Below are 57671 nucleotides of genomic sequence, written 5' to 3' on the forward strand. Positions count from 1 at the left end.
GCAACCAGTTGGTATCGCCAATCGTTTGACTAATGATGTGCGAAAACAGCGTGAAGCCGACCGACAACGTGAACGTGAACGGGCAATCCTAGAAGAACACCATGAACAATCAACGAAGAAAAAGGTGAAGGATCAGCAGGACGAGAAGGAACGCAATGATGACAAGCGGAAGAAAGTTTCTTCTTCCGGTGGGGTCATTATCCAAGGTGTCGACAACTTGCTTGTCCGACTGAGTCATTGTTGTTCACCGATTCCTGGTGATGAGATCGTTGGTTACATTACCAAGGGTCGGGGGGTCTCTGTACATCGAATCGACTGTCCCAACGTCAAGAGTGCTGAATCACAAGGTGAACGCTTGATTGAAGTTGAATGGGAAGATCCAGAAGGCGACCGCACGAATTATAATTCTGATCTTGAAATCCAGGGTTACAATCGGAATGGTATGTTGAACGATGTTTTGAAGGTGATCAATAACAACACGAAGTTCCTCACGAATGTGAACGGGAAAGTTGACCATAACAAGATGGTGATTATTAGCGTTTCGTTGGGGGTTCGTAATTTGGATCATCTTCAACGAATTATCGATAGTCTTAAAAATGTTCAAGATGTGTATGTCGTCGAACGGAAGATGTTTTAGGAGGTTAACGCGTGCGAGTTGTTTTACAGCGAGTTAAACAAGCCCAAGTAACGATCGATGATCAGTTGCATGGGGCAATTGACCAAGGCTTCGTGTTACTAGTGGGGTTTAAAGATGGCGATGGCCCAGATGAACTCACTTACTTGACTCACAAGATTTTGAATTTGCGGGTCTTTAGCGATGCGGCCGGTAAAATGAATCTGAACTTACAACAAGTTGGTGGGGCCATTTTATCGATTTCACAGTTTACGTTATATGCGGAGACCCGTCATGGCAATCGGCCGAGCTTTACGGCGGCTGGTGACCCACAACGGGCGGCGCAACTATATGACCAATTCAATCAACAGCTGGCGGCAACTGGGGTAACCGTCGCGACTGGTGAATTTGGCGCTGACATGCAAGTGGCCTTGGTCAATGATGGTCCCGTGACCATCTGTTATGATACTGATCAAAAATAGATTTGAGTTGAAGTGACACCAAACGGTCACTTCAACTTTTTGGCTAATACAACAATATAATTATGGGGGATATATTTGATGAAAGAATTTATTTGGGATTTTGATGGCACACTCATGGACACTTATCCAGCAATGGTCGCAGCCTTCCAACGGGCAACCCAAACGTTAGGTGGGACGATTGCTAAAAATGAGACTTATCAGCTGATGCGTCAAGAATCAGTTGGCTTTGCGGAACGCGTCGTAGCTGAACGTTATGGTTGGCAATGGCAAGATTTACGAGCTGGTTATCAGCGTTATGAACCAGCCTTGCAGGCACCGCAAGCATTTGCAGGTGCTGCGGAAGTGCTAGCCGCAATTAAAGCGGTTGGTGGGCACAACTACTTAATGACGCATCGTGATCGCCAAGCCTTGGATTATTTGGCTCAGGCAGATTTGAAACGTTATTTTGATGATGCTGTCACTGGTGAGCAGCCGTTTGCACGCAAGCCGGATCCAGCTGCTTTAGATTACTTATTAGACAAGCATGCCGTTGATCGATCTCAAGCCGTCATGGTTGGGGATCGAAATCTCGATATTGATGCTGGGCACAACGCCCATATTGCGGGGTACTTGTTTGATCCCGACAGCCTGATTAAGGTGACGAGTCACCCAGAAGTTCAAGTGGCCAGCTTGGCTGAGTTATTGCCATTGGTCAAATAGCTTTAAATTCAACTAAAAACCGTCGTCAACTGGTATGTTGGCGACGGCTTTAGTTTGGCGTTATTGACCGGCAAAGTAACTTGTTAAGCCCGCATAGACGGCATGTGCCACCTCATTGGGGTATTTTTGCGAACTGATGGTTTTAAAGTCCGCTTTATCATTAATATAACCGAGTTCCATCAGCACGGCCGGAACTTGATTGTCACGAATAACTAAGAAATCACCAAATGCGATCCCGCGGCTTTTAATTGGCAGTGATTGCACGTCACTGCTCAAGGCTTTGGCTAAGCCGAGTGACGTCGACTTGTGGTAATAGTAAGTCGTGATCCCAGAGCCTTGGTTCTTTTCTGGTGAACTGTCAAAATGGAAACTGATGAAAGCATCTGCATGCAGCTTGTTAGCGATGGCCGGGCGGGCACTTAGGCCGACATACTTGTCGGAGTCCCGAGTTAGGACGACGTGTGCACCGGCGGCTCGTAACCGCTTAGCGACGGCGTTAGCGACTCGCAAAGTATAGGTCTTTTCCATTTTACCTTTGCTAGAAAGCGCCCCAGAGTCAGAGCCACCGTGCCCAGGGTCGATGACGATCGTGGCTTCGGAGATTTTAGTCGTTTTAGTTAACTGTGTATTGTGTTCATTGACCAGCCAACTGGCGATCCAGCCAAATTTGTGGTCGGCATAACGAACGTAGAGCCAATTGCTTTTCCGACGCACGATATGAACCTTGGTGCCTTTGGTAGTCGCATCCGTGATGGCATAACTCATCCCAGGTCCTTCACGGATGTTGACATTTGCGATGTTGACCACTGCGGTATTATGCGTGGCTAAGACAAAAATGAACCCAGCGATGAGCCCAATGAAAATAAGTGAAATTGTTATTTGACGCCAAAAATGTTTGAGAACTTGCATGGGAGTCACCAACTAAGTTTAAATAAAATTTTCATACCCAAAATAGTATACCAAAAAAAAGCATGACCGACTGCTAATCAGATTAATTTTAAGTGGGACCGTTGACTTTTAGACCAAAATCGTGTAACTTTAACCATATATTAATAAATCGACCGCAGAGAAAGTATGAGCATTGTGCAACGCTTTAGCTAGAGACCGGTAGTGCTGAGAATTCCGGATTGCGAACAATGAGGAGACGCTTTTGAGGTGAACGTAAAAGTTCCGCCTGTTATTAGTACAGACGTTATCAGTTAGTGCTCGTAAAGGTGGTACCGCGCAAAAAAGCGCCCTTGGATAAACAAACAAGGGCGCTTTTTTTGTCGATTTTAATTGAAGGAGGAAATCAAATGAGATATCAACGGCCAAAAGGCACCGCAGATATTTTGCCAGGTGATAGTGAAAAGTGGCAATATGTTGAACAAACCGCTCGTGAACTTTTTAAGACTTATCAGTTTAAGGAAATTCGCACGCCAATTTTTGAAAATTTTGAAGTTTTCTCCCGTTCTGCTGGGGATACTTCTGATATCGTCACAAAAGAAATGTACGATTTCCATGATAAAGGTGATCGGCATGTGACCTTACGTCCTGAAGGGACCGCGGGGGTCGTCCGGGCGTTTGTTGAAAACAAGTTGTATGGCCCCCAAGTGCTCAAGCCGTATAAGGTTTATTACATGGGACCCATGTTCCGTTATGAACGACCACAATCTGGTCGGTTACGTGAATTCCATCAACTCGGTGTCGAAGCCTTCGGGAGTGAAAGCGCCGCATTGGATGTCGAAGTCATTGCAATGGGCTATAACTTATTGAAAAAGTTTGGCTTGAATGATTTGAAACTGGTTATTAATACTTTAGGGGATCAACAGACCCGTGATGACTATCGTCAAGCGTTGATCGACTACTTGGAACCACATTTCGAAGAATTGAGTGACGATTCCAAGGCTCGTTTACACAAGAATCCATTGCGTGTCTTAGACAGCAAGGCTGAACAAGATCAAAAATTTGTCGCGGATGCGCCATCGATTTTAGATTACTTGACGCCAGAAGCGAAAACGCATTTTGACCAAGCTAAAAAGTTCCTAGATGCTCTAGACATTCCTTATGAAATCGATGCGACGATGGTGCGTGGCTTGGATTATTATAATCACACGATTTTTGAAATCATGACGCATTCGAAGGCATTAGGTCGTGGCTATACGACAATCTGTGCCGGTGGCCGTTATAACGGGTTGGTTAAAGAACTCGGTGGTCCTGAAACTTCTGGGGTTGGTTTTGGTCTTGGTGTAGAACGGTTACTTGTTTTGATGGACGCTGAAGAAATTGACTTTCCGGTAGATGATCATTTAGACGTCTACGTGGTCGGAATTGGCGATGAAGCCAGTGCGACAACTTTGAAACTCGTTCAAGCGGTACGTGCCGCTGGCTTGACTGCTGAACGGGATTACTTAGATCGTAAACCGAAAGCCCAATTTAAGAGTGCTGATCGCTTGAACGCCCGTTACACGATGACGGTCGGTGAGAGCGAATTAGCCAATGGGATGGTCAACTTGAAGTCGATGGCAACTGGTGAAGAGACCCAAGTTGCGATGACAGCCGTCTTTGACGATGTTAAAAACCTTTTAGCTTAATCAATAAGGAGGAATTGAATTTATGAAACGAACCACTTATGCTGGCCTAGTTAACGAAGCTTATCTTGGCCAAGAAGTCATGTTACAAGGTTGGGTGCAAAAACGTCGTGACCTTGGTGGCTTGATTTTTATTGATCTACGCGACCGTGAAGGCATTCTACAATTGGTCTTCAGTCAAGAATTCTCAACGGATGCGCTGGCTGTTGCGGATCAATTACGGAATGAATACGTGATCGAGGTCCAAGGTAAAGTTGTTAACCGGGCTGAAAATGCGATTAATCCGAATATGAAGACAGGTAAAGTTGAAGTTGAAATTCACGATGTTAAAATCTTGAACAAGGCTAAAACCCCACCTTTCTATATTCAAGATGACATCAATGTTTCTGATGAATTACGGTTGAAGTATCGTTACTTAGACTTACGGCGGCCAGAAATGCAACGAGGCTTAAAGATTCGTAACGGCATCACCAAAGCGGTTCACAGCTACTTTGATGACAATGGCTTTTATGATATCGAAACGCCATTCTTGACTAAGTCAACGCCTGAAGGGGCCCGGGATTATTTGGTGCCTTCACGGGTTTATCAAGGCCATTTCTATGCGTTACCACAATCACCACAATTATTTAAGCAATTGTTGATGGGTGCCGGTTTTGACCGTTACTATCAAATTGCACGTTGTTTCCGGGATGAAGATCTCCGTGGTGACCGCCAACCAGAATTTACCCAGATCGATATGGAAACGTCATTCTTATCAGCTGAAGAAATCCAGTCTTATACTGAAGGCTTGATCCAAAAGGTCATGAAAGATGTTAAGGGAATTGATGTTCCGGCACCATTTAAGCGGATCACTTGGCATGATGCCATGAGTCGTTTTGGTTCTGACAAGCCTGACGTGCGTTTTGGGATGGAATTGAAAGATATGTCGGCTGTCATGGCTGATACTGATTTCAAGGTCTTCTCTGGCGCTATCAAGAATGGTGGCTTCGTCAAAGCCATCGCCGTTCCAGGTGGGGCTGACAAGTATTCACGTAAAGCTATTGATGCGTACGGTAGCTACGTTGAACGTTTTGGTGCTAAAGGGTTAGCTTGGATGAAAGTGACTGAGGATGGATTTAGCGGCCCAATTGCTAAGTTCTTCAAGGATGACTTTGACGCCATCACCAAAGCCGCAGATGCCAAACCAGGTGATTTACTCTTATTTGCCGCTGACAGTTTCAAAGTGGTTTCTGAAACGCTTGGTTACTTACGTAAAGCCATTGCCAAGGAACAAGGCATGATTGATGAAAATCAATACGCTTACCTTTGGGTCGTTGACTGGCCACTCTTCGAATACGATGAAGGAATCGAACGTTGGGTACCAGCACATCACCCATTCACGATGCCAAACGAAGAAGACGTTCATTACTTAAACGAGGGCGAAGATCCACATAAAGCGCATGCGCAATCTTATGATATCGTCTTAAACGGCTATGAATTGGGTGGCGGTTCGATCCGTATCCATACTCGTGAACTACAAGAAAAGATGTTCAAGGCGTTAGACTTCACTAAAGAACGTGCGCAAGAACAATTTGGCTTCTTACTAGATGCTTTAGACATGGGCTTTCCACCGCATGGCGGTTTAGCAATTGGTTTGGACCGTTTTGCCATGTTACTTTCTGGTAATGACAATATTCGTGAAGTCATCGCGTTCCCTAAGAACTCGAAGGCTTCTGAACCAATGACTAATGCACCAGCTGAAGTTTCAGAACGACAATTACAAGATTTAGCTTTGTTTGTGACGAAACCTAAGGACTAGGTTGATTAAAAGTCCGTCCAATCTTTCGACTGGACGGGCTTTTTGTTTCATGTTAGATTTAAATTAAAATTTAATTGGAGTGATTCTCATGAAGAGCGAAACAGCCATTTTTGCCGGCGGGTGTTTTTGGTGCATGGTCGCACCATTTGATCAGCAACCAGGGATTATCAGTGTCGTTTCAGGTTATACCGGTGGTCACACTGTTAAGCCAACTTACGAACAAGTTAAAGCGCACAAAACGGGCCATACGGAAGCGGTCAAAATCACCTTTGATCCGGAAAAAATTTCTTATCAGGACTTGGTTGAAATATACTGGCATCAAACAGATCCAACCGATGCCATGGGGCAATTTCAAGACCGTGGTGATAACTATCGGCCGGTGATCTTTGTGGCTGATGACACGCAGCGCGCGATTGCCACGGCTTCAAAAGCGGCGCTACAAGCTTCCGAGCGCTTTGAAAAGCCGATCGTAACGGCAATCGAATCCGTCCAACCGTTTTATCCAGCCGAAGCCGAACATCAACGTTTTTACAAAAACAACCCAGTTGTGTTTGCTGCCCAAGAAGCTGGTGGGCGTGCCGACTTTATTGCTAAAAATTGGGACAAGCTGCCGAAGGTCGACTGATTTGCATTGCAGTCTAGTGAGAAGCGTTAAACTTTCGAGTGAAATCGGGCAAAAGCTGTTTACCACAGTTTAGACATGTTAGAATAACGGAGACATCATATAAAGGAGCACACAACAATGACCGATTTTCAGCAGTTGACCCGTCGTCATCGTGATGTGACGAAAGCGTCAACGGCGTTTATCTATGCGATTTTAGTTTCCGTCGCCATGAACTTTTTTTGGACCCCGGGCCATATCTATTCATCAGGGATTACGGGGTTAGCCCAATTAATTAATAGTTTGATGGGCAAATTCTTAACCGTCCAGTTGTCGACGGCGTTATTGCTATTTTTATTGAATGTGCCAATGTTTATCATTGCTTGGCGCCAAATTGGGCATCGTTTCACCGTCTTTACCTTCTTAGCGGTCGCTTTATCCAGTATTATGATCAAGGTGGTTGCGCCAGAAGGGCTGACACATGATCCAATTATCTGTGCAATCTTTGGTGGTGCAGTCAACGGTTTTGGGACTGGGACGGCGCTGAAGAATGGGATCTCAACCGGTGGCTTAGATATTATTGGCATCGTGTTGCGGCGTAAAACAGGTCGTAGTATTGGGACCATCAATATGGCGTTCAATTCGATTATTGTCATCGCGGCGGGCTTTGTGTATGGCTGGCCGTATGCGTTTTACTCTGCCTTGGGATTACTAGTCAACGGTCGGGTGATCGATATGACTTATACCCGTCAGCAAAAAATGCAGGTCATGATTATTACGAGTCGGCCCAATACGGTCATTGATAGCGTTCAAAATCGTATTCGTCGCGGGGTAACGATCGTGCATAATGCCGAGGGTGCCTACAAACATGATGATAAAACGATTTTATTTACTGTAATTACGCGTTATGAAATGTCAGAATTAACCGCAGCGATGGCGGAGTCCGATCCGCATGCGTTTGTCAGCATTTCCGATACCGTCAAGATTCTCGGGCGCTTTTATGAGCCGGAGCCTTGACTCGGTCAAAATAAGACTGTTCCTCAGAAAAGGGTTTCAGAAATGACTTAAAATTTCTGAAACTTTTTTTGTCGTTGGACACTGGTCACAAGCCATTTGATAATCATTAAGCTTTTATAAATTTCAAAGGTTAATAATATAAATATGCTATAATACACTAGTTGTTTAGACGGATGAAAGGGTGGCTCGCTTGAAGAAAACCATTTACTTATGGCTTGTCAAACTCGTTTCGTGGTTGACACAGTTTAAACGGTCTCAAACCGTTGTTTATTTAATGAGTTTTGCCGATAATTTAGATTTCATTGAACAGTTACACCAGACGGTTGGTGATCGTTTAGTGGTCTATTATTACCCGGCAGCTCAAGTCGGTGCAGCTCAGTTATTACCAGCTGGGATCAAGATCCGGCCGTTTCATGATTCAATTCGTTTTGCCTTGACCGGGGTACCGGTACTGACTCAAGCAGCCGATATTTATTGTGATAATTACTTTGCTTTCACGGCGGGTTTAAAACGTCACCGGTCACAACGGGTCATTCAATTGTGGCATGCAAATGGGGCGGTTAAAGCGTTTGGTTGGGGTGACCCGCAGACTCGCCAGCGGTCACAAGCAGATCAGCATCGTTTTCAGCAGGTCTATGATCAACTGACGGATTATGTGGTTGGTTCGGCTAAGATGGGTCAGGTCTTTGCAGACAGCTATCACGTGCCCGCTTCACGGATGCACGTCTTGGGCTATCCACGTTCAGATCGTTATCGGCGTTCGACTTGGGTCACAACGACGCGGACCGCAATTTATCAACAACATCCCGAGTTACGGGATAAGGACGTGATCTTGTATGCCCCAACTTATCGTGCTGGGGTGACATTTAGCTTGCCACAAGACTTTGCGGACTTGCAACTGGGCCCAAATCAAGTCTTAGTTGTGAAATTGCATCCGCATTTGGCGGCACAAGCCCAGCAGCTTTATGAACGCTATCCGAACTTGATCACCTTAGTATCTGAATTCAGTACCGATGAGCTGTTAACGGTCACGTCGACGCTGATCAGTGACTATTCGTCCGTTATTTTTGACTATGCGCTCTTGCCAAATTGTCAAAAAATGGTATTCTATGTTTTTGACTGGCAAAACTTTCAACAGGCGGTCGGATTACAAGCTGATTTTAAGCAATGGGCACCGGGGCCGTTGGTCACTAATATCACCGAACTCAATCGGGTGTTAGCGGCGCCGGCAGAGCCACTCCAATTGACAAAATTCAATCAATTGTGGAATACTCGTAATGACGGTAACGCGACGAAGCGCACCTTAGCTTATTTTTATCAGCAATAAACCAATTTAGGAATAGATAGGGAGTGTCAGCGCCTTGAAAGAGGTAGTTTCGATTATTAAGGAACAATTCCAGAACTGGGGAATTATTTGGCGGATTTCCAATTATGAAGATCAAGCCAGTTATCAAAACCATTATCTGGGATTGGCATGGGAATATTTATACCCATTAATTCAGATTGCAATTTACTGGATCGTCTTTAGTGGCGGTTTCAAAAAAGGTAGCAATCTTAACGGCGTCTCATACTTGATGTGGATGGTCATTGGGATTACACCTTGGTTCTTCATGAATCGAGCCGTGTTGGATGGTTCCAAGAGTATCTATCAACGTGTCAACATGGTTTCTAAAATGAAGTTCCCAGTTTCGGTCTTACCATCGATTCGAATCGTGGGTAACTTGAATTCTTTCTGGACGATGTTAGTTTTCTCGATTGCTTTGGGCTTCTTTAATGGGATTTATCCATCATTGGCTTGGTTACAATGGATCTATTATTTCTTTGCAATGATGTGTTTGATGTTTGCCTTGAGTATTTTTAACTCGACCGTTTCGGTACTTGTCCGTGACTGGCAAATTTTGCTTCAATCGGTCATGCGGATGTTATTCTACTTGTCCGGCGTCCTCTTTAATTTCCAAACGACTGGTTTTCCAGCGCCGTTTGTGCGAATCTTAGAGTTGAATCCCTATTGGTACATTATTTCTGGCTTCCGGGAATCGATGTTCCAACAAAGCAGCTTATTTGATCGCCCAATTCTAACGTTGATTTTCTGGGGCATTGTCCTGTTCTTCTTGTTAGTGGGCTCACACTTACATTACAAATTCCGTTCACGTTTCGTGGATATGATTTAATAATAGTTGACTTGTCTGACGGACTGGTCAAAAATGAACTCATTGCGACTTGCGGTGAGTTCTTTTTTTAGAAAACGGAGGATAATTATGCTGAGAATTGGATCACATGTTTCGATGAAAGCCCCTGATATGTTGCTGGGTTCGGCCAATGAAGCGGTCAGTTATGGGGCAAATACGTTTATGGTTTATACGGGCGCGCCTCAGAACACCCGGCGCAAGCCAATCGATGAGTTGAATATTCCTGCTGGCCAACAAGTCATGGCTGAACATGATTTAAAGCAGATCGTGGTTCATGCGCCCTACATTGTGAACCTTGGTAATACCAAGAAGCCGGGATACTTTGATTTTGCGACCGACTTTTTAGCGCATGAAATTGAACGGGCTGAAGCGCTTGGTGCGACCCAACTGACGTTGCATCCTGGCGCACATGTGGGGGCAGGTGCCGACGCAGCCATTGCGCAAATTGTTAAAGGCCTCAACGTCGTGATTCGACCAGAACAAACGATTCAAATTGCACTAGAAACGATGGCAGGTAAAGGGACCGAAGTGGGTCGCAGTTTTGAAGAACTGGCGCAAATGATCGATGGCGTGACTTATAATGAAAAACTATCGGTTACTTTTGATACTTGTCATACGAGTGATGCTGGTTACAACATTAAGGATGATTTTGATGGTGTCTTGAATGAGTTTGATCATATTATTGGGGTGGATCGGTTAAAAGTGATTCATCTGAATGATTCTAAGAATCCGCAAGGCGCCCATAAAGACCGGCATACGAATATTGGGATGGGCACGATTGGGTTTGCCGCCTTGAATCAGGTCGCACATCATCCCCAACTGGATGGGATTAGTAAGATTCTTGAAACACCTTACGTTGGCGAAGATAAGAAACATCAGTTGCCACCGTATAAATATGAAATTGCAATGTTACGCGCAGGTCAGTTTAATCCTAATTTGATTGCTGATATTGAAAATCAAGCTTAAAGGACAAGTAGGTAACGTGGTTCTAAGAGCCGAAACTAAAAAAGATTGGCGACCAAAATTAGTCGTCAATCTTTTTTAGTTGCTATTGGTTGGCTTCGTTGTAACCGAGACTTTCAGTAATCAAAGTTGCGGTTTCTTCAATCGATTTGTTAGCCACGTTAATGACTAAACAACCGATCTTTTTAAAAATTTTATCGGCCGAAGCTAACTCTTCTTTGATTTTATCGGTGTTGGAATACACGGTATCCGGATTTAACCCGTATTGAACCATCCGTTGCCGCCGAATGTCGTTCAGCTTTTCGGGATCGTTCGTTAAACCGAAGATTTTCTTAGGATCAACTTGCCAAATTTCATCAGGGATTTGGGCTTTCGGAACTAGTGGCAAATTAGCGACTTTTAAGTTTCGGTTGGCCAAATATAGGGATAATGGTGTTTTGGACGTCCGCGAAACACCTAGTAACACAACGTCGGCTTCCAAAAAGCCGGTGGGGTTCTTGCCATCGTCATAAGTGACTGCAAATTCAATGGCATTGATACGGTCAAAGTAATTATTATTTAAAGCGTGGACGGTCCCTGGATGGTTTGCAGGCTGTGTATGAGTGATGCCAGAGAAAGTATCCAATGCAGGTGTCATGACATCATAGTAGGGTAACTCGTTGGCTTTACAAAATTCATTTGCCATTTGACTTAACTTGCGATCAACAAAGGTATAAAACACCCCGGCATTGTCTCGTTGGGCTTGGGCGAGGACCGTTTTTAAAAGTGAAGCGGTTCGGACAAACGGAAAACGCTGATAGTTAATTTCAAAATCGGAAAATTGCGCCGCGGCGGCTTGAGCCACTGAATGGGCCGTTTCGCCGATTGAATCTGATAAAATGAAGATCTTAATTTCTGGCATCATTTAAACCCCGTTTCATAGTTGAGAATGTCTCTAGTGTAGCATAGGCATGGGGTTATGAAAACGATTTACTGCCCGGAATAATCGTTTTAATTAAGATTATTTTTATTATTCTAAAAACTTTCATTGACGGGGTTTTATGATTTATGTATAATTTACTAGAACAGTTGTATTATGTAAGGTTACATAATTTGACGGTTACTTTTTAAGCTCGGAGGGAGGGAATTTATTATGGCAAAAACAGTCGTTCGTAAAAACGAATCTCTTGATGATGCTCTTCGTCGCTTTAAACGTACCGTTTCAAAAAGTGGTACTTTACAAGAATACCGCAAACGGGAATTTTACGAAAAACCAAGTGTGAAGAAGAAGTTAAAATCTGAAGCAGCGCGGAAGCGTAAGAATCGTCGTTTCAAGTAATTAGTATTTCGATACTAGCGCTTGAATTCGAGGAGGGTACCCAATGAGTTTAACAGAAACACTCAATGGTGATCTTAAAGCTGCGATGAAAGCACGTGATAAGCAAAGCCTCAGTGTTTTGCGGATGCTTAAGTCAGCATTAATGAATGAAAAGATTAATGCTGGGCATGATTTAACTGCCGATGAAGAAGTGAGCGTGATTTCACGTGAATTGAAACAACGGCGCGAATCATTAAGTGAATTCGAAAAGGCTGATCGTCAAGATTTAGTTGACGGCATCAAAGCTGAAATTGCGATTGTTGAAAAGTACATGCCTAAGCAATTGTCTGACGATGAAGTCAAACAAATTGTGGCTGACACGATCCAACAAGTCGGTGCAACCGGCAAAAGTGATTTTGGTAAAGTGATGGGTGCTGTTATGCCTAAGCTGAAAGGCCAAGCTGACGGTAAACTTATCAACCAAACAGTTAAATCATTATTGAATTAACGGTTAAGTCAAGGAAGTGATTCCTTGGCTTTTTTTGTGTCGTGATATTGTGACTGCCAAGGAAGGCGAAACTGGTAGGGCTGGGGCTTTTATGCTATGATTAATTAACAAAAGCACGCTAAAATTCCCTAGTGACGATGGGAACGTCGTGATGGTTCTGACCCTAGGTTGGGACATTAAATCTGTCGAAAAAAGGAGTCCATGTTTTTGACTGAAAACTCAAAATATGAACAAAAGTTTCTCATGACTGATCCTGGTCAATCAGTTGCGTTACTTGGACCGGAAGATCAGCATCTCGCTATGTTAGAAGATGGCCTACACGTCAACCTTCATGTTTTTGGTGATCAAATGACCATTAGTGGTGATGATGAAGAAGCTGTTCATAAAACTTATGCTGTTTTAGAAAATTTAACGAGTTTAATTAAGCAAGGTATTCAGATTGGCGCCCCAGATGTCATCAGTGCTATCAAAATGGGCAATCGTGGCACACTGGACTACTTTAAAGACCTGTATGCTGAAACGTTGATCAAGGATAACCGGGGGCGGCCAGTTCGTGTCAAAAACTTTGGTCAACGTCAATATGTGCAAGCGGTCGCTAAAAGCGATATTACGTTTGGCATTGGCCCAGCTGGGACTGGGAAGACGTATTTAGCCGTCGTCATGGCGGTTGCAGCACTCAAACGTGGCGATGTTGAAAAGATCATTCTCACGCGACCGGCTGTTGAAGCTGGCGAAAGTCTGGGCTTCTTGCCAGGGGATTTAAAGGAGAAAGTTGATCCCTATTTGCGCCCAATCTATGATGCGCTGTATGAAATTTATGGTGCCGAACATACGCAACGCTTGATGGATCGGGGCATTATTGAAATTGCACCGTTAGCGTATATGCGTGGTCGGACACTTGATCGGGCGTTTGTGATCTTAGATGAGGCTCAAAATACGACTAATGCGCAAATGAAGATGTTTTTAACGCGACTTGGTTTTGGCTCGAAAATGATCGTCAATGGCGATATTTCTCAGATTGACTTGCCACGTAATACGACGAGTGGGTTGATTCAGGCGGAACGGATTTTGACTGGCGTCAGTGATATTAATTTTGTGAAATTTACGGCTGATGACGTGGTTAGAAATCCAGTCGTGGCGAAGATCATCACAGCTTATGAAAAAGTAGAACAACGTTAAACGGAGGCACGCATGGATTTAGAATTGTATGATCAAACCGTGGCAGGCGCGCGAACCGAGGATTTGCAGTTGGTCCGTGAGTTAATTGCTTTGGCAGGTAAAACGTTAAAGCTCCGCGATGATACTGAAGTTTCAGTAACTTTAATGAATAATGATGCGATTCAAAAAATTAATGAGGAATACCGGGGGGTGGATCGCCCAACGGATGTCATTAGTTTTGCGATGCATGATGATGACGAAGATGACTTGATTGTGATGGATCCTGAGATGGCGGCGGAAATGCCACTGAATTTAGGCGATATTATGATTTCAGTCGATAAAGTCGACGAACAAGCGGCCTTTTTGAAGCATTCACGTGAACGTGAATTGGGTTACTTAGTCGTACACGGTTTCTTACATTTAAATGGCTATGACCATATGCAACCAGCAGATGAAACCGCAATGTTTGCACTACAACGAAAGATTCTGGATGCGTATGGCCTCAAAAAATAAACCAGATCAACCGCAAGTTGGGAAGAATCACTCATTTTGGCAGTCGTGGTTGCATGCCTGGACAGGGTTAAAAACGGTTGTTCGTGAAGAGCGCAATATGCAGACACACATGGTCTTGGGTGCGGTCGCGTTACTAGCGGGTTGGTTTTTCGGTTTAACGATCAATCAATGGTTATGGTTGTGTTTGGCAATTTTTCTCGTGATGTTGTGCGAGATCAATAACACGATTGCGGAGAATATTTGTGATTTGGTCACTGGACCACACTATCATCCGTTAGCCAAAAAAGTTAAAGATATTGCAGCTGGTGCGGTCGTGTTTGCGGCCGCGTTTGCGGTGCTAGTTGGGCTGATTCTATTTGTGCCTAAGCTTTGGCAAGTCGTTTCAACTTGGTGGTAAGAAAGGGAATAACATATATTATGGATAAACAAGATTTTCACTCTGGCTTCGTTGCCATTATTGGCCGGCCGAATGTTGGTAAGTCGACACTATTGAATCGAATCGTTGGCCAAAAAGTGGCTATTATGTCTGATAAGGCGCAAACGACTCGAAACCGGATTCAAGGAATTTATACGACTGATGACTCTCAGATGGTCTTCATTGACACCCCTGGGATTCACAAGCCACACAGTCGCCTTGGCGACTTTATGGTGAAGTCGGCGCTCTCAACATTAGGTGAAGTTGATGCGATCATTTTCATGATCAATGCCGACGAACGTCGCGGTGCTGGGGACAATTTCATCATTGATCGGCTAAAAGAAGTAAAAAAGCCGATTTACCTAGTTATTAATAAAATTGATCAAATCCATCCAGATCACCTATTGGAAATTATGGATCAGTATCAAGATGCTATTAAATGGGAAGATATTTATCCAATTTCAGCCTTAGAGGGGAACAACGTGCCGGAACTATTAGCCACGTTGCAAGCTAAGTTACCAGTTGGGCCACAATATTATCCTTCTGACCAAGTCACCGACCATCCTGAACGGTTCATTATTTCAGAATTGATTCGTGAAAAAGTCTTGGAATTAACACGCCAAGAAGTGCCGCATTCAACGGCCGTGGTCATTGAGTCGATCAAGCGTCAAGATGAAGAAAAGATTCATATCCAAGCGACGATCATTATCGAACGGTCCTCACAAAAAGGGATTATTATCGGTAAAGGTGGTAGCATGCTGAAGAAGATTGGTTCCTTAGCTCGTCGTGATATTGAACGGTTATTAGGGGACAAAGTTTATTTGGAATTATGGGTCAAAGTCCAAGAGAATTGGAAAGACCGCGAAAACTTGTTGGCCAGCTATGGCTACCGGCAAGATGATTATTAGAATCGTTAGGTGAGGACATGGCCCAACAGATGGTCGCTAATTTCAACGGGATCTTACTGTATCGGCGTGACTATCGTGAACGGGACATGCTGATCAAGTTTTTGACCGCTGAATATGGCAAAAAAATGTTTTTCATTCGCGGTGCCCGGCGGCGTGGCTTTAAAATGGCTGCGGAATTACTGCCGTTTACGATGGGTGAGTATGTTGGTGACTTAAAAGATCAGGGCTTGTCCTATATTAATAGTGTCAAGACCGTTCAATATTTTGAGCAGATCAGTCAAGACATTAGTTTGAACGCCTATGCCACTTATATCATGAATTTAATTGATGTGGCTTATCCAGATAATCAGCCGGTAGGTCGGTGGTACCAACAGATGACCAGTGCCTTGCAGTTGATTGATCAGAATATTGCGCCGGCAATTGTGGCGAATGTGGTCGAAGTGCAATTGTTAGGGGCTTTCGGGGTTGCGCCGGAGCTTAGATGGTGTACAGTCTGTGGTCGCCAAGATTTGCCGTTGGATTATTCAGAAAGTTATGGCGGACTTCTTTGTCAGCAACATTGGCATTTAGATCCCCATCGCTTGCATGCGAGTCCCGCCACGATCTTTTATCTCCGTCGTTTCTCGGTGCTGGATCTGTCAAAGGTTCATTCGATTAAGGTCAAACCAGCGACAGCAAAACAACTTCGACGGGTGCTGGATGAAATTTACGACAATTCAGTCGGAATACATCTAAAGTCCAAGCGGTTTATTGATCAAATGGGCAGTTGGTATCAACCACTCAAGCCGCGTTCAAACGATAATTGACAAACGTGAGTGAGTCGACTATGATGATGAAGAACTGAATAGTTAAGTGTTGATGAGAGAAAATTATCGGTTGCTTTTTTTAGTGAGACCACGCTGGTGGAAAGTGGTCAGAAGTTAGGATAATTGGCGCTTTCGGAGCTTAGATCAAATTAATCAAGCTGCTGAGGTTACTCAGAAGTAGGGTGGAACCGCGATTTAAATCGTCCCTATGTCGTTTTTAGTGAACGGCAGGGGACTTTTTTTGTGGAATTAAACTAGTCAGTCACAAATTTTGGGAGGAAGAACATGAGCAAAAAGTTATCAGTGCAAGAGATTATCTTAACCTTGCAAGAATTTTGGTCAGATCAAGGTTGCATGTTGATGCAGGCTTACGATACAGAAAAAGGGGCCGGGACGATGAGTCCATATACGTTCTTACGGGCAATCGGTCCAGAGCCTTGGAATGCCGCCTACGTTGAACCGTCACGGCGGCCAGCTGATGGTCGTTATGGGGAAAACCCTAACCGGCTATACCAACATCATCAGTTCCAGGTGGTCATGAAGCCTTCACCTGAAAACATTCAAGAACTTTATTTACAAAGCTTGCAAAAATTAGGCATCAACCCCTTAGAACATGATATTCGTTTCGTTGAAGATAACTGGGAAAACCCTTCAATGGGTTGTGCCGGTGTTGGTTGGGAAGTTTGGTTGGACGGGATGGAAATCAGTCAGTTTACTTACTTCCAACAAGTTGGTGGCCTAGAAGTTGATCCAGTTACTTCAGAAATCACCTATGGGCTCGAACGGTTGTCTTCTTATATCCAAGACGTTAATTCCGTCTTTGATTTGGAATGGGGCGACGGGGTCAAGTATGGTGATATCTTCTTGGAACCAGAATTCGAAAACTCAAAATATGCCTTTGAAGAAAGCAATGAATCGTTATTATTGATGTTGTTTGATGAATATGAAAAAGAAGCTAAAAAACAAATTAAGAATGGGTTAGTGCATCCCGCTTATGACTATTGTTTGAAGTGTAGCCATACCTTTAACTTGATGGATGCCCGTGGGATGGTCTCAGTAACGGAACGTGCTGGCTACTTGGATCGGATTCGGAACATGGCTAAATCGATTGCCAAAGAATTTGTGGCGCAACGTGAAAAACGCGGCTTCCCACTGTTAAAACATGCAAAGGAGGAAACGAAGTAATGGCTAAAACTTATTTATTAGAGATTGGTTTGGAAGAAATGCCCGCGCATGTCGTCACGCCAAGTGTTTTACAGTTGAAGGAACGTTTTGCAAAATTCTTGAAGGATGAACGATTGGCTTATGAGGACATCAAAACATTCTCAACGCCCCGTCGTTTAACGATTCAAATCGAGGGTTTAGCTGACAAACAAGCTGATGTCAAAAAAGAAGTCCGTGGGCCAGCTAAAAAGATTGCTCAAGATGCGGATGGTAACTGGACGAAAGCTGCGATTGGCTTTTCTAAGGGCCAAGGGGCGTCAACGGACGATATCGTCTTTAAAGAAATTAAAGGGACCCCATACGTCTTTGTTCAGACCTTTACGGCTGGCAAATCAGCGAAGGATGTTTTGGCTGGCGTCAAAGAAGTCATCACCAAGATGAACTTCCCGACGATGATGAAATGGTCAACCTTTAGCTTTAAGTATATTCGGCCCATTCGTTGGTTGGTTTCATTGTTAGACGATGAAATTGTGCCAATTGAGATTTTGGACGTTCAGGCTGGACGCACCAGCCGCGGTCACCGTTTCTTAGGCCATGACGTTGAAATCAAGACCGCAACGGACTATGAAGCTGATTTAGCCGACGTCTTCGTGATTGCTGATGCCGCTAAACGGAAAGCCAAGATTCGTGAACAAATTGCGGCCTTGGCGACTGCGCATAATTGGCAGATCAAGGTCAATGAGGATCTGTTGGAAGAAGTCAACAATTTAGTTGAATATCCAACGGCGTTCGCTGGTGATTTTGAAGCGAAATATTTACAAATTCCTGACGAAGTTTTGATTACGTCAATGCGGGATCATCAACGGTTCTTCTATGTCACGGATGCCGACGATAATTTATTACCACACTTCGTCTCAGTTCGTAACGGGAATGCTGAAAACTTGCAAAACGTGGTGTTAGGGAATCAAAAAGTCTTAACGGCGCGGTTGGAAGATGCGGCTTTCTTCTACCATGAAGATCAACAAAACTCAATCCAAGCCTATGTTGAACGGCTTAAAAAGGTTAGTTTCCATGATAAGATTGGGACTATGTATGAAAAAATGCAACGGGTCATGTATATCAGTGGCTTCTTAGCTAACCAGTTTGGACTGACTGAAGCTGAAAAGAATCAATTGCACCGAGCAGCTCAAATTTACAAGTTCGATTTGGTTACTGGGATGGTCGGCGAATTTCCTGAATTACAAGGTGTCATGGGTGACAAGTATGCTGTCTTGAAGGGTGAAGACCCAGCCGTTGGTCAAGCGATTCGGGAACATTATATGCCAGTCAGTGCCGATGGTGACTTACCAAAATCTAAAGTTGGCGCCGTGTTAGCGGTCGCTGATAAGATTGACTCCATCACCAGCTTCTTTGCAGTTGGTTTGGTACCAAGTGGGTCAAATGATCCATTTGCCTTGCGTCGTCAGGCCTTTGGGATTGTGCGGATCGTACGTGACCAAGGTTGGGACTTCCCAATTCGGAAGTTTGAAGCTGAAATTCAGCATGAATTACAGGCACATGATGCGACCTATGATTTAGACTTTGCTAAGCAAGATCAGCCAGTCGCTGACTTCTTGACTGACCGGGTCAAGCAATGGTTTGGTAATCAAAAGATTCGTTATGACATTGTGGATACGGTCGTGAAGGGCCAACGTCAGGATATTCGTGAAATGTTTAAAGCAGCGGATGTTTTGAATGCCCACCAAGATGATCCACAATTCAAGGATACGATCGAAGCCTTGACCCGTTTACTACGGATCACCGCGAAAGCCGATATCGATGTTAACGATTTGACCGTTGATCCCGCCTTGTTTGAAAATGACGCTGAACAACAGTTATACGATGCTGTCGAAGCGTTACAAAAGACGGTGACGCCAACAATGTCCATGGATGACCGTTTCAAAGCCTTGGCAAACTTACGGCCATTGATCGTCAATTACTTTGAAGCCACGATGGTGATGAGTAAAGACGACCAGATTCGTGACAACCATCTGAAGCAACTTTTGATTATTGCGAACATGGTTAATGTCATGGGTGACTTGAACCAATTAGTCGTTAAATAGCAATTATCAGTGTACAATAGAAGGAATCCACTGGGAACTAGGTTCGCCAGTCGGATTCCTTTTTGTCACCCAATGAATTGACACAGACTTGACAAATATGTCTAATAAGTAAGACTTATTATTGCATGGCTGTCAAACTTGTGGTACACTATATTTTGTAGAAATTCGCACATTAATAGTCGCATCTCGTTGTCGTGATGCGGCTTTTCAATGTTGTGGTTAATTTGGGACAATTGTCAGTCGTTATAGTGAGAAATGGGGTGGCGATGTGGCCAATTTAATTCCGGAAGAAAAGGTTGATCAAGTTCGTTCCGCAGTCAATATTGCGGACTTTGTTGGTCAGTACGTTCAATTGAAAAAAGCGGGTAAAAACCTCTTTGGCTTGTGTCCGTTTCATGAAGAACGCACACCGTCATTTTCGGTCAATGAACAAAAGCAAATTTTTCACTGTTTTAGTTGTGGCCGTGGGGGCAATGTTTTTTCGTTCATCATGGATTTAGAAAATTTGTCCTTCCCAGAGGCAGTGGTCAAGGTCGCTGACTTCGGACATATCGACCTGCCAGCGACTTACACGGCACAGAGTCAACCAGCGACCCCGAAAGATCAAGAACAGGCTGACTTGTTAACGTTATATGCTGACAGTACCAAGCTTTACCAACATGTCTTGTTAAATACGACGGCTGGTGAAGCCGCCTTGGACTATTTGCATCAACGTGGGTTGGATGATGAGACCATCAAGACGTTTGGCATCGGTTTTGCACCGCCCAAGCAGCTGTTGTTGGATTTTTTCAAAGAACATCAGATCGACTATCAGTTGTTACGGCAGTCTGGATTATTCATTGAAAATCAGGCTGGTGAATTGCGGGATCGGTTCGTTGATCGCGTCTTGTTTCCAATCAAGGATGCTAGTGGTCGGGTGATTGCTTTTTCTGGGCGTATTTTAAAGAAGTCACCGGATGAACCGAAGTATTTAAATAGTCCAGAAACGAAACTGTTCAATAAACGGTCGGTCCTGTTTAATTTTGATCTTGCACGGGGCGCGATTCGGCAACGTAAATCCGTCGTGCTATTTGAAGGGTTTATGGATGTCATTGCGGCTTATCGGGCCGGCATCCAAAATGGTGTCGCTTCAATGGGGACCAGTTTAACGAATGAGCAAATTTACATGTTGGAACGGGTGACTGATCAACTGTATATTTGTTATGATAGTGATATGCCGGGTCAAAAGGCGACTGATCGGGCGCTGAAATTATTGAGCGGCAATAGTCGCTTGAAATTAGGCGTTTTGCAGATGCCTGATGGGATGGATCCGGATGAGTATTTGCGTTCCGCGGGGGCTGAGAAGTTTGTCCAGGTATTTGAGGCGGGCAAGCAGACGCCAACCGCTTTTGAAATGCAATATTTGCGGCGTGATTTAAATTTGCAGAACACGCAAGATCAGTTGACTTATATTGGAGCTGTTTTGCAGCAATTGAGTGCTTTAAGCTCCAATGTTGAGCAAGATCTTTATTTGAACCAACTCGTTCAAGAATTCGGCCTCGATAAGGAAGACTTGCGCCAACAACTGCGGTCATTGGTCGGCCAGCAGACAGTGCATCGGCAACCGCATGGCGGTCCCCCAACGCCACCACCACCAGTTAACATGACGCCACCGCCGCCAACAATTACGGGGATGGCACCAGAAAATGGGCCAATCAGTCGGGTCGAACGCGCGGAACGGTTACTGCTGTTTCGGTTATTGCACGATCATGATGTGTGGTTGCGCGTGATGGCGATTGCGGGATTTCACTTTGTGCATGACCAGTATCAACAGATTCTGGTCTATGCCGAGGCCTATTTTAAAACGCATCAACAGTTTGAACTTGCAAACTTCACCGATTTTATGGGTGATCAAGGTTTACAACCAGTTGTGACGAGTTTGGAGTTCATGGATGTGGCGGGCGAGACTTCGAAAGAAGAAGTGGCTGATTTGGTCAATGTGATCATGAATCAGCAACCCGTCGCCGAAAAAATTAATGGTAAAAAAGCCGAATTAACGGCGGCAAAACAGTTGGGCAATCGTGATTTAGTCCAACAATTAACGTTAGAACTAATTGAGTTGTACCGCCAAGCACAACGGGTACAACAAGCTGACAACTTATAGGAGGCACCGATTTTATGGCAAAAGCAAAATCAACCAGCTCAACGACTGAATACAACAAGGCCGTCCGAGCATTAATCAAAGATTATAAAAAGACTGGTAGCATTAAATATGATGAATTATCAGATAAGCTGGCAGCACCGTATAAGTTAGATGCAAAAGGGATCGATAAGTTATTACAAAAAGTTGAAGATGCTGGGATCAGTGTCGTTGACGAAAAAGGTGATCCGGATGTTCGGGCCGTTAAGAGCGTTAAAAAGGTCACTAAAAAGGAATTAAGTACGGCGGGTTCATCGACTGGGATCAAGATTAATGATCCTGTGCGGATGTACTTGAAGGAAATTGGTCGTGTCGACTTGTTAACTGCTGACGAAGAAGTGGCGTTGGCGTTAAGAATCGAACAAGGCGACGAAAGTGCCAAGCAAGAATTAGCGGAAGCCAACTTACGGTTGGTCGTTTCCATTGCCAAGCGTTACGTGGGCCGTGGAATGCAATTCTTGGACTTGATTCAAGAAGGTAACATGGGCTTGATGAAGGCCGTTGAAAAATTTGATTATCGCAAAGGGTTCAAGTTTTCAACATACGCCACTTGGTGGATTCGTCAAGCGATTACGCGGGCAATTGCGGACCAGGCACGGACGATTCGGATTCCAGTTCACATGGTCGAAACAATCAACAAATTGATCCGGATTCAACGGCAATTGTTGCAAGACTTAGGCCGCGAACCTACCCCTGAAGAAATTGGGGCTGAAATGGATATGCCAACGGAAAAAGTTCGTGAGATCTTGAAGATCGCGCAAGAACCCGTTTCATTGGAAACCCCAATTGGTGAAGAGGACGACTCACATTTAGGTGACTTCATTGAAGATCAAGACGCAACTTCGCCAGCGGATGCTGCGGCCTATGAACTTTTGAAGGAACAATTGGAAGGCGTTTTGGACACCTTAACGGATCGAGAAGAAAATGTCTTACGGTTACGTTTCGGTCTCGATGATGGCCGGACTCGGACTTTGGAAGAAGTCGGGAAAGTCTTTGGTGTCACGCGTGAACGGATTCGTCAAATCGAAGCCAAGGCGTTGCGGAAGTTACGCCACCCATCACGTAGTAAACAATTAAAAGATTTCTTGGAATAAATTGGTTGATTAAAAGCAATCGTATCAGTCGCCCCAATCAGGGGATTGATACGATTGCTTTTTTTAGGCCCATAATTTTGCAAGAACCTATTTTCATGAAAAATGTTAGCCTTCTTAATTAGGCTAATAACCGGCGATTGGCGAGGTAAACGACAATTGTCAACGGTAATGTCAGTGCCATGACTGGATAAAGCCAGGCCCACGGTAAGAAGGCCGTGATGATTCCGGCTAACATGGGTCCGCCTGACATGCCTAGATCCACGCCAATGTAGAATGTACTATTCGCTAAGCCATGATCTGACGCCGGAACTAGTGTTAAAGCTTTAGCCTGGCAAATTGAAAACATCAAGCCATAGCCGGCAGCAAAGCCAAATGCGCCCAATAATAACATGAACCAATTGCTTAAATCAGTTAAGCCAACCAGTCCTAATAGGTTAAACCCTAATCCTAACCAGAAGAATTTTTTAAAAGGGACCTTATCGAATGCATCACGTAACACCAGCCGCATAATTAACAAAATAATGGCATAAGCTGGGAAAAAAGCACCGGCTGGCACAGCAAAGTGGCGATGTGCAATGTAACTCACAATATACGTTTCCGTGGCGAAATAGGGCAACGAGAATAACAGTAAGATTGCCGCCAGTGGGACGACTTTAGGTTGGATTAACTGGATCTTTTTCGCAGTTGTTTGAGGCGTGGGACTAGGAACGCCACGGTTGCCGACAAATTGAATCACGATCAACAGTAGAATGCTAAATGCTGACGCAACCCAAAAGACAGTTTGATAACTATAGTGTTGGTACAAATACACACTTATCGCTGGACCAACTGCCATTCCTAAAGCACTGGCTAGTCCGTAAATCCCCATGCCGGAACCAATCCGATCTGCTGGCAATAAAGCCGCCATCCAGGTCGCCATGCATACTGAACACAGCGTGTAGCCGAGCCCATTGATCACGCGAAATATCATGATTACTGCCACGTTAGTTGTCAACGTATAGCCTAAACTGGCGACTAAAATTAGCAGTCCACCAACTAGGGTTAACTTGTACTTCGAAACGCGATCGGTTAAATTACCAGCCAATGGCCGTAAGACGAGTGCGGTGAGGTTCATCGCCCCGGCAATTACACCCGCTAAAATACTGCTAGCACCAGCGCTAGTCGCAAAACCAGCAATAACTGGATTAATTAACATTGGACTCATCAAATAAAAGAAACTTGCAGCTAAAACTAATGTCACATCTTTGGTATATAAGCGTGTTTTCACGCAGGTCATTTCCTTTCCAAGTTAGCATTAGCGCGCCGCACTAACGCTAAAAATTGCCGTTGTTCTTCAGGGGTAAATCCAGCAAAGAGTTCTTCACTGGTTTGCCACCCGTGTCTGTCTAGCTGATCATATTTAGAAAATCCTAGTGGCGTCAACACCACTAGTTTTGACCGACCATCGTCAGGATTGGGCGCTAAGGTGACAATTCCTAAGTGCACCAAATGTTGGACGATTACCCGGGCGGTTTGATGGGTGATTCCTTGATAATCCTTAAACAGTGCAATTGTCTGATTAGGATGCTCAAAAAAGTACTTCAAGGCATCACCCTGGACCGTCGTTAAATTCAAATCCTTAATATGGAGATTCCGGCGTTGCTTGATTCTGCGGGCTAACTGTAACAGTTGTCGTGAAACCATTTCATCTTCATTCATCTAATCACCTCACAACAAAACTATACAGCATACTGTATAGTTTTGTAAGAGAAAATTTTATTGTCAAAAAAACGTTCTTGCCAACTGACAAGAACGCTTAACTGGGGAACGAACTTATGGGCAATTGTTAATAAAATTAAGAGGCCGAGAAGTAGCTGATCACGTCTAGGCTAGTATAGCTGACGGGAAAGGCTTGCTGTTGGCGTAGTTGTTCTTGGCGGCGGGTGATGCCGCTGTTCGCCAAGGATTCAGGGCTTTCGGCCAAGTTGAAGTTAAAGACGCGAAAGGTATCCGGAACGCCCCACGGCAGGGCAATCATTTGCGGATTGCCCAAAAATTTGGGAAATTCACTGTAAATTGCCGCTAAAAAGCCCATCGCTAATGGTTCGATTAAATGATGCAAGCGTTCATATTGCGTCCGGGCGACCAGGTTTCCAACTTGCAAATAACGTTCCAATTCAGCGTCAGTCGGCTCATTGCTGAGTTGCATGCCATCAGCTTCGAACCAGGCTTGCTGTTCGGGGTAGCGTTCCAAGAGGTCTAATAACGCTTTTTTGGCGGCCGACAATGATTCAACTGGCAATAATTGTTCTAGCCGTGTGGCGATGCCGTCGCCCTCTAATTGGTCGTCGAAGGCATCATTCAAAGTAAAGGTAAATAAAGTGCCATTTTGGCGGTAAATGCCAGTTAACGGTAGCTCATAACTGAGCTGTTGGTCGTGGTCGATGAAGCTAACGATACCAATAAATTGCTGCGTGTTTTCATTGATGCTTGTGAGAACGACCTCAAGATCCAAATCAGGGGTAATCATAAACAAGTCGTCGAGGGCGATATCGAGGACACGAATGATTTTATTGAGCTGACTAAAGGTGATACTTTTGGCCCGACCATCGATGATTTTGGTTAAGGTTTTCTGATTGATTCCGGTCATGGCGGCAAGTTCTTGATTACTGATCGTGCGTTCGAGCAGGATCGTTTTCAGCTGTGATTGAATCATGTTAACACTCCTCTTGGATTGGTTTAAATGGGTCGTTTGATTGAGATTTAAAACGTAGCGCTCATCGCTGTCCCCCTTTATACCTATCAGTTACGTAAACGACGAGCGGCATCATTTAAATTAAGGCTGATTAGTTGTGAGTGTGTGAGTCGTTGCCGATTCTTTTAAAAAATGATGGAATTTTGCGCGTTGCTTCAAAAAACGAGGGCAAACAATGTTAAAATAGTGCCAGGAAAGCGATTTAAATTATTTGTAAAAGGGGTTATGTCGGTGGATGCCAAACAGTTATCAGCACGATTAGCAACGGTGGGAGAATTTGTCCCTCAAAATGCGCGGGTGGCCGATATTGGGTCAGATCACGCGTACTTACCGGCTAACTTAGCATTAAATCACCGCATTAGTTATGGGGTCGCTGGTGAAGTGGTCAAAGGACCCTTTGAGAATGCGCAACACGAGATTCAAAAATTACAGTTAACAGCGATTTTAGTGGCGCGTTTAGCGGACGGCTTGGCTGCCATTCAACCAGCAGACCGGATCGATACGATTACGATTGCTGGGATGGGTGGCCCGTTGATTCGCCACATTTTAGCGCAAGGCAGCTCAGCACTGACCGGCGTGCAACGGTTAGTTTTACAACCAAACGTTGGTGAGGCGACGGTGCGTGAGTGGTTGGCTGCCAATCAGTTTCAGATTACGGCAGAACGGATCTTAGCTGAAGACGGGCACACTTATGAAGTGATCGTCGCGGATAAAACGACCGTGCCAGTGATCTATTCGGCAGCTGAACAACTATTTGGGCCATTTTTATTAGGTGAAAAATCACCAGTCTTCATTGCAAAATGGCAACGAGAATTGGCACGGGCACAAGCAGCCGTTGCTCAAATGCAACAAGCCAAAGTAGCACCGACTGAACATTTAGCGGCGGCTAATGCCAAAATTAAATTAATTGAGGGAGTCTTAGCGGATGTTGGCAAGTGAGCTAATTCAGCGTTTTGAACAATTTGCACCATTGAAATTAAAGTGGGACCGTGATCCTAGCGGGCTTCAAATTGGAGATCCTAATCAGGAGATCCATAAAGTTTTGGTGACCTTAGACGTGCGGCCTGAAGTGATTGATGAAGCCATTGAAACTGGCGCTGATATGATTTTCGCCCATCATCCAGTCATGTTTCGGCCAGCCAATAATTTAGATTATCAAGAGCCACAAAAAGCCATGTACGCGAAAATTGCGGCTCATCATATTTTAGTCTACGCCGCTCATACGAACCTAGATAGCGCGGACGGTGGCATGAACGACTGGCTAGCAACGGCATTGAAGTTGCAGCAAGTGACTGGGCTAGTCGCGGGTTATCATGCGGATGCGGTCAAAATGACGGTCATTGCGCCAACGAACTGTGTTGAAGCTGTTCAAGATTATTTGACGAAAACGGCCGGTGGTCACTTGGATCATTATGCCTTCAATTCGGGTGAGCAATTTACGGTTGACTTATTACAAGACTCAATTGCTGATGCGGTCGCCGGCGTTAACCAAATCGTGCCCGCAGCGCAATGGGATTATCAAGTCCAACCGTTATTGACTGGTGGTCATCAATATACGATGGGCCGTATTGGCAACTTGGCTCAACCGATGACAGTTCGTGCCTTTGCTGAACAGTGTAAGGCGACCTTTGATGTCAGTGGGTTACGACTGGTCAGCCAAAATCCGGATACGTTGATTCAACGCGTTGCGGTCTTAGGCGGCGACGGTGGTAAATTTTACCCAGAGGCGTTGAAGCAAGGTGCACAAGTGTATGTGACCGGTGATGTTTATTATCATACCGCGCACGATATGCTTGCAGCCGGGCTCTCAGTCGTTGATCCCGGTCATCACATCGAAAGTATTTGTCAACCATACTTGACCGCGCTCTTTAAGCAGTGGCAAGTTGAAAATAATTGGTCACTGGAAGTTGTGGCATCTACATTGAATACGGATCCATTTACGTTCATTTAAAATTTGAGGAGGAATCAACCATGGCAAACTATCCAAACTTAATTTCTGACTTTTTAACTTTTGTAAAGATCAATAGTCGTTCTGATGAAAATTCGACGACGGTGCCGTCATCACCACGTGAAACTGCCTTTTTAGCGCAATTGATGACTAAGCTCACTGATTTAGGCTTGAGTGATGTGCATCAAGACCCGCAGAGTGCGTATGTTTTCGCCACGTTACCGGCCAATACGGATGCGGACGTGAAAACGCTTGGCTTTATCTCACATATTGATACGGCGGATTTTAATGCGGAAAACGTCCAACCACAAATCGTTGAAAATTATGATGGTCAGTCCATTATCAAATTAGGGACGAGTGGTTATGAACTTGATCCGAAGGTCTTTCCACATCTCAAAAACTATGCGGGTCACACCTTGATTACGACCGATGGGAACACTTTGCTTGGTTCAGATGATAAGTCGGGGGTCGCAGAATTATTTAGCGTGGCTGAATATTTATTGGCCCATCCAGAAGTTAAACATGGGACGGTACGGTTCGGCTTTGGCCCAGACGAAGAAATCGGGACCGGTGCGGATCATTTTAATGTGGCGGACTTTAATGCCGACTTTGCTTACACCGTTGATGGTGGGCCGTTGGGCGAATTGGAATATGAAACGTTTAATGCGGCTCAGGCTGAAGTCACGATCAGTGGGGTCAACGTGCACCCAGGTGAAGCCTATGGTGTCATGGTCAATGCGTTGCAACTCGCCGTTGATTTTCAAAATGGCTTGCCTGCAGCTGAAGTCCCTGAAAAGACGAAGGATCGTGAAGGATTCTTCTTCTTGCTTGCTTTAGATGGGACGGTCGATAATGCCAAATTAACCTATATTATTCGTGATCATGACCGTAAAAACTTCGAAGCCCGTAAGCAACTGTTTAAAGCAGTGGCCGCTAAAATCAACGAGCGCTTAGGTGTTGAACATGTCAAAGTTGACATGAAAGATCAATACTACAATATGCGTGAAGTAATCGAAAAGGATATGACGGTCGTTGAATTAGCCAAACAAGCGATGCTCAAATTAGGAATCAAACCAATCATCGATCCGATTCGTGGTGGGACTGATGGGTCAAAGATTTCCTTTATGGGCTTACCAACGCCAAACTTGTTTGCCGGTGGTGAAAATATGCATGGCCGTTTCGAATACGTTTCGGAACAAGTGATGACGCAAGCCGTTGATGTCGTCTTACAAATTATTAAAGATAATGCCGTAGAAACTAAATAGTTGGCAAGGTTGGTCATTCGTTATATAATGCAATGGTCAATAAAGGTCAAACCTGAATTGGCAGCTGGCGAAGCTGCCTTTTTGCTAACCTAAATTTGAGGGGGTTATCGAATATGAATCCAGAACAATTAACCGAAAGTTTACAACAGGCTTTAGCGCAAGCCCAACAAATTGCGCAAACTCGACACCATCAAGAGATCGGTGTGCCACATTTGTTTAAGTTTTTAACGCAACCTGGCGAACTGGTACGCCAGATTTTTAGTGAGGCGGGTGCTGACTTAGACCAACTGCAAACGGAACTTGATCGCGAGTTAGATGAAATCAGCACGGTCAGTGGCGGTAATGTCCAATATGGTCAGAGTTTTAGCAGTAGTTTAGCCACGTTGATGCAAACCGCGGATGCGAAACGCAAGTCACTCGGTGATGATTTTCTAGCGACGGACACTGTTGTCTTAGCCTTGATGGACCAAACTGGTGATCAGCTTACTAAGTATTTAACACAGCAAGGGATCACAGCTGGTCAAATCAAGAATGCGGTCGAACGCATTCGTGGAGGTCAACGGGTAACATCTCGTAATCAAGAAGACCAGTACCAAGCCTTAGAGAAGTATGGTGTTGATTTGGTCAAGGCCGCCCGTCAAGGCAACCAAGATCCAGTCATTGGTCGTGACGAAGAAATCTTAGATGTGATTCGGATCTTATCGCGAAAAACGAAGAACAATCCGGTGCTGATTGGGGAACCAGGTGTTGGTAAAACGGCGATTGTTGAAGGCTTAGCCCAACGGATCGTCCGTGGTGATGTGCCAGAAAATCTGAAAAATAAAACCTTATTCTCGTTAGATATGGGGTCACTGATTGCCGGGGCCAAATACCGTGGTGAATTTGAAGAACGGCTCAAAGCAGTTTTGAAGGAAATCAAAAAGAGTGATGGTCAGATCATCATGTTCATTGACGAAATTCATAATATTGTTGGTGCTGGTAAGACTGAAGGGAGCATGGATGCGGGCAACTTGCTTAAACCCATGTTGGCTCGTGGCGAACTCCATTTGATTGGCGCAACGACTTTAGATGAGTATCGGCAATATTTGGAAAAGGACAAGGCTTTGGAACGTCGATTCCAGCGGGTCTTAGTGGCTGAACCGTCCGTCGAAGATACGATTAGTATTTTACGGGGATTAAAGGAACGGTTTGAAATTCATCACGGTGTACGCATTCATGACAATGCGTTAGTTGCGGCGGCCAAACTCTCGGATCGTTACATTACCGATCACTTTTTACCCGATAAAGCGTTGGATTTAATTGATGAAGCTTCCGCTGAGATTCGCGTTGAAATGAACTCAAATCCAACTGAGCTGGACCAAGTTAATCGCCAACTCATGCGCCTAGAAGTTGAGGAGGCCGCCTTAAAAAAAGAAACGGATGACGCTTCTGTCAAACGGTTAGCTGACATGCAACAAGAGCTAGCCAGCGCCAAAGAGAAACAACGGGCCTTAGCGGAACGTTGGGACGCTGAAAAGAAGAGCTTGAAGGCTTTGAGCGATAAGAAAGCCGCCCTTGATAAGGCCAAGCATGATTTGGAGACTGCAGAAAGTCAATATGACTTGGAAGTTGCCGCTAAGTTGCAACATGGTACGATTCCGAAGTTGGCCGAAGAACTGAAGCAAATGGAAGCCAATGATCACCATGACGACTGGCTCGTCGAAGAGTCCGTTACGGCTGACCAAGTAGCGAACGTTGTTTCACGGATGACTGGAATTCCGGTCAATAAATTGGTCGCGGGTGAACGCGAAAAGTTGTTACACCTTGCCGATAACTTGCACCAACGGGTCGTTGGTCAGGATGCCGCTGTCAACGCGGTTTCTGATGCCGTCTTACGGTCACGGGCGGGACTACAAGATCCGAACCGCCCACTCGGCTCATTCATGTTCCTTGGGCCAACTGGGGTCGGGAAAACAGAACTGGCGAAAGCTTTGGCGGAGAACTTATTTGACGCGGATGACCACATGGTACGGATCGATATGAGTGAGTATATGGAAAAGGAATCCGTTTCACGACTAGTCGGGGCCGCTCCAGGCTACGTTGGTTATGAGGAAGGCGGTCAGTTGACCGAAGCAGTTCGGCGCAATCCTTATTCCATCGTCTTATTTGATGAAATTGAAAAGGCTCATCCAGACGTCTTTAACATCTTATTGCAAGTGTTAGATGACGGTCGTTTAACGGATGGTCAAGGGCGGACGGTTGATTTCAAGAACACGATTTTGATCATGACGTCGAATTTGGGTTCAGAACAGTTGCTTGCCGGTGTCGACGAGCAAGGCCAGTTATCGCCTGAGACCCATCAACAGGTCATGCAATTGGTTCAGACGCGGTTTAAACCAGAATTCTTGAATCGGATTGACGATATTATCATGTTTACGCCGTTAACATTGTCAGCGATTGAACAAATCGTGGTCAAACTGATCGACCGATTGTCAGCACGGTTAAAGGATCGTGAAATCACGCTTGAAATTTCTGAACCAGCCAAGCAGTGGATTGCCAAGCAAGGCTATGAACCAGCCTATGGTGCGCGGCCACTACGGCGTTTTATCACGAATCATGTGGAAACGCCATTGGCGAAAGAAATCATTGCCGGGCGAGTGGCACCACAATCGACAGTGACCATCAACTTGTTGGATAACCAGTTAGTTTTCGAAAATGAGGCGGCTCCTGAACAAGCCGGTAAATAGACAAAAAAAGATCGCTGCAGGCTAAACTTGCAACGATCTTTTTCATTTAGTGACACTTATTTATTTTCTGAACCTTTAATGGGCAAAGAGTGATTAGTAATCAGTGAAATACCATTCACCACTACTAGGGCAAAGACTGCGGCAACGATGCCAATTTCACCTGGGTTATAGGTCATCGTTTCCAAGGCACTACCGATGTAACCAATGACTTCACCAAAAAGGACACTCCAGAAAATAACTACAAGTTGTTTCGTCATCTTCTAACACCTCCCAATGAAAGTAATTTTAGCACAACCAATCAAAAAAGCAATTGCCTTATCACTGCTTTATGGAACAAGGGTTTGGTATAATAGGATTAATGAAACTAAAGAAAGGAGTCGTTGATATGCAGGTTGTGCCATTACAAGTGATGAGTACCTTTAGTTTGTTGCAGAGTACGAGTACCATCACGGAATTGGTCCAGGCAGCCAAACAACAGGGCTACCCAGCTTTGGCGTTAACGGATGTGAATGTCATGTACGGGATCGTTGACTTCTATAACGCTTGTCGCCAAGCGGACATTACCCCAATCTTGGGCATTACTCTTGAACTTGCTGGCAGTCAGTTAGCTGAGCAAACGTTCGAGCTGGTGATTTTAGCCAAAGATTGGCAAGGTTATCAAAATTTGATGCAACTCTCCACCTTAAAACAGACCGCAACTGCCGAGCAGCCGCTAACTTTGACGAGTATTTTGCCACATCTGGGCCATCTAGTCGTCATGACACCCGCTAAAGATAGTGAATTAGTGGCGTTATTGATGCAGGATCAGCCCCAAGCGGCGACGGCTTGGTTACAACCACTGGTCACAGCTTGTGACGCCGATAGTTTATATTTGGGCGTTTCATTAGACCAGTCCCCAGCGTTGCGCACGACTTTGGTTGAATTTGCAGCCCAACAGCAGTTACCGATCGTTGCCCTAGATCCAGTTGACTATGTGCAGGCGACCGATTATTTCGCCGTTTCGGTTTTGCGAGCTATTGAGAGCGGGCAACAGATCGAACAGCCTGAAAATCTACAAGGCGTGGCTGGGTCGCATTATTTGCGTTCAGCGGATGACCTGATGCAGGCCTATACACAATTGAATTTAACGGCGGCGTTGCAAGCAACTACCACGATTGCGGCAGCGTGCCAGGTCGAACTGGTATTTAAAAAACCGCAATTACCAAAGTTTCCAACTCCCGACCAGCAGCCGGCTAATCAATATTTACGACAACTTTGTGAGCAAGGCTTAACGCAGCGGTTAAAAGCCGTCTCAGCCACGGTCGACCAGGCGCCATATCATGACCGTTTGGACCGTGAGTTACGCGTGATCGATGAAATGGGCTTTGATGACTATTTCTTGATTGTTTGGGATGTCATGAATTATGCGCATCGCGCCGATATTACGACTGGTCCAGGTCGGGGGTCGGCCGCCGGGTCGTTAGTGGCCTACGTGTTACAGATTACGGATGTAGATCCACTGCAATATGGCCTCTTATTTGAACGTTTTTTGAATTCAAAGCGAGCCAACATGCCGGATATTGACTTGGATATTCCAGATAATCGCCGTGAACAAGTGCTGGCTTACGTCCATGACAAATATGGTCATGATCGCGTCGCTCAGATTATCACGTTTGGGACATTAGCCGCCAAACAGGCGTTACGAGATGTCGGGCGGGTCTTTGGTTTGTCCACATTTGAAATGAGCGATTGGAGTGCGGCGATTCCCAATCAGTTCCACATTTCTTTGTCACAGGCTTATCAAGATTCCCGCCGACTACAAAATTTAGTCGCTGACTCGAGCAAGAATCGCCTACTCTTCGAAACGGCACAACGGATTGAAGGCTTACCACGACACTATTCAACGCATGCTGCCGGGGTCGTTTTGAGTCAGGTGCCGTTGATCGAGATCGTGCCCTTACAAGCGGGTAGCGAAACGATGATGATGACACAGTATACTAAGGATACCGTTGAAGCGGTTGGTCTGTTGAAGATGGATTTTTTGGGCTTGCGTAATTTGTCTTTGTTAGCGAGTGCGTTGCACTATGTTCAGCGTCAAACTGGTCAGCCATTAGCCATTACCAAAATCGATTTAAATGACCCGGCAACGTTACGCTTATTTCAGGTGGGTGATACGACCGGGGTCTTCCAATTTGAATCGGCTGGTATTCGTAATGTTTTGCGTAAATTGCATCCCGACAACTTTGAACTAGTCGCGGCCGTAAATGCGTTATATCGGCCGGGCCCCATGGAAAATATTGATCACTTTATTGCCCGTAAGCAGGGAACGGAAGCAGTCACGTACGCCGCCCCGGAGTTGCAACCAATTTTAGGCCCAACGTATGGTATCTTGGTTTATCAAGAACAAGTCATGCAAGTCGCGGCCGTCATGGGTGGCTTCAGTTTAGGCGAAGCCGATTTATTGCGGCGTGCCATGAGTAAGAAGAAGAAGACCGTGATCGATGAAATGCGGCAGCAATTTATTACTGGCGCTGAGCAACAACATTTTTCAACCGCCGTCGCCACACAGGTGTATCAATATATTGAGCAATTTGCGAATTATGGGTTTAACCGTTCCCATGCGGTGGCTTACAGTAAGATGGCTTTTGAATTAGCGTATCTAAAAGTTCATTATCCTGGGGCGTTCTTTACCTCGCTCATGAATTCGATTTTAGGCAATGGGACGAAGCTGAAACAATATTTAGCGGAAGCCAAGCAACACCAAGTAAAAATCGTGCCACCAGATATTAATGTGAGTGGCCCATATTTTGATTGGGACGGACACGCGATCACCTTTGGCCTGAGTTCAATCAAGGGCTTACGGCGTGACTTTATTGCGAGTCTGATTGCTGAGCGCCAAGCCAATGGGCCATTTAAAAATTTACAACAATTGATGCAACGGTTGGATGCCAAATGGCTCAAGCCAGAGTTAATGACGGCGCTGATCTATGCCGGTGCTTTGGATCACTTTGGGCTAAATCGTGCTGAGTTGTTGACGAGCGTGCCAGAGCTGATGTCCAGTGCCGAATTGGCCGGTAACAGTTTGAGCTTGTTTGCGTCATTGGCGCCCAAAATCAAAAAGCAACCAGAACTCCCATTAAGCGAGCGTCTGGCCAAGGAATCAGAATTTTTAGGGGCCTATGTCTCTGGTCATCCTGTCGAGTCTTATAAGTGGCTGGCCCAACAACAGCGCACGACTTTAGTCAGTGCGCTCAGTGCTGAACAATCAGTCAAGTTATTGGTCTATATTACGAAGATTCGCGTGATTCGGACGAAGCGTGGGCAACAGATGGCATTTGCCACTGGGAGCGACTTGTCAGGTGAGATTGATCTGACGATTTTTCCAACGACCTATCAGCGCCTACAAGCGGTGTTGAAAACCGATACGATCGTGTTGATCAGTGGTAAGGTTGAGGTCAAGCGGGGGTTACAAGTGATCGTTAACCAGTGGCAACTGGCCGACCAGTTCCCGGCACCGACCGGACAGCTATTCCTGCGGCTACAAACCGCGACGGCAACGCCGGAAGTGCAGAAGGCCATTTTGAAAATATGTCGTCAATTTTCAGGCCCAAATCCCGTGCTGATCTATTCAGCGGTGGCTCGTAAGACTGTTGAACTAAATTCACAGTATTGGGTGAAAGATGACCCGAAAATGGTTGGAGCGCTTACAAGCCTATTAGGTCGCGATAATGTTGTGATGAAAAGCGCAATCCCTTGATGTGACGGCGTTTTTAATCGGTGCTATTTTCAAAAAATAACAGACAACTTTTGTGAAAAGTGTTAAAATCACTTATGGAGTTACGAACTCAATTTATTGCCTGAGGTGAAAAAATGAAACGCATTGGTATTTTAACCAGTGGCGGCGACGCTCCTGGTATGAATGCGGCCGTTCGTGCTGTTGCTCGCAAAGCAATGGCCGAAGGGTTAGAAGCATACGGCATCAATTACGGCTTTGCCGGATTAGTTGCTGGTGACATTCATAAAATAGAATCAGTAGATTTAGACGGTGTGGTCGGTGAAGGTGGAACGTTACTTTATTCTGCACGTTACCCAGAATTCGCACATGTCGAAGGTCAATTGAAAGGAATCGAACAACTGAAGAAATTCGGCATCGATGCCTTAGTCGTTATTGGTGGCGACGGGTCTTATCATGGGGCCTTACGTTTAACTGAACATGGCTACAACACAATTGGTCTTCCTGGGACCATTGATAATGATATTCCATTCACTGATTTCACGATTGGTTTCGATACGGCGGTTAACACCGACGTTGAAGCCCTCGATCGGATTCACGATACCGCTCATAGTCATGACCGGACTTTCGTTGTGGAAGTTATGGGTCGTGGCGCTGGGGATGTTGCATTGTGGGCTGGCGTTTCTGCCGGTGCCGATGAAATTATTGTCCCTGAACGCGATTGGGATATGGAAAGTGTTGCCAACAAGATCAAACACAACCGTGCTAACGGTCATCGCAGTAATATTATTGTGTTGGCTGAAGGCGTTATGGGTGCGGATGAATTTGTTGAAAAGTTATCACAATATGGTGACTTTGATGCCCGTGCTAACACGATTGGCCATATGCAACGTGGTGGCCGTCCAACTGCTAAAGACCGTGTCATGGCCAGCAAGATGGGCGCCTATGCCGTTGAACTCTTACTTAGTGGTAAGGGTGGCTTAGCCGTTGGGATTCAACACAATGAACTAGTGAACCACAGTATGCTTGACCTCTTTGATTCCAAGCATGAAACTGAAGCCTCACTAGCTAAGTTGAATGATGAAATTTCATTTAACTAATTTGTTTTTTATTAACTTGATAAAAATGACGTAAATGTCTTTTTATAAAAACTTTCAAGGGAGAGATTTTTCTTATGAAGAAAACCAAGATTGTTTCAACACTTGGTCCTGCCAGCACCGATACTGACACTATTGTTAAATTGATCGAAGCCGGCGCAAATATTTTCCGCTTTAACTTCTCGCATGGTGACCATGCCGAACATTTGGATCGTTTAAACAAGGTTCATGAAGCAGAAAAGATTACGGGTAAGACCGTTGGTATCATGCTTGATACTAAGGGTGCTGAAATTCGGACGACCGTTCAAAAAGACGGTAAGTCTGAATACAAGATCGGTGATAAGGTACGTATTACCATGGACGATTCACTCGAATCAACCAAGGATAAAATTGCCGTTACCTATGATGGCTTATATGACGATGTTCATGTAGGCGGTCATGTCCTCTTCGATGATGGTTTATTAGACATGAAGATCGACGAAAAAGACGAAGCTAACCGCGAATTGGTTACCACTGTCCAAAACGCCGGTGTCTTAGGCTCACGTAAAGGTACTAACGCTCCTGGTGTTTCTATCAACTTACCTGGGATTACTGAAAAAGACTCAGACGATATTCGTTTTGGCTTGGATCATGAAATCAACTACATTGCTGCTTCTTTTGTTCGTAAGCCACAAGATGTCTTAGACATCCGTGAATTACTTGAAGAAAAGCATATGGAACACGTTCAAATCTTCCCTAAGATCGAATCACAAGAAGGTATCGACAACGTCGATGAAATTCTTAAGGTTTGTGATGGTTTGATGGTTGCTCGTGGTGACATGGGTGTTGAAATTCCAGCTGAAAATGTGCCTTTGGTACAAAAGAGCTTGATCAAGAAATGTAATGCTTTGGGCATGCCAGTTATTACTGCTACTCAAATGCTTGATTCAATGCAAGAAAACCCACGTCCTACTCGTGCCGAAGCATCTGACGTTGCCAACGCTGTCTTTGACGGTACTGATGCAACCATGCTTTCTGGTGAAAGTGCTAATGGGCTTTACCCTGTTGAATCAGTTGCGATGATGGCTAAGATCGACCAAAAGGCCGAAAACACTTTAGCTGAAAATGGCAACTTACAATTGAACCGTTTCGACAAGACTAGTGTTACTGAAACAATCGGTATCGCTATTGCTCGTGCTGCTAAGAACCTTGGTATCAAGACCATCGTTGCTGCGACTGAATCTGGCTACACTGCTAAGATGATTTCGAAGTACCGTCCAGATGCTGATATCTTAGCTATCACTTTTGACGAACGGACTCAACGTGGCTTAATGGTTAACTGGGGTGTTCAACCAATTATTGCTGACAAACCAGAAACCACTGATGACATGTTTGATTTAGCTGCTTCAAAGGCCGTTGAACTTGGTTTTGCCAAGGAAGGCGACTTAATCTTGATCACTGCTGGTGTGCCAGTTGGCGAACGCGGTACGACTAACATCATGAAGATCCAATTAATTGGTTCTCGTTTAGCCGATGGTCAAGGTGTCGGTGACGAAACTGTTATCGGTAAAGCAGTTATCGCAACTTCTGCACAAGAAGCAATCGACAAGGCCGTTGAAGGTGGCGTCTTAGTTACTAAGACCACTGACAAAGACTACTTGCCAGCAATCGAAAAGTCTAGCGCTTTGGTTGTTGAAAATGGCGGTTTAACTTCACATGCTGCTGTTGTTGGTATCTCAATGGGTATTCCTGTCATCGTTGGTGTTAAGGATGCTACTACGGTAATCTCTGATGGTCAATTGATCACCGTTGATTCACGTCGTGGGATCGTTTACCGCGGTGCTTCAAACGCCTTATAAAATTCACTTAAACCTGAATTTGAAAAGTCGTCGCTTAGCGGCGGCTTTTTTAATACATAAGATTGCCTGGCCGGGGCACGCTACCAAGCGATAACCGGATAAATTGCGACCATTCCTCGCTATCTGCGGCGATTTCGGTTACAATTAATAACACGTGAGGTGTCGTATGGAAAGCTGGCTATTTTTAGGGGCGATTTTGCTGATTGCCTGGCTGGGTAAAAATCAATCATTACAAATCGCCACATTGGTGGTATTGGTGATTAAGTTGATTCCCAACACAAGTAAATTATTGACAACGATTGGCCAAAAAGGCATCAATTGGGGTGTGACGGTGATCACCGTAGCGATTCTGATCCCCATTGCGACCGGCCAAATTGGCTTTCGTGATTTGTGGCACGCCTTCAGGTCACCAGTGGGTTGGATTGCTGTGGCTTGTGGAGTATTGGTCTCAGTCTTGTCATTTCATGGAGTCGGGTTACTGAATGCCTCACCCGAAATTACGGTGGCGCTCGTTTTCGGGACCATCATGGGTGTCGTCTTATTACGCGGCATCGCTGCTGGACCGATTATTGCGGCCGGCATTACTTATTGCATTATTCAAGTCTTACATTTAAGTTTGCAATAATTTGAAGGAGCTTATTATGGAAAATAGTATTATGGGAACGGTCGTCACTGCCAAAGTGACGGATGAAAATGATGACGCCTATTTTGTTCAAGTGAATGGGCAAACACTCTGGGTCGATAAACAGGAACCAGAAAAACCATTGCATATCGGTGGCCAGTATGAAGGGTTTGTTTATGAGAATGAAAACCATCAAGCTCAGATGACACGCCACATTCCAGAAATTTCATTTGAAAATTATGTTTGGGGAACGGTCGTACGGACCCGGCATGATTTAGGTGTGTTTGTGGACGTGGGCTTGCCAAACAAAGACTTAGTCGTTTCATTGGATGAATTGCCAACTTTGAGTCGCTTATGGCCTAAAAAAGATGATCGCTTATTAGTGAAATTAGCACGTGACAATAAGGAACGGCTCTGGGGGACGTTAGCGGATCAAACCGTCTTTACTGACATGGCAACGCCTTATGATCGTGACCAAGTTAAGAATGCTGATACGCAAGTCACTGTTTTTCGCTTGAAAATGGCAGGGACGTCTGTGATTACCGATGATGGTCATTTAGGTTTCGTGCATCCTTCTGAACGTGACCAAGAACCACGTTTGGGTCAACATATGAAGGCCCGGGTGATCGGTCACTTGCGCGATGGTGAATTGAACCTTTCCTTGAAGCCACGGGGCTATGAAGAAATCGGGGATGATGCGCAAATGTTGTTGGCAGCTTTACAACATCAAGCTGACCATACGTTACCATTCTGGGATAAGAGTGATCCAGAAGATATTCGGACGTACTTTAACATCAGTAAAGGCCAGTTTAAGCGTGCCGTCGGTAATTTATTGAAGCAACGGTTGATCACGCAGCAACCGGGTGAAATTAAATTAACTGAGGTCAATGATGACGAAACCGACGATTAATCAAACGATGCAGGACCAGCTTGCTGATTACCTGCATTTTTTGCGTGTTGAGCGGGGACTCGTGACCAATAGTATTAAAAGCTATCAGCAAGATCTGACTGAATTTGCCACTTATTTGATGACCCAGAAACTGACGTCTTTTAAGTTAGTAGATCGCTACGTGGTGCTAAACTATTTGCAAGTCTTAGATGAACAAGGCAAAGCGCGGAATACGATTATTCACGCCGTTTCCAGTTTGCGAAAGTTTTTTCAATATTTAGCGCAGATGCAAGCTATTGACAGTGATCCGATGCTGAAAATCGATACACCTAAGCGCGCGCAACATTTACCCCAAGTCTTGTCGGCGCATGAAGTCGAACGGCTCTTAGCGGTTCCTAAGCTCGACACGACCTTGGGACTTCGTGACCGTGCGTTACTCGAAGTCATGTATGCCACGGGGTTACGGGTCAGTGAAACGATCAACGTGAAGTTAGACGATCTACATTTAGATCTAGGCTTAATTCAAACGATTGGTAAAGGCGATAAGGAGCGAATTATCCCGATTGGCGATGTCGCGATTGATTTCGTCGAGCAGTATTTAAAAACTGCTCGACCAAAATTAGTGTCACCAAAGCGGCGTAACACCTATTTATTTTTAAACAATCATGGTGGTCAGTTGACGCGTCAAGGCGTCTGGAAAAATTTGAAGGCCCAAGTAAAAGCGGCGGGTATTGAAAAAGATGTGACCCCGCATACGTTACGACATTCATTTGCGACCCATATTTTAGAAAATGGGGCCGATCTGCGGGTCGTCCAAGAATTACTGGGTCATGCAGATATTTCAACAACCCAAATTTATACGCATATTACAAAGAAACGGCTAGCGGAGGTTTATAATAAGTATCATCCGCGCGCCTAGGTAAGGGGGGCCCACGCATGCTAGTAAAATATCGCAAGGATTATGAGAAAGTTGCCATGGGCTTACTCTCTTTCATTCCGGATTTTAAGGAAATTGCCCATCTACAAACTGAAATGCAATGGTATCAGGCCACAAACAACCATCAACTTTTGTTGTGGCGGCAAGCTGATGGGGACTTCTGTGGCATCATTGGGATTGAGATTGGTTCGGACTTTATTTTGGTGCATCATGCCTCATTGTCACCGGAAGAACGCAATTCACAAAATCAGCAACAAATGCTGGACGAACTCGCTGCCCTATATCCAAAGCAACGGGTCATGGGAACGTTAGAAATGGCGTCAGTGATTGGCGAATGGGAGCGTAATCGTGATAAATAATGAACAGCCAATTACCATTAAAATTTCAGAATTTGAAGGACCTTTAGACTTATTGTTGCATCTGATCCGCCAAAATAAAATGGATATTTACGACATTCCAATTGCGGCGATCACGAAGCAGTATCTCGACTATTTACATTCTATGAAAGCCTTGCAGTTAGACATCGCTGGCGATTATTTAGTGATGGCGGCGACGTTAATGACGATCAAAAGCCGGTATTTATTGCCGCAAGCACCAGCTGAACCTGATGAGGATGAGGCGGGTGACGAAGATCCACGAGATTCTTTAGTTGCTGAACTGTTAGCCTATAAGGTTTATCAGGAAGCTGCTGGTGAATTACGAGTTAAGGAACAAGCTCGCCGACAACATTTCACCCGTGAAGCGACATTGATGCCAACGGACTTGCCAACCCCACAATTAACCGCCGGGATTACGGTGGCCGATTTGCAAGCAGCGTTTCGACAATTGGTGGCAAAACGGCGGCTGGCGCGACCGTTGACTAAGACCGTTACTGCCGATCCAGTCACGATTGAGACGCGGATGCAACAAGTTCGGGCGCGACTCGTGGCGCAACCTCAAGGGGTCGATTTTGCGACCCTATTTACGCCGAGTGCCAGTGATGATATGCTAGTGACAACTTTTATGGCCGTGTTGGAACTAACCAAACAAGCGCAAGTCACTTTGGCGCAGACCACACAACTCGGCCCAATTCATTTATATTTACGACAGGATGAACAGCATGACGAACATTGAACAGATTGAAGGATTACTTTTTGTGGCTGGTGATGAAGGCATCAGTGTGGCCGAGATTGAACATGCCACGGGTTTTGCCAAGCCAGCCATCAATACGATGCTCACGACTTTAGCGACCCACTACGCTGATGATGACGACTGTGCGCTGATGATCTTATCGACAGCCAATACGTATCGGTTAGCGACTAAAGCGACGATTGCGCCAGTTTTAAAGCGTTATTTTGAAGCACCATTGTCCACGAGTCTTTCACAAGCGTCGTTAGAGGTACTGGCCATTATTGCGTATCGCCAACCGCTAACGCGAATTGAAATCGATGAGATTCGTGGCGTTCAAAGTGGTTCGACGATTCAAAAGCTAGTTTTACGTCAATTAGTGACGGAAACGGGACGATTAAGTGAACCTGGTCGCCCAATTTTATATGGGACCACTGATTTATTTTTAGATTACTTTGGCCTTAAAACATTGGATGACTTGCCAGCCATCGATTTAGACGCTTTGACTGACAGTGAGCATCCGGCACCAGAAGCCGATCTTTTTATGACGGCATTTCAAGATAAACTCAACGGACAACATCCAGATAGTGAGGAAAATTAATGGCAGAACGATTACAAAAAGTGATGGCCGAAGCCGGCGTGGCGTCGCGGCGCAAGTCAGAAGTGTTGATCACTTCAGGGCACGTCCGGGTCAACGGTAAAACGGTGACAGAATTAGGAGTCAAAGTCGACCCTCATGACCAAATCGAAGTCGATGGGACGCCCATCTTGGCCGAAAAATTGGTGTATTATCTCTTTTATAAACCACGTGGTGTGGTGACAACTGTGCATGATGAACGTGGCCGTAAAACCGTCATGGACTACTTTAAAGATGTGCCCGAACGGATCTATCCGGTCGGTCGTTTAGACTATGATACTTCGGGCTTATTAATTATGACGAACGATGGCGCCTTGGCTAACCGGCTGACGCATCCGAAGTATGAAGTGAAAAAGACGTACTTAGCTAAAGTGGAAGGCGTCCCAACGAATGCGGATCTGAAACAATTACGATTAGGTGTTGAAATCGATGGTCGTAAGACGGCGCCGGCTAAGTCGAACTTGTTAGATAGTGATCATAAGAAGCAAAACGCCTTGGTCCAACTGACGATCCATGAAGGCCATAACCATCAAGTCAAGAAAATGATGGCGGCAATTGGGCATCCCGTGACGAAGCTGAAACGGGAACGTTACGGGATTCTTGATTTACAAAGTTTACAGGCCGGTGAATACCGAAAACTAAAGCCGATTGAAATTAGCAAGTTAAAAGGTGAACGATAGCGCTTGCATTTGTAGGTTGAAGTGTGTAAACTAGAGTTGTTAAAAAATAAATACTTGGTTCATCTTCAGGGCAGGGTGTGATTCCCGACCGGCGGTTAAAGCCCGCGACCTATGTGCAAGCATAGTGATTTGGTGTAATTCCAAAGTCGACAGTTAAAGTCTGGTATAAAGAAGATCGAGCTTATTTGGCATAAATTCGCAAATAAACCCGCCCTGATGACAGTTCTTTTGTTGTCGGGCGTTTTTTTGTGGTGAATGACCAAAGCGGTTCAGTTGAAGATGACCCATAGGAGGGTGCGTTATGCAACAAACAACGTTACGCCGACTAGTGGGCATTGCCTTGCTCGGCGCGTGTGCTTATATTCTCATGCTACTGGAGTTTCCCATTATTCCAATTGCAGCTTGGATGAAGATTGACTTCTCAGATATTCCAATTTTAATTGGGCTGTTCCTTTACGGAATGGGTGGGGCGTTTGCCATTACCTTGGTTAAATTATTTCTGCATTCAGCCACAATGGGGTTTGCTTTACCAGATTTAATTGGGTCATTGGCCAGCTTCTTAGGGTCGGCTGTTTTGATTTTGGCGTTTGCCTTAGTGCTACGCTATTATCGTGGTAACGAAAAATGGCGGATGCCGCTAGCGATTGGGCTGGCAACGATTGGCTTAGTCGTAATCGAATCGTTGGCAAACTTAACTTTTGTCCTGCCGTTTTACATGCAGGTCATGGGGATGAAGCTCAGCGTGTCGTTGAACACGTTAGTCTTGATTGCAGTCGTCCCGTTTAATCTGATCAAAGGGTTATTAGTGGGCGGCGTCTTCTGGCTGGTTTACCATCGCTTAGCTAAATGGCTAGGCAGTCGGAATCAATTGACTAGTCGCGTCTAATTAAAACAATTTATGGAGCATTGTCGCAGCCTGATTGGTTGAGATGATGCTTTTTTTGGTTGGTCAGGTTGCCGGTTACATGCTATGCTTAATATCAAATATCCTAATTGAGGCAGTCTCGAATGATGGTTCTTTTTTAGACGTCGAAGTTTAAGACATTACTAAACTTATGTTGTTGAAAGCAGGTGCTAGTGTTGTTTGCCGATTATCTTTTATTACTATTCACGACAGCTCCTCGTCGTCCTAAGGCCTTATTTAATGTTTTACGGGGTAAGCGGACGGTCTCAACCTTGTTTGCGGGATTGACTACTGGCACCCTGGCTTATTTGGATAGTTGGCATGGGGTGCCACTAACGACGTTTGAAGCCGCGACGCAGCAATTACAATCGGCGGGATGGCTAGAAGCGACGCAACCCGGTTATTTACGGGTAACTGCAGCGGGGGTCACCGAGCAAAACCGTTTGCGAAAGGGCTTATATTTACCAACGGCTTTTGAACAGTTTCAGCAGGCCGATGTTCGGCAATTCACTGCCATCAGTCAGTTGGCCTTACAAGTCGTTTCTGAGGCTGTTCATCAGGAACGTCGTTATTACCCGCTCACGACTGACCAACATATTCAGTGGCAAGTTAAGAACTGGTTTCGTCAATGGCAAGGGCCAACTTTAGGCCAACAGATCTATGATGAACTGACTGCTTTTTTGCAAACACTATCGGATGAAGCGGCGGCCGTTTTTGCTCAGAGCCTCACGGGATTTGGCCTACCAGGATTAACAGATCAACAGTTAGCGACACAGCTTGACCGGTCGCCCGTGACGATTTTAGTGATGCGTAAAGATTTGAGTTGTCACTGGATTGCTTGGCTCAAACAGCAACCAACGGCGACCCCGTTATCGGCTTTATTACAGCCGTTTTTGAAAGCTAATCCGGTCAGCAGCAGTGCTTGGCAAACGTTTCAAGATTATTTGACCGGGCAGTCATTGACTGAAATTGCGCAACGGCGGCGACTTAAACTCAGTACTGTCCGGGAGCATTTGTTAGAGACCTCGATTTTATGGCCAGACTTTCCAGCGGCACAATTGCTAACGCCAACTCGGATTGCGCAACTATCAACGATTTTTGCCGACAATCCAGTAATTGAGACCTGGCAATTTAAAACTGTCCAAGCCGAGCTTCCGACCATGGACTTCTTTTGGTTTCGACTCTATCAGATTATGAGGTGTCATGATGCAGCGTGAAGCCCTTTATCAACTTTTAAAAACGAAATATGGTTTTGACGCCTTTCGTCCCGGTCAATATGAAGTGATTACTGACTTATTGGCTGGACAAGATGTCTTAGCTGTTTTGCCGACTGGAACGGGAAAATCGTTGATCTATCAGCTGGTTGGGACAGTTGTGCCCGGATTAGTGGTCGTCGTATCACCATTAATTTCATTGATGCAAGATCAAGTGGCTCGCTTGAATTATCAAGGCGAAAAACAGGTCGCGGCATTAACCTCACAACTGGATTTTGGCGCGAAACAATCAGTCCTGAACCACTTAAAGACCCTTAAATTTTTATTTGTTTCACCAGAGATGTTGAAGCAACCGCCAGTTCTGACGGCACTAAAACTGGTCACACTCAGTTTGCTAGTGATTGATGAAGCTCATTGTATCTCGACTTGGGGCCCAGACTTTCGCCCTGATTACTTATCATTAGGGGCGTTGAAGCAAACTTTAGGCAATCCGCGCACGTTGATGTTGACAGCGACTGCGACACCTAAAGTTCGCGAAGATATTTTAGCGCAGCTGCAAGTACCAATGGCCAAGCAAGTGATCTATTCAGTCAATCGGCCGAATATTTATTTAGCGGTCGAGCAAGTGGTCACCGAAGCGGACAAGCGGGCACGACTACAACAACTCGTGTTAACTGTGCAACGGCCCAGTATCGTCTACTTCAGTTCCAAACGGCAGACGGACTTGATTGCTGACTGGTTGCGCTCGACGACTAAGTTGCGCGTGGCAGCTTATCATGCCGGATTGTCAGCTGAAGATCGATTTAAAATTCAGCAGCAATTTATGGCGGGTGAATTGGATGTGATCTGTGCGACTTCGGCTTTCGGCATGGGGATCGATAAGGCCGACATTCGGCAAGTCATCCATTACCATCTGCCGAATAATTTGGCGGATTACGTTCAGGAAATTGGCCGGGCGGGTCGTGATGGTCAACCAGCATTGGCAGTGATGTTGTATGCGCCGGGGGATGAGCAGTTGGTTCGTAATCTAAATGAGCTAACGACAGCTAGTCCCATGGAGATTCAAGCTGACCAACAACGGTTTATGCGCCAACAAGCGCCCAACACGGACTTGAGCCAAGTTTTGCAGTACTACTGGACGCATGGCTATTCGGTGGGCCAAGTGACGACACAATTTGAGCAACGTCAACGCGCAAAAGAAATTGAATTGAGCCAGCTTTTGGCTTACATTCAAACTAAAAAGTGTCGCCGTGCTTATTTAATGACTTATTTTAGTGAGGCTGCTCCCACGCATACCGCGACTTGTTGTCAGTTAGCTGGAGAACGGCTACCGCTTGAGTCACTGGGGTTAATGGCGGGTCCGACGGAGTCAAAAACCGCTGTAACCCCATGGCAACAGATTTTAGCCCAATTGTTTTTACAAAATTCTTAAAGAAATCAGTTAGGCGTTATGTTACAATATTTGGTGAAAGTTTTTTGAGGAGGAACACCCTATGAGTCAAAAAAATGATGATAAACAATCCCAAAAAGATAAACCATGGGATAAAACTTTTGAAGACGATCGGGATGATTCAGGCAATTTATCGCGAACTCAGAAACGGAAACAGGATAGCAGTAATTCCACGTTAACCACGGTTTTAGTGGTTTTAATTTTGTTGCTCGCGTTGGCACCAATTGGGTATTTTTTGGTGAAAAAGAATTCGCTGAATAATCCGCAACAGACTGAACAAGTTGCTAGTTCCAGTTCAAAGAAAAAATCTTCGAGCACGGCAACCAAATCATCTTCAAAATCAGCTGATAAACACAGCACTTCAGTGGCTGCTGCTAAGAAGAAAGCCGCAGCTAAGAGCAGTAGCCTCGCTTTAGCAAGCTCTAAAGCGGCGGCCAAAGCTAGCAGTAAGGCTGAATCCAGTACGTCGGATTCTTCTGAATCGGCGAGTAGTGATAGTAGCAGCAGTGACTCATCTGAAGCTGGTGCAAAATACGTCACGGTAGCCGCGGGTCAAGGGGTCTATCGAGTGGCGACAAATGCCGGTATTTCAGTGGATAAACTACTGGAGTTAAATGGCTTATCATCGTCCTCGACGATTTCAGCTGGTCAACGGTTACGTATCCGTTAAAAATACGATTTTTAGAATTGTGAGGATTTAAGCTTTATGGCAGAACAAGCATTACAAGTAGCAATTGATGGACCTGCTTCGGCTGGTAAGAGTACGGTCGCTAAGTTAGTTGCCAAAAAGTTTAGCTATATTTATGTCGATACGGGTGCCATGTATCGTGCTGTGACTTATTGGGCGATGACTCATCAAGTGACGTTAACGGATGAGACTGCGGTAACCCAGTTAATGCAGACGTTGACGATTAGTTTTAAGCCTGGCGAACCGGAGCAACTCGTTTTTGCCAATGGTGAGGACATTACCGCGGCGATTCGGCAACCAGACGTGACAAACAATGTTTCGACGATTGCCGCTTTAGCGAAAGTTCGGTCGATCTTAACGGAGCAACAACGTGAGATGGCTGCCGCTGGTGGCATCGTCATGGACGGTCGTGACATCGGAACGACTGTTTTGCCAGATGCTGAAGTGAAGATTTTCTTAGTCGCTTCTGCAGCCGAACGGGCTAAACGGCGCTACACCGAAAATGTTAAGAAAGGGATCAATACGCCACTTGCCCAATTGCAAGCGGAAATTGAACTCCGTGATCATAAGGATTCAACTCGTAAAGTTTCACCACTGACTCAAGCGGCTGACGCTGTCTTGGTCGATACGACGCCAATGTCGATTGAAGAAGTGGTTGAGACCATTGCGAACATCATAAAAAAACAAAGTTCAGCAATCTAATTGCACAAGTTGGTGCTTTTAGCTAGCTTTTCATCGCGTTTTCAGCTATGATATAGGTTAGAGTTATTGTTGACAGGAGGAAATTTGCATGAGTGAAAACGAAAACAGTCAAAATGAGAAAAAAGAACTTTTAGATGCTTTAAATAGTGTCGAAGAAGTCAACGTCGGTGACGTTGTTAAGGGTGAAGTCTTAGCAATTGACGACGACAAGCAAGTTATTGTTGGGATCCAAGGTACCGGGGTTGAAGGGGTCGTTCCTTTGAAAGAACTCTCAACGCAACGGGTTGAAGATGTCAATGAAGTTGCCAAAGTTGGTGACGTTCTGGACTTGGTTGTCATTTCTCGGATTGGTACCGATAAAGAAAACGGCAGTTACTTACTGTCACATCGTCGGTTAGAAGCTCGCAAAGTTTGGGACGATGTAGAAAAAGAATACGAAGCAGGTCATACGATTAAAGCTCCTGTAACGCAAGTAGTTAAAGGCGGCTTAGTCGTTGATGCTGGCGTTCGTGGCTTCATCCCTGCCTCAATGATCGATGATCATTACGTTGAAGATTTAAGTGCTTACAAAGGCCAAGAACTTGAACTTAAGATTATTGAAATTGAACCTAGCGAAAATCGCTTGATCTTGTCACACCGTGCCGTTGTTGAAAAGGCTCGCGAAGCACAACGTGCTGAAGCCTTACAAACCTTAGAAGCTGGTTCTGTTGTCACTGGTAAAGTGGCTCGTTTGACTAACTTTGGTGCGTTTGTTGACCTTGGTGGCATTGATGGGTTGGTTCACGTTTCTGAAATTTCATACGAACGTGTTGAAAAGCCTGCTGATGTTTTGAAGGTTGGCCAAGAAGTTCAAGTTAAGATCTTATCTGTTGATACTGATCGTGAACGTGTCTCACTTTCAATCAAAGCAACCTTACCAGAACCTTGGGATGGGATTGAAGAAAAAGCGCCACAAGGTGCCGTTCTTGATGGGAAAGTTAAACGTTTGACTAGCTTTGGGGCCTTCGTTGAAGTCTTCCCTGGCGTTGAAGGTTTAGTTCACATTTCACAAATTTCACATCAACACATTGCCACTCCAAACGATGTTTTGAAGGTTGGTCAAGAAATCAAAGTTAAAGTCTTGGATGTTCGTCCAGACGAAAAGCGGTTGGCATTGTCAATTAAGGCTTTGGAAGAAAAGCCACAAGCTGTTGAAGGCGAAGAAGAAGCTCATCATAGCAACAACAGCAGTAATAACAATCGTGGCGGCAACAATAACCGTCGCAACAACCGTCGTGATAACCGTTCTGCAAGCGAACGCTCAACGGCTAACGCACCAGAAGAATCAACTGGTTTCACATTAGGTGATTTGATCGGTAACGAATTGAAGAATGCCGGCAAAGATGATGACGAAAACTAGTCATTGTTAAGTTAAAAATACCCTTCAAGCTTGCCTTGAAGGATATTTTTTTATGATTTTTAATGTAAGGGAGGAATTTAGATGCCAAAACCAGTTGTCGCCATTGTAGGGCGACCAAACGTCGGTAAATCCACGATATTTAATCGGATTGCTGGCGACCGCATTTCAATTGTTGAAGATACACCAGGGGTTACTCGGGACCGTATCTATGCCAACAGTGAATGGTTAGGTCGGCAGTTCAGTTTAATTGATACCGGTGGGATCGATATCGATGATGCACCGTTTATTAAGCAAATTACGCAACAAGCCGAAATCGCGATTGATGAAGCCGATGTGATTATTTATTTGGTCAGCGCCAAAGAAGGCGTGACCGATGCTGATGAACACGTGGCCCAAATTTTATATCGTTCTGATAAGCCCGTGGTCTTAGCAGTTAATAAAGTCGATAATCCAGAATTACGGTCAGAAGTCTATGATTTTTATTCATTAGGCTTCGGTGATCCGTTCCCAATTTCTGGGGCGCACGGTTTAGGGCTTGGGGACTTGCTCGATGCTGTGATCAAGAGCTTTCCAGACTCAACCGGTGAAGATGAACCTGGAACGATTCGCTTTAGTTTGATTGGTCGGCCCAATGTTGGTAAATCGTCGATTGTCAACGCCTTGCTTGGCGAAGACCGGGTCATCGTTTCTGACGTGGCCGGGACGACCCGGGATGCCATCGATACGAAATTTACCGATGCTGAGGGTAACCGCTTCGTCATGGTCGATACTGCGGGGATTCGTAAGAAGGGTAAAGTTTACGAAAATACAGAACGTTACTCGGTCATGCGGGCCTTAAAAGCGATTGATAATAGTGATGTAGCACTCTTTGTCATCAATGGTGAAGAAGGTATTCGTGAACAAGATAAGCGAGTCGCTGGTTACGCTCACGAAGCTGGGAAAGCGATTATTATCGTGGTAAATAAGTGGGACTTGGTCAAGAAGGATAATCATACGATGCAAGAGTTCGAAGCTTACATCCGTGATCAATTCGTCTACCTTGCCTATGCGCCAATTATCTTCGTTTCAGCGAAGACGACGCAACGCTTGGCACAATTGCCCGCGTTGATCCAAAAGGTCAATACGAACCACTCACGTCGTATCCAGTCATCCGTCTTAAATGATGTGATCATGGACGCGATCGCGATGAATCCAACGCCAAGTGATAATGGGAAACGGTTGCGAGTTTACTATGCAACGCAAGTGGCGATTCAGCCACCAACCTTTGTGGTCTTCGTCAATGACCCTGATATGATGCACTTTTCGTATGAGCGTTTCTTGGAGAATCAGATTCGGAATGCCTTCGATTTCACTGGGACACCGATCCACATGATCGAACGCCGTCGTAAGTAGCCAAAATGGCGTGAAACCGGCATTTTAGCATAAGCCCTAAAAGTTGTAAACGATTATTACTTATTTTTCGTTTTTTAGGCAAAAAGGCCAAAAAAGCTTGCTATTACAGCATTCCTATGCTATCTTTGATGAAGAAATGATGCTTGTCATCGTTTCTCTCATTTTTGGACCACTCAAAAATGATCATCTGGATGTACGTACTCAAATACATACATCTTCACTCTGTAAAGGGGAGGTGAATCAAACATGGCAAACAAAGCTGAATTAGTTAACAACGTTGCTGCTGCAACTAACTTGACTAAGAAAGATGCAACTGCTGCAGTTGATGCAGTCTTTGCATCAATCCAAGACACTCTTGCAAAGGGTGAAAAAGTTCAATTAATCGGATTTGGTAACTTCGAAGTACGTGAACGTGCCGCTCGTAAGGGCCGTAACCCACAAACTGGCGATGAAATCCAAATTCCTGCAAGCAAAGTACCTGCATTTAAGCCAGGGAAAGCTTTAAAGGATGCAGTTAAATAAGCGTCGTAAAGTTTTACTTTAGAAGTCAGTATAGCAACCGTTATACTGGCTTTTTTGTTGTCGTTTGCGTTATGATAGTAAGTCGAGTTACAAGACAAAATGGCTAAAGGATGGGTGCGATGACTTATTCAGAAAAAATGCTCGCGGCATTATCCAACGGGCAACTAGAAACTGCCAACAAGCACTATGCTTGGGCGTTACGCAAAGACGATGACGCGACATTATACAGTTTGGCAGAAGAATTATACGGGTTGGGTTTTTTGAAGCAAGCGACCCGGATCTATAAAAAATTACTAGCAAAATATCCAGATGAAGATGATTTACGGACCAGTTTGGCCGATATTGCAATCGATGAGGATGATACGGACTTAGCTTTGAGCTATTTATCGGCAGTCAAACCGGACTCTTCCGCGTACGTGCAGGCCTTATTAGTTGAAGCGGACCTCTATCAAACGCAAGAATTATTTGAAGTGAGTGAACAGAAATTAGTTGAAGCGTATCAGCTCGATCCCGATGAACCAGTGGTCGAGTTTGCGTTGGCTGAATTTTATTTCTTAATTCGAAATTATGCCAAGGCCGTGCGTTTCTACTTAGATCTGATCAAGAAAGGCCAGCTGGAAATTTCTAAGGTCAATTTGGTCGAACGTCTAGGCGTGTCCTATGCCGAGTCTGGCCACTTTGAACAAGCGGTCGGCTATTTAGAACAGATCAAGCCAGCTAAGTTAACGCCAGATAGTCAATTTGAACTTGGGTTTACTTATTTACAGTTGGACGAACCGCGAAAGGCGATTGACGTGTTTAATAAGTTACGGGAACAAGATTCGCAATATGCGACCGTCTATCCTTATTTGGCGGAAGCCCAAGAAAAACTCAATGAGTTAGATCACGCATTGATGACCTTACAAGAAGGGCTATCTGTTGATCAATACAATGAAAAGCTCTATTTGCAAACGGCGCGAATCGCTCTAAAACTAGATGATCAAGACTTAGCTGAAAAGTATTTGCGAGAAGGTTTGAGTATCGATCCCGACAACTTAACGACTGTTTTGGAACTTTCCAACTTGTTGGTCAAACAGGAACGTTATCAAGATAACATCGATCTATTAGATCAATATTTGCAGAGCAATGAATTTGATCCACAGTTCTACTGGAACTTGGCAATCTCAAATGATCGTTTAGACCATGTCAAAGCGGCCAAGGACAACTACGTGGCGGCTTATCCGTTCTTTGAGCATAACGAAGACTTCTTAAAGCCAGCGATTTACTTCTTCCGCGAAGCTGGTATGCCAGAACAAACCGTCGCGGCCTTACGGAACTATTTGGCGATCGAGCCAGATGACGGTGAGATGGTCGCCATGTTGGAAGATTTCGAAGATCAAGGCTATTAGACAATTGAAAATGCTTACAAGTTTGGTAAAATGAAACAAGAACGAGACTGAACTGGGGGCATTGGATTGAAAGTAGCATTAATTGCATCGGATTTGGACGGGACCTTCTTACGGGATGATCATCAGTTTGACCGGCCACGATTTCAAGCACAATTGGACCGACTGACGGCCAATGGACAACACTTTGCGGTTGCTAGCGGTAATCAGTTACAGCATTGTATTGACGTGTTTGACGGAATCAAAGGTGAGCTTACCTATGTAGCCGAAAATGGCGGCCTCGTCGTCGACAATCACGGCCATGTTTTGAGCGAGAGCTTATTGACGCCAGCCGTTTTACAAGCACTGCTCAACTTTGTTTGGACTGAGCCTACTTTGGCTGGTGCCAGCGCGTCATTATCTGGCAAAAATGGCGCCTATATCCGGCCACAAGATGATAGTAAGCTTATGCAGTATTATTTGAGTAATTTATCAGTTGTCGATGATTTGGCGGCGGTGGATGACCACATTTACAAGGCCACCTTTAGTTGGCAAGATCGTGATGCTGATCGGCATGCGGCCATTATCAATGACCATTTTGCTGGTCAATTACGGGCAACGGTGAGTGGTTACGGTGGTTTAGATGTGATCGCACCAAATGTTGATAAAGCGTTCGGCTTGGCATTTCTACAGCGCCATTGGAATGTCAGTGCTAGTCAGACCGCCGCATTTGGCGATAATGGCAATGATTTGGAGATGCTGCGTGAGGCAGATTACAGTTATGCCATGCGAAACGCGATTCCACGGGTCAAGGCAATGGCTAACTATGAAACTAAATTAGATAATAATCATGATGGGGTCTTAGACACGATCGATGGCTTAATTTAAATGTTAAGGCAACAATCGTTCCCACATTTGAAAAATTGGGCTGTAATTACGTTTACAAGTAATTATGGGCCATTTTTTTAGGGCTAAAAGGTTGAGGATTAACCAATGCGTGCTAATCTGTTAAACTATAATAGTAATTATTAACGCGCGATAGCCGAGCATGCTCAGCTATGATGGCGCTGGTTAAATTTGAGGAGGAAAAAATTTGGTTAAAGTAATGGTTGCCGGCTATCATGGTCGGATGGGTAGCACAGCTGCTCAAATGGTAATTGATAATGCGGATTTTGACTTAGTGGGCGTTTATGATGCGCGTGGTAAAGATACAAATTTGGGTGAAGATGATCGTTTCAAGGGTCAGGACGTGCCAGCATTTCATCAACTAGATGCCATCAAAACGACGGCTACGGTCTGGATCGACTTCACGATTCCAACGGCGGTCTACGAAAACGCAAAATTTGCGATCAATCACGGTATTTCACCAGTGATTGGGACGACCGGGATGACCGACGAACAAGTCGCTGACTTACAAAAGTTAGCTAAAGACAAGCAAGTTGGTGGTTTGATTGCGCCTAACTTTGGCATTTCAGCGGTCTTGTTGATGCAATTCGCCCAACAAGCTGCTAAATACTTCCCAGATGTTGAAATCATTGAGATGCATCATGCTGATAAGATCGATTCTCCAAGTGGGACCGCCATCAGTACGGCGAAGAAGATTGCGGAAGTTCGGGCGCCTAAAGAACAAGGCAACCCTAACGCGACTGAAACGATTCCTGGTGCCCGCGGTGCCGAATATGAAGGCATGCGGATTCATGCAGTGCGTTTGCCAGGCCTAGTGGCTCATGAAGAAGTCATGTTTGGCGGCCCTGGCGAAGGGTTGACGATTCGTCAAGATTCTTATGACCGGATTTCCTTTATGACGGGGGTCAAAGTCGCTGTTGAAAAAATCAACCAGTATCATGAACTCTTCATTGGTTTGGAGAATTTACTATGATTTTGACGCAATTACCAACCGAGTTCGAACAAGCGAAGCCAATCATTGAAACGATTGAGGCGGCTGGTTTCGAAGCTTACTTTGTTGGTGGGAGTGTCCGCGATACGATTTTAGGCAAACCGATTCACGATGTTGATATTGCGACGAGTGCCTTTCCAGCAGAGGTCAAAAGCTTATTCAAGCGGACGGTCGATACCGGGATCGAACACGGGACGGTCATGATTTTGGACCACGGCAACGGCTATGAAACCACGACGTTTCGGACGGAATCTGGCTATCAAGACTTTCGCCGGCCAGATCAAGTGACGTTTGTGCGTTCTTTGAAAGAGGACTTAAAACGGCGTGATTTCACGATCAACGCCTTAGCCATGCGGGCAAACGGTGAGGTCATTGATTTATTTGATGGCTTAGCTGATTTGGATACACGAGTGATTCGCGCGGTTGGCGTCGCTGAAGACCGTTTCCATGAAGATGCGCTGCGGATGATGCGTGCGGTTCGTTTTGCCAGCCAACTTGGTTTTACGATCGAACCCGCCACGGCACAAGCCATTGCGGATAACGCACAATTGTTAACCAAGATCGCGGTTGAACGAACCCGTGTTGAATGGGAAAAATTATTGTTGGGGCAACAACCGGTTCGTGGCTTACAAGCGTTGGTTGCCAGCGCGCTTTACCGGTATATGCCACAGATGGCGGATCAAGCGCCAATGTTGACTAAGTTAATGGCGTTGCCAACTTGGCACTTAGCTAGTGTCGAGGAAGCGTGGACGCTGCTAGTTTGGTTGATGGGTTTACCAAATGAAGCGGCAATTCGGCAACTATTGAAAGCTTGGAAAACAAGTAACGAGTTAATCGACCATGTCATGGCAGCATGGCAGGTGATGACAGCCTTGCAGCACGATTCTAAACTTGCCCCCATGACTTTATTCAAGGCGGGGGCGGCTGCGCTTAAAACGGCTAATACGGTCGCTAATCTGGTGGGCTTTGGCCAACCGCAGGCGACGATTGATGCCGCATATGAGGCGCTGCCAATCCAAGATAAACATGCGTTGGCTTTAAATGGTGGCGATTTGCTTAAACAACAAGTCGTTAAACCGGGGCCACGGATGGGCCAAGTCTTAGCCCAGTTATTAACGGCGGTGGTCAATGGAAAAGTGTCAAATGAATCGAGTGCTTTGCTTGATTTTGCGAGGATGGTAGCGGATACAGAAAACGATTGATATTTTCTGTTAATCTGTTACGATTGAGGTGAAACTAATTCTTCAATGAGGTGATCATTTATGGATAGAGCATTAGAAGCTTTAAAGTTTTATTTCCGGAATGGTGATACATGGGTCGTTAATCATAAAGATATTTCTGACTTATGGATCAGCCGGGTCACGACCAGTTATGGCCGGATCAAAGGCGGTAAGATGACGATTATTCATCCTTGCAAGTCATTCAAGGCTGAATTTGAACCCGATGCAGATGCCGTTGATCCAGACACGACTCATTTAGCATCCGTCACTAGTGGGATGTTTGAACGGGTCACACATTTCCAAGATATTGAAAAAGTTGATATTCTGTTCGGTGACGAACGGGGCAGTGAACAAGTTTACTTGCCATTCAAAGCCAAGGATGTCGATGGTTTGGATAACGTTTATCAAACCAGTTCATTATCAGCGGATGGCTTATTACATCTAGTTGTGGACGCTGAAAACACCGTTTTAGATGTGTATGGCGATCAAAAATAAGTTCTGATTTTTTTAAGGAGTTTGGGTGTAGACCTGAGCTCCTTTTTGTCACGAAAAAATTGACTGTTGCGCGGTTGTGAGTTGTGTTTTCGTTGAATTCTAGCTAAGATAGAACGTAACGATGCATTTTGGGATAGTGGTTGATTGCCGCCTACCGGTTGGGTCCTAAAACGCTGGAACGCCATGGGCCATTTTGAAGCCAAAAAGCGGTCTTCAAAACTGAAATTGGTCTAAGCCTGAGCAAAACACTCAGCCTAAGACCAATTTCATGGCTGAGCATTTTAGGACCCAACCTCTCGGCTAAATAGCGTATTTACTATTCAGTTAACACTGATCACAATGAAATTTAGTCGTTGATTGGTTGAGCTAAGCGCTCAGTTGCCAAGGTGGTCTTGTGTGCAGTCAAACGCTGAGGTTTTGATAATTGTCAACTAGTGCTAGTATTTCAGACTTCAACCGGTAGGCGGCAATAGAAACCTCATTTTCCAAGAATGCAATGATGTATAAAAAGGGTGGATCGTAAGAACATGCAAACATTAAGAGCAGAAAATCTGACCCGCACATACGGTGAGAAAACACTATTTAAGGACATTTCTTTTATTATTAACGAACATGATCGTATCGGCGTGATTGGCGTCAACGGTTCTGGTAAGACGAGCTTATTGGACGTTTTAGCTGGGGTGACGACGCCAGAAGCCGGTGAACTTGTGATGCCGAAAAATTATGAAATTGGTTATTTGAAACAACAACCAGATCTGGACGAAAATCTGACGGTGATCGATGCGGTATTAGCAGGTAGCCAACAAGTCTTTCGGACGATTCGGCACTATGAACAAGCCCTAACTGTTTATGGTGAACATCCAGAAGACCCTCAGGCGCAACAAGCCTATATGGATGCCGAAACTAAAATGAACCAAGAAGATGCTTGGACAGCTGAAAGTGACGTTAAAACGATTCTGACACAATTGCATATCACTGATCTCAGTCAAACGGTGAAAACAATGTCCGGGGGCCAACGGAAGCGGGTCGGCTTGGCACAAGTTTTAATTCAATCACCAGACCTCTTATTGTTAGATGAACCGACCAACCACTTGGATTTCGATTCAATCGAGTGGTTAGAGAGTTATTTAGCAAGTTATAAAGGTGCTTTGATGGT

The 57671-nt window shown here is 45.0% G+C and carries 55 protein-coding genes and 1 riboswitch (2 of these 56 only partly in view); of the genes, 49 read left to right on the top strand and 6 right to left on the bottom strand.

Annotated elements, in window-relative coordinates; translation table 11 throughout:
- The 3 genes from FFM70_RS09425 to FFM70_RS09435 all read left to right on the top strand — a co-directional run.
- Positions 1-637, top strand: partial view of a RelA/SpoT family protein gene (locus FFM70_RS09425; RefSeq protein ID WP_137616604.1) — the 3' end only. 1628 nt of this gene lie to the left of the window's left edge; 637 of the gene's 2265 nt are visible here — the last part of the coding sequence; the start codon falls outside the window, past its left edge; it ends in the stop codon at positions 635-637.
- An 11-nt stretch (positions 638-648) separates the two neighbouring features.
- Positions 649-1095, top strand: coding sequence for a D-aminoacyl-tRNA deacylase (dtd, locus tag FFM70_RS09430; protein ID WP_137616605.1), 447 nt, complete (start codon positions 649-651; stop codon positions 1093-1095).
- A 78-nt stretch (positions 1096-1173) separates the two neighbouring features.
- Positions 1174-1794 (top strand): HAD-IA family hydrolase, encoded by a 621-nt coding sequence (locus FFM70_RS09435; RefSeq protein WP_137616606.1) that lies wholly within the window; start codon positions 1174-1176, stop codon positions 1792-1794.
- 60 nt (positions 1795-1854) lie between these two features.
- Here FFM70_RS09435 and FFM70_RS09440 read toward each other — a convergent pair whose 3' ends face one another.
- Complete coding sequence (locus FFM70_RS09440; protein WP_137616607.1) at positions 1855-2703, bottom strand: N-acetylmuramoyl-L-alanine amidase family protein; 849 nt, start codon at positions 2701-2703, stop codon at positions 1855-1857.
- Between the two features lie 386 nt (positions 2704-3089).
- On the opposite strand from FFM70_RS09440, the gene hisS reads away from it, so the two are divergent.
- From hisS to FFM70_RS09475, 7 genes are all read left to right on the top strand, one after another.
- Entirely contained in the window at positions 3090-4367 is a 1278-nt protein-coding gene (gene hisS / locus FFM70_RS09445; protein ID WP_137616608.1) for a histidine--tRNA ligase, read from the top strand.
- Positions 4368-4389: 22 nt separating this feature from the next.
- Complete coding sequence (gene aspS / locus FFM70_RS09450) at positions 4390-6162, top strand: aspartate--tRNA ligase (RefSeq protein ID WP_137616609.1); 1773 nt, start codon at positions 4390-4392, stop codon at positions 6160-6162.
- An 88-nt stretch (positions 6163-6250) separates the two neighbouring features.
- On the top strand, positions 6251-6787 hold the full coding sequence (gene msrA, locus FFM70_RS09455; protein WP_137616610.1) for a peptide-methionine (S)-S-oxide reductase MsrA: 537 nt from the start codon (positions 6251-6253) through the stop codon (positions 6785-6787).
- 117 nt (positions 6788-6904) lie between these two features.
- Positions 6905-7780 (top strand): YitT family protein, encoded by an 876-nt coding sequence (locus tag FFM70_RS09460; protein ID WP_137616611.1) that lies wholly within the window; start codon positions 6905-6907, stop codon positions 7778-7780.
- A gap of 181 nt (positions 7781-7961) precedes the next feature.
- Entirely contained in the window at positions 7962-9107 is a 1146-nt protein-coding gene (locus FFM70_RS09465) for a CDP-glycerol glycerophosphotransferase family protein (protein WP_137616612.1), read from the top strand.
- A gap of 34 nt (positions 9108-9141) precedes the next feature.
- The gene (locus FFM70_RS09470; protein ID WP_137616613.1) at positions 9142-9951 is read left to right on the top strand and encodes an ABC transporter permease; all 810 of its coding nucleotides are present in this window, start codon (positions 9142-9144) and stop codon (positions 9949-9951) included.
- A gap of 87 nt (positions 9952-10038) precedes the next feature.
- The gene (locus tag FFM70_RS09475) at positions 10039-10935 is read left to right on the top strand and encodes a deoxyribonuclease IV (RefSeq protein ID WP_137616614.1); all 897 of its coding nucleotides are present in this window, start codon (positions 10039-10041) and stop codon (positions 10933-10935) included.
- A gap of 82 nt (positions 10936-11017) precedes the next feature.
- Here FFM70_RS09475 and FFM70_RS09480 read toward each other — a convergent pair whose 3' ends face one another.
- Positions 11018-11833 carry a pyruvate, water dikinase regulatory protein gene (locus FFM70_RS09480; RefSeq protein WP_137616615.1) on the bottom strand — a complete coding sequence of 272 codons (816 nt, stop codon included), beginning with the start codon at positions 11831-11833 and terminating at the stop codon, positions 11018-11020.
- Between the two features lie 231 nt (positions 11834-12064).
- Here FFM70_RS09480 and rpsU point away from each other — a divergent pair, with 231 nt between their 5' ends.
- The 11 genes from rpsU to rpoD all read left to right on the top strand — a co-directional run bounded on the left by rpsU (position 12065) and on the right by rpoD (position 23076).
- Positions 12065-12250, top strand: a complete 186-nt coding sequence (gene rpsU / locus FFM70_RS09485) for a 30S ribosomal protein S21 (protein ID WP_137616616.1) — start codon at positions 12065-12067, stop codon at positions 12248-12250.
- A 43-nt stretch (positions 12251-12293) separates the two neighbouring features.
- Positions 12294-12737, top strand: coding sequence for a GatB/YqeY domain-containing protein (locus FFM70_RS09490; protein ID WP_137616617.1), 444 nt, complete (start codon positions 12294-12296; stop codon positions 12735-12737).
- Positions 12738-12938: 201 nt separating this feature from the next.
- A complete protein-coding gene (locus FFM70_RS09495) occupies positions 12939-13916 on the top strand; it encodes a PhoH family protein (RefSeq protein ID WP_137616618.1) in 978 nt (325 codons plus the stop codon).
- A 12-nt stretch (positions 13917-13928) separates the two neighbouring features.
- Positions 13929-14408: an rRNA maturation RNase YbeY gene (ybeY, locus tag FFM70_RS09500; RefSeq protein ID WP_137616619.1), complete on the top strand. Its 480-nt coding sequence runs from the start codon at positions 13929-13931 to the stop codon at positions 14406-14408.
- On the top strand, positions 14392-14805 hold the full coding sequence (locus tag FFM70_RS09505; RefSeq protein ID WP_137616620.1) for a diacylglycerol kinase family protein: 414 nt from the start codon (positions 14392-14394) through the stop codon (positions 14803-14805). The genes ybeY and FFM70_RS09505 overlap by 17 nt, the downstream gene beginning before the upstream one ends.
- Positions 14806-14825: 20 nt before the next feature.
- Positions 14826-15731, top strand: a complete 906-nt coding sequence (era, locus tag FFM70_RS09510) for a GTPase Era (RefSeq protein ID WP_171002347.1) — start codon at positions 14826-14828, stop codon at positions 15729-15731.
- A gap of 29 nt (positions 15732-15760) precedes the next feature.
- The gene (gene recO / locus FFM70_RS09515; protein ID WP_137616678.1) at positions 15761-16537 is read left to right on the top strand and encodes a DNA repair protein RecO; all 777 of its coding nucleotides are present in this window, start codon (positions 15761-15763) and stop codon (positions 16535-16537) included.
- A gap of 285 nt (positions 16538-16822) precedes the next feature.
- Entirely contained in the window at positions 16823-17722 is a 900-nt protein-coding gene (glyQ, locus tag FFM70_RS09520; protein WP_137616621.1) for a glycine--tRNA ligase subunit alpha, read from the top strand.
- Positions 17722-19803 carry a glycine--tRNA ligase subunit beta gene (gene glyS, locus FFM70_RS09525; protein ID WP_137616622.1) on the top strand — a complete coding sequence of 694 codons (2082 nt, stop codon included), beginning with the start codon at positions 17722-17724 and terminating at the stop codon, positions 19801-19803. The genes glyQ and glyS overlap by 1 nt, the downstream gene beginning before the upstream one ends.
- A 268-nt stretch (positions 19804-20071) precedes the next feature.
- On the top strand, positions 20072-21946 hold the full coding sequence (dnaG, locus tag FFM70_RS09530; protein ID WP_137616623.1) for a DNA primase: 1875 nt from the start codon (positions 20072-20074) through the stop codon (positions 21944-21946).
- Positions 21947-21960: 14 nt separating this feature from the next.
- Positions 21961-23076, top strand: a complete 1116-nt coding sequence (rpoD, locus tag FFM70_RS09535) for an RNA polymerase sigma factor RpoD (protein ID WP_137616624.1) — start codon at positions 21961-21963, stop codon at positions 23074-23076.
- 118 nt (positions 23077-23194) lie between these two features.
- Here the strand turns inward: rpoD and FFM70_RS09540 are convergent, their stop codons facing one another.
- From FFM70_RS09540 to FFM70_RS09550, 3 genes are all read right to left on the bottom strand, one after another.
- Positions 23195-24343: an MFS transporter gene (locus FFM70_RS09540; protein ID WP_137616625.1), complete on the bottom strand. Its 1149-nt coding sequence runs from the start codon at positions 24341-24343 to the stop codon at positions 23195-23197.
- A gap of 5 nt (positions 24344-24348) precedes the next feature.
- Complete coding sequence (locus FFM70_RS09545) at positions 24349-24774, bottom strand: MarR family winged helix-turn-helix transcriptional regulator (protein WP_137616626.1); 426 nt, start codon at positions 24772-24774, stop codon at positions 24349-24351.
- A gap of 136 nt (positions 24775-24910) precedes the next feature.
- Positions 24911-25771 (bottom strand): helix-turn-helix domain-containing protein, encoded by an 861-nt coding sequence (locus FFM70_RS09550; RefSeq protein ID WP_137616627.1) that lies wholly within the window; start codon positions 25769-25771, stop codon positions 24911-24913.
- A 270-nt stretch (positions 25772-26041) separates the two neighbouring features.
- Here FFM70_RS09550 and FFM70_RS09555 point away from each other — a divergent pair, with 270 nt between their 5' ends.
- The 4 genes from FFM70_RS09555 to clpB all read left to right on the top strand — a co-directional run bounded on the left by FFM70_RS09555 (position 26042) and on the right by clpB (position 31749).
- Positions 26042-26749, top strand: a complete 708-nt coding sequence (locus FFM70_RS09555; RefSeq protein WP_137616628.1) for a tRNA (adenine(22)-N(1))-methyltransferase — start codon at positions 26042-26044, stop codon at positions 26747-26749.
- The gene (locus FFM70_RS09560) at positions 26736-27761 is read left to right on the top strand and encodes a Nif3-like dinuclear metal center hexameric protein (RefSeq protein ID WP_137616629.1); all 1026 of its coding nucleotides are present in this window, start codon (positions 26736-26738) and stop codon (positions 27759-27761) included. The genes FFM70_RS09555 and FFM70_RS09560 overlap by 14 nt, the downstream gene beginning before the upstream one ends.
- A 20-nt stretch (positions 27762-27781) precedes the next feature.
- Entirely contained in the window at positions 27782-29023 is a 1242-nt protein-coding gene (pepT, locus tag FFM70_RS09565) for a peptidase T (RefSeq protein ID WP_137616630.1), read from the top strand.
- Between the two features lie 113 nt (positions 29024-29136).
- Entirely contained in the window at positions 29137-31749 is a 2613-nt protein-coding gene (gene clpB, locus FFM70_RS09570) for an ATP-dependent chaperone ClpB (RefSeq protein ID WP_137616631.1), read from the top strand.
- A 56-nt stretch (positions 31750-31805) separates the two neighbouring features.
- Here clpB and FFM70_RS09575 read toward each other — a convergent pair whose 3' ends face one another.
- A complete protein-coding gene (locus FFM70_RS09575) occupies positions 31806-32006 on the bottom strand; it encodes a YjzD family protein (RefSeq protein WP_137616632.1) in 201 nt (66 codons plus the stop codon).
- Positions 32007-32134: 128 nt separating this feature from the next.
- Between FFM70_RS09575 and dnaE the strand changes: the two genes are divergently transcribed.
- From dnaE to FFM70_RS09700, 24 genes are all read left to right on the top strand, one after another.
- Positions 32135-35485, top strand: coding sequence for a DNA polymerase III subunit alpha (gene dnaE, locus FFM70_RS09580; RefSeq protein WP_137616679.1), 3351 nt, complete (start codon positions 32135-32137; stop codon positions 35483-35485).
- A gap of 113 nt (positions 35486-35598) precedes the next feature.
- Positions 35599-36561: a 6-phosphofructokinase gene (gene pfkA, locus FFM70_RS09585; protein WP_137616633.1), complete on the top strand. Its 963-nt coding sequence runs from the start codon at positions 35599-35601 to the stop codon at positions 36559-36561.
- Positions 36562-36635: 74 nt separating this feature from the next.
- A complete protein-coding gene (gene pyk / locus FFM70_RS09590) occupies positions 36636-38396 on the top strand; it encodes a pyruvate kinase (protein WP_137616634.1) in 1761 nt (586 codons plus the stop codon).
- A gap of 166 nt (positions 38397-38562) precedes the next feature.
- Entirely contained in the window at positions 38563-39021 is a 459-nt protein-coding gene (locus FFM70_RS09595) for a DUF441 domain-containing protein (protein WP_137616635.1), read from the top strand.
- A gap of 16 nt (positions 39022-39037) precedes the next feature.
- A complete protein-coding gene (locus tag FFM70_RS09600; protein WP_137616636.1) occupies positions 39038-39928 on the top strand; it encodes a CvfB family protein in 891 nt (296 codons plus the stop codon).
- A gap of 7 nt (positions 39929-39935) precedes the next feature.
- Complete coding sequence (gene xerD, locus FFM70_RS09605) at positions 39936-40826, top strand: site-specific tyrosine recombinase XerD (protein WP_137616680.1); 891 nt, start codon at positions 39936-39938, stop codon at positions 40824-40826.
- Between the two features lie 17 nt (positions 40827-40843).
- On the top strand, positions 40844-41203 hold the full coding sequence (locus FFM70_RS09610; RefSeq protein ID WP_137616637.1) for an N-acetyltransferase: 360 nt from the start codon (positions 40844-40846) through the stop codon (positions 41201-41203).
- Positions 41193-41957, top strand: a complete 765-nt coding sequence (locus tag FFM70_RS09615) for a segregation and condensation protein A (protein WP_379856207.1) — start codon at positions 41193-41195, stop codon at positions 41955-41957. The genes FFM70_RS09610 and FFM70_RS09615 overlap by 11 nt, the downstream gene beginning before the upstream one ends.
- A complete protein-coding gene (scpB, locus tag FFM70_RS09620) occupies positions 41944-42552 on the top strand; it encodes an SMC-Scp complex subunit ScpB (RefSeq protein ID WP_137616638.1) in 609 nt (202 codons plus the stop codon). The genes FFM70_RS09615 and scpB overlap by 14 nt, the downstream gene beginning before the upstream one ends.
- Entirely contained in the window at positions 42552-43268 is a 717-nt protein-coding gene (locus FFM70_RS09625; RefSeq protein WP_137616639.1) for a pseudouridine synthase, read from the top strand. Before scpB ends, FFM70_RS09625 begins: the two co-directional genes overlap by 1 nt.
- Positions 43269-43325: 57 nt before the next feature.
- Positions 43326-43448: riboswitch (FMN riboswitch) on the top strand.
- 121 nt (positions 43449-43569) lie between these two features.
- A complete protein-coding gene (locus FFM70_RS09630) occupies positions 43570-44154 on the top strand; it encodes an ECF transporter S component (RefSeq protein WP_137616640.1) in 585 nt (194 codons plus the stop codon).
- Between the two features lie 194 nt (positions 44155-44348).
- Positions 44349-45389, top strand: a complete 1041-nt coding sequence (locus FFM70_RS09635) for a YpbB family protein (protein WP_137616641.1) — start codon at positions 44349-44351, stop codon at positions 45387-45389.
- Positions 45379-46818, top strand: coding sequence for a RecQ family ATP-dependent DNA helicase (locus FFM70_RS09640; protein ID WP_137616642.1), 1440 nt, complete (start codon positions 45379-45381; stop codon positions 46816-46818). Before FFM70_RS09635 ends, FFM70_RS09640 begins: the two co-directional genes overlap by 11 nt.
- A 61-nt stretch (positions 46819-46879) precedes the next feature.
- Positions 46880-47506 carry a LysM peptidoglycan-binding domain-containing protein gene (locus FFM70_RS09645; RefSeq protein WP_137616643.1) on the top strand — a complete coding sequence of 209 codons (627 nt, stop codon included), beginning with the start codon at positions 46880-46882 and terminating at the stop codon, positions 47504-47506.
- A 36-nt stretch (positions 47507-47542) separates the two neighbouring features.
- The gene (cmk, locus tag FFM70_RS09650; protein WP_137616644.1) at positions 47543-48226 is read left to right on the top strand and encodes a (d)CMP kinase; all 684 of its coding nucleotides are present in this window, start codon (positions 47543-47545) and stop codon (positions 48224-48226) included.
- Positions 48227-48314: 88 nt separating this feature from the next.
- Positions 48315-49625, top strand: coding sequence for a 30S ribosomal protein S1 (gene rpsA / locus FFM70_RS09655; protein ID WP_137616645.1), 1311 nt, complete (start codon positions 48315-48317; stop codon positions 49623-49625).
- Positions 49626-49706: 81 nt separating this feature from the next.
- Entirely contained in the window at positions 49707-51017 is a 1311-nt protein-coding gene (gene der / locus FFM70_RS09660) for a ribosome biogenesis GTPase Der (RefSeq protein ID WP_137616646.1), read from the top strand.
- 246 nt (positions 51018-51263) lie between these two features.
- Positions 51264-51539: an HU family DNA-binding protein gene (locus FFM70_RS09670; protein ID WP_003640587.1), complete on the top strand. Its 276-nt coding sequence runs from the start codon at positions 51264-51266 to the stop codon at positions 51537-51539.
- Positions 51540-51658: 119 nt separating this feature from the next.
- Complete coding sequence (locus tag FFM70_RS09675; RefSeq protein WP_137616647.1) at positions 51659-52927, top strand: tetratricopeptide repeat protein; 1269 nt, start codon at positions 51659-51661, stop codon at positions 52925-52927.
- 66 nt (positions 52928-52993) lie between these two features.
- Positions 52994-53791, top strand: coding sequence for a Cof-type HAD-IIB family hydrolase (locus FFM70_RS09680; RefSeq protein ID WP_137616648.1), 798 nt, complete (start codon positions 52994-52996; stop codon positions 53789-53791).
- Between the two features lie 205 nt (positions 53792-53996).
- On the top strand, positions 53997-54782 hold the full coding sequence (dapB, locus tag FFM70_RS09685) for a 4-hydroxy-tetrahydrodipicolinate reductase (protein WP_137616649.1): 786 nt from the start codon (positions 53997-53999) through the stop codon (positions 54780-54782).
- The gene (locus tag FFM70_RS09690) at positions 54779-56002 is read left to right on the top strand and encodes a CCA tRNA nucleotidyltransferase (protein ID WP_137616650.1); all 1224 of its coding nucleotides are present in this window, start codon (positions 54779-54781) and stop codon (positions 56000-56002) included. Before dapB ends, FFM70_RS09690 begins: the two co-directional genes overlap by 4 nt.
- Before the next feature lie 60 nt (positions 56003-56062).
- Positions 56063-56515, top strand: coding sequence for a hypothetical protein (locus FFM70_RS09695; RefSeq protein ID WP_137616651.1), 453 nt, complete (start codon positions 56063-56065; stop codon positions 56513-56515).
- A gap of 527 nt (positions 56516-57042) precedes the next feature.
- On the top strand, positions 57043-57671 hold the start of the coding sequence (locus tag FFM70_RS09700; RefSeq protein WP_137616652.1) for an ABC-F family ATP-binding cassette domain-containing protein. The gene runs 1276 nt beyond the window's last position; 629 of the gene's 1905 nt are visible here — the first part of the coding sequence; the start codon lies at positions 57043-57045; the stop codon falls past the right edge of the window.

The organism is Lactiplantibacillus nangangensis (assembly GCF_005405065.1).
Taxonomy (GTDB): domain Bacteria; phylum Bacillota; class Bacilli; order Lactobacillales; family Lactobacillaceae; genus Lactiplantibacillus; species Lactiplantibacillus nangangensis.

Excerpts from the sequence above, each read along its gene's own strand:
- FFM70_RS09435 (WP_137616606.1), top strand. The coding sequence starts at position 1,174 with ATGAAAGAATTTATTTGGGATTTTGATGGCACACTCATGGACACTTAT.
- FFM70_RS09440 (WP_137616607.1), bottom strand. The coding sequence starts at position 2,703 with ATGCAAGTTCTCAAACATTTTTGGCGTCAAATAACAATTTCACTTATT.
- hisS (WP_137616608.1), top strand. The coding sequence starts at position 3,090 with ATGAGATATCAACGGCCAAAAGGCACCGCAGATATTTTGCCAGGTGAT.
- aspS (WP_137616609.1), top strand. The coding sequence starts at position 4,390 with ATGAAACGAACCACTTATGCTGGCCTAGTTAACGAAGCTTATCTTGGC.
- msrA (WP_137616610.1), top strand. The coding sequence starts at position 6,251 with ATGAAGAGCGAAACAGCCATTTTTGCCGGCGGGTGTTTTTGGTGCATG.
- FFM70_RS09460 (WP_137616611.1), top strand. The coding sequence starts at position 6,905 with ATGACCGATTTTCAGCAGTTGACCCGTCGTCATCGTGATGTGACGAAA.
- FFM70_RS09475 (WP_137616614.1), top strand. The coding sequence starts at position 10,039 with ATGCTGAGAATTGGATCACATGTTTCGATGAAAGCCCCTGATATGTTG.
- FFM70_RS09480 (WP_137616615.1), bottom strand. The coding sequence starts at position 11,833 with ATGCCAGAAATTAAGATCTTCATTTTATCAGATTCAATCGGCGAAACG.
- rpsU (WP_137616616.1), top strand. The coding sequence starts at position 12,065 with ATGGCAAAAACAGTCGTTCGTAAAAACGAATCTCTTGATGATGCTCTT.
- FFM70_RS09490 (WP_137616617.1), top strand. The coding sequence starts at position 12,294 with ATGAGTTTAACAGAAACACTCAATGGTGATCTTAAAGCTGCGATGAAA.
- FFM70_RS09495 (WP_137616618.1), top strand. The coding sequence starts at position 12,939 with ATGTTTTTGACTGAAAACTCAAAATATGAACAAAAGTTTCTCATGACT.
- ybeY (WP_137616619.1), top strand. The coding sequence starts at position 13,929 with ATGGATTTAGAATTGTATGATCAAACCGTGGCAGGCGCGCGAACCGAG.
- FFM70_RS09505 (WP_137616620.1), top strand. The coding sequence starts at position 14,392 with ATGGCCTCAAAAAATAAACCAGATCAACCGCAAGTTGGGAAGAATCAC.
- era (WP_171002347.1), top strand. The coding sequence starts at position 14,826 with ATGGATAAACAAGATTTTCACTCTGGCTTCGTTGCCATTATTGGCCGG.
- recO (WP_137616678.1), top strand. The coding sequence starts at position 15,761 with ATGGTCGCTAATTTCAACGGGATCTTACTGTATCGGCGTGACTATCGT.
- glyQ (WP_137616621.1), top strand. The coding sequence starts at position 16,823 with ATGAGCAAAAAGTTATCAGTGCAAGAGATTATCTTAACCTTGCAAGAA.
- glyS (WP_137616622.1), top strand. The coding sequence starts at position 17,722 with ATGGCTAAAACTTATTTATTAGAGATTGGTTTGGAAGAAATGCCCGCG.
- rpoD (WP_137616624.1), top strand. The coding sequence starts at position 21,961 with ATGGCAAAAGCAAAATCAACCAGCTCAACGACTGAATACAACAAGGCC.
- FFM70_RS09545 (WP_137616626.1), bottom strand. The coding sequence starts at position 24,774 with ATGAATGAAGATGAAATGGTTTCACGACAACTGTTACAGTTAGCCCGC.
- FFM70_RS09550 (WP_137616627.1), bottom strand. The coding sequence starts at position 25,771 with ATGATTCAATCACAGCTGAAAACGATCCTGCTCGAACGCACGATCAGT.
- FFM70_RS09560 (WP_137616629.1), top strand. The coding sequence starts at position 26,736 with ATGTTGGCAAGTGAGCTAATTCAGCGTTTTGAACAATTTGCACCATTG.
- pepT (WP_137616630.1), top strand. The coding sequence starts at position 27,782 with ATGGCAAACTATCCAAACTTAATTTCTGACTTTTTAACTTTTGTAAAG.
- clpB (WP_137616631.1), top strand. The coding sequence starts at position 29,137 with ATGAATCCAGAACAATTAACCGAAAGTTTACAACAGGCTTTAGCGCAA.
- FFM70_RS09575 (WP_137616632.1), bottom strand. The coding sequence starts at position 32,006 with ATGACGAAACAACTTGTAGTTATTTTCTGGAGTGTCCTTTTTGGTGAA.
- dnaE (WP_137616679.1), top strand. The coding sequence starts at position 32,135 with ATGCAGGTTGTGCCATTACAAGTGATGAGTACCTTTAGTTTGTTGCAG.
- pfkA (WP_137616633.1), top strand. The coding sequence starts at position 35,599 with ATGAAACGCATTGGTATTTTAACCAGTGGCGGCGACGCTCCTGGTATG.
- pyk (WP_137616634.1), top strand. The coding sequence starts at position 36,636 with ATGAAGAAAACCAAGATTGTTTCAACACTTGGTCCTGCCAGCACCGAT.
- FFM70_RS09595 (WP_137616635.1), top strand. The coding sequence starts at position 38,563 with ATGGAAAGCTGGCTATTTTTAGGGGCGATTTTGCTGATTGCCTGGCTG.
- FFM70_RS09600 (WP_137616636.1), top strand. The coding sequence starts at position 39,038 with ATGGAAAATAGTATTATGGGAACGGTCGTCACTGCCAAAGTGACGGAT.
- xerD (WP_137616680.1), top strand. The coding sequence starts at position 39,936 with ATGCAGGACCAGCTTGCTGATTACCTGCATTTTTTGCGTGTTGAGCGG.
- FFM70_RS09610 (WP_137616637.1), top strand. The coding sequence starts at position 40,844 with ATGCTAGTAAAATATCGCAAGGATTATGAGAAAGTTGCCATGGGCTTA.
- scpB (WP_137616638.1), top strand. The coding sequence starts at position 41,944 with ATGACGAACATTGAACAGATTGAAGGATTACTTTTTGTGGCTGGTGAT.
- FFM70_RS09625 (WP_137616639.1), top strand. The coding sequence starts at position 42,552 with ATGGCAGAACGATTACAAAAAGTGATGGCCGAAGCCGGCGTGGCGTCG.
- FFM70_RS09630 (WP_137616640.1), top strand. The coding sequence starts at position 43,570 with ATGCAACAAACAACGTTACGCCGACTAGTGGGCATTGCCTTGCTCGGC.
- FFM70_RS09640 (WP_137616642.1), top strand. The coding sequence starts at position 45,379 with ATGCAGCGTGAAGCCCTTTATCAACTTTTAAAAACGAAATATGGTTTT.
- FFM70_RS09645 (WP_137616643.1), top strand. The coding sequence starts at position 46,880 with ATGAGTCAAAAAAATGATGATAAACAATCCCAAAAAGATAAACCATGG.
- cmk (WP_137616644.1), top strand. The coding sequence starts at position 47,543 with ATGGCAGAACAAGCATTACAAGTAGCAATTGATGGACCTGCTTCGGCT.
- rpsA (WP_137616645.1), top strand. The coding sequence starts at position 48,315 with ATGAGTGAAAACGAAAACAGTCAAAATGAGAAAAAAGAACTTTTAGAT.
- der (WP_137616646.1), top strand. The coding sequence starts at position 49,707 with ATGCCAAAACCAGTTGTCGCCATTGTAGGGCGACCAAACGTCGGTAAA.
- FFM70_RS09670 (WP_003640587.1), top strand. The coding sequence starts at position 51,264 with ATGGCAAACAAAGCTGAATTAGTTAACAACGTTGCTGCTGCAACTAAC.
- FFM70_RS09675 (WP_137616647.1), top strand. The coding sequence starts at position 51,659 with ATGACTTATTCAGAAAAAATGCTCGCGGCATTATCCAACGGGCAACTA.
- FFM70_RS09690 (WP_137616650.1), top strand. The coding sequence starts at position 54,779 with ATGATTTTGACGCAATTACCAACCGAGTTCGAACAAGCGAAGCCAATC.
- FFM70_RS09695 (WP_137616651.1), top strand. The coding sequence starts at position 56,063 with ATGGATAGAGCATTAGAAGCTTTAAAGTTTTATTTCCGGAATGGTGAT.